The sequence below is a fragment of the Pseudomonas baltica genome (assembly GCF_031880315.1).
In the GTDB taxonomy this organism is placed as follows: domain Bacteria; phylum Pseudomonadota; class Gammaproteobacteria; order Pseudomonadales; family Pseudomonadaceae; genus Aquipseudomonas.
This window is the reverse complement of sequence record NZ_CP134771.1, coordinates 172,042-228,737: the sequence shown is the minus strand read 5'-3', so window position 1 is coordinate 228,737 and position 56,696 is coordinate 172,042. Positions and strand designations below refer to the sequence as shown.

Here is a 56,696-nt window from a genome sequence, read left to right as displayed (position 1 = left end):
CAGGACAGTCCCATCTGGAATGGCTTTGACGGCGGCGATGCTTGCGGTGCGCGTGCTACGGCCTTCGAGGTTGGTCAAAATGTACCGTGGGCCGCCCTGAGCGGTGACTAATGGCAGCAAAGCGTTGGCCAGCTTACTTCCGGAAGCTCCTGGTGGATAGCCGTAAAGCAGTCGACCTGTTGGATTGATCGCATCACTCATTGCCGGACCGCTGATGCCTGCACTCAGAATTACGCCGGCAGAGCCTGCGATAAATGACCTTCGACTGATCAAGGGAGCCCCCGTTATATTTGTATTGTAGGTGGTATTAACCAATGCTATCGGCGGCCAATGCTGAATCTAGAGGTCGGCTCCATGCAAGAATACATTGAGGAGGTCGGACCTGCAGGGCGATCCTGTTCGCCCAGGTCGACACGAAAACTATCGACCGCCACAACGTGGCCTGAGCGACAGATACTGATCATAGATCTTCAATATCTTCGTCGAGCGCAAAGCGCTGCACTGCGCCATCTTGCGCCAACCATTGCATCAGCTCTTGGCCGGTCAGGGGAGGCGCTATGAAGAAACCTTGGCCTTCACTGCAACCCCAGGATTTAACGGTGTTGAAGTTCGCCTGATTTTCGATACCTTCGGCCACCACTTTGTAACCCAGGCGTTGAGCCAAATCGATGAGTGTGGTCACCAGTCGCCGATCTTTCTCTTGGTTCTGAATGTCCTTGATCAAGGATCTGTCCAGTTTTACCGAGGTGGCAGGCAGCTCCTTCAAATAGGTCCAGTTGCTGTAACCGGTGCCGAAATCGTCGATCGAAATATCGATACCCAATGCGCGCAAGCGCTTCAGTTGGAGCCGGACCTCGGCGAGGTTCTTGATCAGCGCACCTTCGGTAAATTCGATTTCCAACGCCGAACCTTCCAGTTGGAAGCGTTCAAGGAATTCGACCAGCTTGTCGGTAAAAGCCGGGCCTTCAAGATCGCTGGGGCTGACATTGATGGCCACCTTGAAATGATGGCCGTTTTCTCGCCACTGCTTGGCCTGTCTAATAGCAGCCTCGACGACCCAGAGGCTTAAAAGCCGGATAAGCTCGGTTTTTTCCGCCAGGGGCACAAACTCGGCAGGCCCGATGGGCCCCAGGGTCGGGTGCGTCCAGCGCAATAATGCCTCTACGGCGCAGCACGTACCCGTCTCGAAGTTGATCCTGGGCTGGAAGACTAGATTCAGTTGCTCCCGGTCCTCTAGCGCAGAGGACAGAGAACTTAGCAGCCTGAATGCCCTTTGCTGGGCAACATCGAGTTCACCCTGATACATGGACCAGCCGATACCTAGGTCACGGGCGTTGTCGGCTGCGCTCACCGCCAGCCGAACCCAGTCGCGTTCATTGAGATTAGCCTTGTCAAGTTGCAATGCGCCCATGCCCATCTGGGTTCGGATCGGTATGCCATCGTGTACCACCGCCATCGCAAAGCCCACTGATAGCTTGGAGAACAGCGTCGAAAGGCACTCTCCGAAGGGCTTGATGAAGGCAAATCGCGTCAGGCCGATTCTGTACAGGACGCAATCCTGACCGATCAACGCGCTCACGCGGCGGCCTATTTCTTTGACCAGATGTTGAGGAAACGAATAACCCAGCGCCTTCACGATATCGTTCAGAAATAGCGGCGAGAGGAAATCCACTGCAATCAGCAGGGGCTCTTCACCCGCGCTTAAGTGCCTATGGATGTCGTCTTCCAGGCGAACTCTGTTCATCAGGCCGGTGGGCCGATCAATAAACGATGTAGTGCGCAGTTCATGCAGCCTGTAGACCACCAATTCGCCCAGTTGATGCAAGGTCGCCCGTTGTCTGGCAGACAGGGGGTCGCGCGGTTGCTTGTCGATGATGCACAGGCTTCCAAGTGCAAGACCATCGGCGGTGCGCAACGGTACACCCGCGTAATACCTGATCTCGGGCTCGCCCGTCACCAGCACGTTATGCCTGAACCTAGGGTCGAGGAGGGCGTTCGGTACCTCAAGAAACTCATCGACCAATATCGTGTGGCCACAGAATGAAATATCTCGAGGGGTCGAGGAAACAGCAATGCCCACCTTGGCCAGGAACCATTGTTGCTGTTCTTCGAGTATGGAAATCAGCGATATCGGTGCGCCGAAGTTTTCGGCGGCCAGCGCCACGATACGGTCCAGTACGTCGTCTTGGACCGCGTCGAGATAGCATAGCTCAGCTACCCGCTGGGCACGGGGTATCTCGTTGCCAGGGTAGGGGGCGGCAAAATGGGTTATCACTGATCTTCACCCAGCGAGTTGTTCGCCACGAGGGGAGCCTTGCACACGGTAGAAAACGAATTAAGGATAGGTCACCTTGAGCTTTCGGGCATCAAAGAGTTTTTGAATTACCCTGTGTAAATGATTAGTCAATAGCCTGCCGAGTGCAGCTACTACGCTATTAGCACCTTGCTGTATCTCTTTGATTACCCCGTCAGCATCACTGGCCAAGGATAATGCGGTCTCTGCCTGTCTTTTGCTGTGCCCAATAACGCTCACCGCGCTGGATGCCAAGCTCTGGTTCTTGTTGACCACGTCTACAATCTCGGCAGTTGCTTTAGAGGTACGTGAGGCCAGCTGTCTAACCTCATCGGCCACCACGGCGAAGCCTCGACCTAGCCCCGGCACGTGCCGCTTCGATGGCGGCATTCAGGGCCAGAAGGTTGGTCTGGTCTGCGATGCCACTAATGGTTTTGACGATGGTCCCGATCACTTGGCTTTGAACGTCCAATGCTTGAATGCCGTGTGTAGCATCCTCCATCAAACCCGACAGCTGATTCAAAACACTCACGTTATTTTGGATCACCTCGAGGCCCTGCCGGGCACTGATACCGGTGCGCATTGAGGTTTCCATGGGCCATATCAGCGCCTTCATCCACTGCGTTCTCCCGTTTAACCTGGTCGCTAATGACCATGGCAAGCTTAACGATTTTGTATAGCTTGCCATTGGCGGCCAAGACAGGGTTGTAGGACGCTTCCAACCAGACTTCCTGCCCCTGATTGTCTATTCGGCAAAATCGGCCCGCTACATAGTTGCCGCGGCGCGGAGTTTTCCTGAACTCCTTATACTCGGCCGACTGGGCGTAGTCTGGCAGACAAAAAATCTGGTGATGCTTGCCCTGAATTTTTGCAAGCGTACAACCCATGCCATCAAGGAAATTCTGGTTAGCTGGCAGCACCATTCCCTCCAGTGAAAAATCTATCACGGCGGTGGAGCGCATCAAGGCGCCCACCAGTGCTCCATTTTCGCGAGACGCCTTGATGGTCCGCGTCAGGACGCTGGAGTATATGGCGATACGTTCTACCTGCCCGTGTTCATCCGATAACGGCATTACATACACGGCATAGCCTTGCCGTATTGGCCTCCGCATATGGATCAATGGACAAGCCCCCGACGCCTAGCAGTTAATGGTTCAAGAATGCCACCATAAGACACTCACCGGGTGCATCGAAAAGATTCGTCCCTGAGAGCCACTCGTCAATCAACCGGGTGATAAATCTGAAACCTTCAACAACCGTAAGCGCTATAGTTTGAACTGTGTCACCAAACGCTCTAAGCTGACTGCAAGTCCCGACATCTGCTGGCTCGCGTGAAGTGTTTGACGTGTCCCTTGCTCTGTCTCACCTGCTAGGTCTCGTATACTGACTAGGTTGCGGTCAACCTCTCTTGCAACATAGGCTTGCTCTTCTGAAGCCGTGGCAATTTGAAGATTGCGGTCCTCGATTAATTGCACTGCAGCCATAATTTCTTCAAGTGCTTTCCCTGCATCCTGAGCGATACCATAGGTATCGTGAGCTTGTGACGTACTCTGTTGCATTGAGTGGACAGCGCCTTCGGTGCCTTCCTGAATTGTCACGATCATTTGTTCGATTTCTTTGGTTGACTCTTGCGTTCGATGTGCCAGTGCACGGACTTCGTCAGCAACGACTGCGAACCCTCGGCCTTGCTCGCCCGCTCTTGCTGCTTCGATCGCAGCGTTGAGGGCCAGTAGGTTAGTCTGCTCGGCTATCGCCCGAATGACGCTGACGACTTTGGCAATGTCTTGGGCTTGAGTGGCAACGTTCTGCACCTGCCCTGAAGTATTTTCCACTTGAGCGGTCAGTTGCTGCATAGCCGTGAGTGTTTGGGTAACCTTTTCGTTGCCTGCCTTTGCAGCAACGCTCGACTGACGTGCTGACTCGGATGTTGACGTCGCATTGCGGGCTACCTCTTCAACGGCCGCGCTCATTTGCGTTACGGCTGTAGCTGCTTGGTCTATCTGGCTATTTTGCCTTTCCTGAGTGACACCGGCTTTTTCTGTAACAGAGTGCATATCGGTTGCCGAGGATGTGAGCTGGTTAGATGAATGTACAATCCCTTGAATCGTTTGCCTCAAATTTTCCTGCATCTGTTTAAGCGCGTTCATAAGACCAGCAGCTTCGTCTCTACCAGATACGACAATCGAGCCGTTAAGCTCGCCTTTAGCAATCGCTTCTGCGACGAGCAGGCATTGGCCGATAGGATTAGAAAGACTTTTTGTAAGCCTCCAGGCGAGCAATATGGTAATTGTCAACGACAGGATAACGATCAAACTCATCGTATTTAAGCTGTGTTTGTATACGGCTGTAGAGTGCTGGCCGGAATCCTTCACTCCAACAGAGTTGAGGTCGCGCAGTGCGGTTAGCTTGACTTGGTAGGAGCGGGCATTATCTGCCTGTTCCCCATTAGCAAATGTAATCGCTGCATCTTTGTCTGTTTGCGCTAGACGGACGAGATTATCCAAGCCATCTAGGTACCGCTTCATCAGTGCGGACGCGTCATCAAAGCTAGCTTTTTCCGCTACTCCTGAAATCAGATGCTCTCGATAGTAATCGGTTAGGCGATTCAGTTGATCGCGGTTTTGTCTGATGGCTTCTGTAATTTCCGCGACGACTTTTGGATCGGCGGAGGCTAGCAGGCGGATCCCTTCCAAGCGGGTGTGCAACAGAGCAATCTGGATGTCATCAGATGTTTGGATGCTGGGCAGCCAATCTGTCTCAAGCTCCTGCTGGGTAGAGCGAAGGTCTGTGATTTGCTCGAACGCAAACGCGCTCAACATCAATAGAAATAGCGTGATAACGCCGAATGCGGCGCTTGCCCGGGGAGCTATACGCAAGGATTGAAGGTTCATTAAAACTCCTACGGAACTGGACGAACCGGTTGGCTCTATCAGGTCATCTGCCAACGGAACCAAAACTTGATTGGTGGCTTTTGGCTACTGCCATGGAGGTTGGGGCGTTTTGCACCTTAAGGGTAAGCAATGGGATGGACGCCCCCGCCCATAATCGCATCGCTGTGCCAGAGTGAGTGGTGTCACCATCCACCTATGCGAAGGGGTAAACAGCTAAAGCGCGATCAGATGGCAGTGTTTTTTGCCAACCTTTCGCCTTGCCTGATCGGTATGGGAGCGTGCAGTGGTGCCCACTACTGGGCCCGTAAGCTCGAAGCGCTTGGGCATACAGTGCGGCTTATGGCCCCGCAGTTCGTCAACCGTATGTCAAAAGCAACAGAAATGACCCAGCAGATGCCGAGGCGATCTGCGAGGCAGTAACACGTCGATGATGCGGTTTGTGCCGATTAAAAATGTTGAACAGCAGTCTGTATTAGCCTTGCATCGTGCACGTCAGCGTTTTGTAAAGGCCCGCACAGCCCTGGCCAATCAGATCAGAGAGCACTAGTCTTCAAGGCATAAGGCGACGGCTACAACGGTGCGAAGGTGTGGGTCGTCGCTGTTGACCCTGATGCGAAATAGGCGATGCGATGGCCAACAGGTCGAAGTAACGGGGAACAAATATGCTCTTTCTGACTCGCCGCGAAGGTGAAAAAATTATGATTGGCGATAAAATTCAGATCCAATTCCTAAGCGTTTCAGAGGATGCTGGGGATGTTAATATCCGGATTGACGCCCCAGATTCTATCACGGTCCAGTGCCGAAACGTTGGCAAAGAAGCGACGGGCCGCAAGCACGGCTCTGTCATTATGCATAAGCGTCGGTCGCGCTCACCGTAGCCGCATTAACGATTCAAGCCTGGCGATCGATAAGCCGTTCGCGTAGTACTAAAAGGAACCCCGCCATGGTGGAGCCCCTAGCCCCTGCGCTGTTGATGGATCCGGAAGAGCTGGAGCACTGCGCCGCGGTGCCGAGTGCTACCGCTAGCTGCGCACGTGGTGCGGATTTAGGGCTGCGAGGTATCGTATGCGGGGCTAGCCTCGGATATAGGCATCGACGTGGTCAGCGACCATTTGGCCAAGCAGGCCAAAGTAGTCAAACCCACTAAGTCCTAGGGACTACTCCACGACCAACGCACCTTTCACCAAGCAAATCGGACCTATCCTTTCTGTTTCTATTCCAGGGGGAGAACGAAAATGAGCGATCAGGAGTACCTCACTCCGCACGACCAGCTGCGTGAGGAGCTGACGGATGAGCGTTTGCTCAGTAATCATCTAATACTGATGCCAGCCAAGCTAAGCCCACGACGCTGATCGCGTGCAGGAGGGCTATATCAGAGAGAGCATTTACGGGGTCATTCGCGATATCAGCAGCTTCAGTTCGTCGCTAAAATCCTGGATGTAGCGCGCTTTGATGATATCGGCTTTACCGGCGTAAACTCGGCATACCAATATTCTTGCGTGCAGCTTTAACCGCTTCCTGCTCAGCGAGCAGTGTGCTCAATTTAGCCATCTCCCACACGCCCCCGAGGGTTTGGCACAACCGCGTGGACTGTCGTTTCAGCCGCGTATTCAAGATCGACCTGGTCTGCGCTCAGGACGCTTCATTGTCGATCGCCAATGCTTGTGTACGGATCGAAGCTCGTTTTTTGGGACTCTGGGGTGCGAGGGCAAGGCTGGACATGATAGGAAATCACGCAGGACCGCCTATGCTGGGCCGAGGCCCTGGCGCAGGATCGTACTGATCACTGCTATATACTCAGTTATTAACTTAATGAAACATTGGGGAACAGGACGGTAAATCGGCAGCCCTTACCCTCACCCTCGCTGTGAGCGGTCACGCTGCCGCCGTGGGCTTCCACCAATTGCCGGACCACCGTCAGACCGATACCGAGGCCTGAGCCATTGAAGCCCACCGCCTTGGGGTCCTGGACGTACGCGTCAAAGATCACCGGTAATGCTTGGGCGGAAATCCCGATGCCATTGTCGGAGACGACAATCCTCAAACCTTCAGGAACCGTTTTGGCGCGCAGTTCTATCTCGCCGCCGCACGGGGTGTATTTGGCCGAGTTGGTCAGCACGTTGGTGAAAATCTGCAGGATCCTGATGCGGTCGCCATTGACCATGATTGGCGTGTCCGGAAGGCGGACCTCCATGTGCAGGTTCTTCTGGTTGATCAGCGGGGCGCAGGCTTCCACCGCTTCACGAATGATTTGCACAATGTCGATGTGAGCGTAGGTCAGGCGCCACTTGCCTGTCTTCGCTCGGGAGACGTCGATCAAGTCTTCGACCAAGCGCGACAAGTGCTGCACCTGGCCTTCGATCATTGAGTGCATTTCCGGTAGTTTTTCGGCGGGGGCGTGCACCATGCGCTCGGCGATCAGGCTGATCGGCGTAAGTGGGTTGCGCATTTCATGGGCGACGGAGGTCATTGCACCGCGTTGCAGGGACAGCGCCTGTTCGGCCTGGGTTTGCAGCGTTTGTGCGTGAAGCGCGGAGATCACCAGATGCTCGTTGGCTTCGCGCAGTTCGTGATAAAGCTCGGCCTGCGCGGTATTGCCGGCAGGTTGTACTTGCGCCGCCAAGGCAGCCAGCACCAGTTTCTGATTGGCTTCCACAAGCAGCTCGATGTGCAGGCCGCTGCCGGCAGATGCTTCCGCTTTCAGCAGTTCCTTGCGTAGAAAAGCCAGGCGCGTCAGGGCCTTTTCCTTTTTTTCAGCAAGCAGAGCGAGGTCAAGGGCGGCCTCCGGCGTCCCATGCTCGTCGTTGCTGTCAAAGTCGTTCATCCCCACGTGCTCATTTGATGTCCTCTCCGGCGCTAGCTAGGCTTGGCGCCATATGCGTTGGGCTACCGCCGAGCAGGCCTTCCCGATTGTGCAGGCGGCTGCCGATCTGCAGGCCGTTGTCATCGATGCGGTAAAGCCGCAGCTCATCGGAGTGCGCGCTGGCTCGGACCTTGACCACCGCCATGATGCGCTGCAGACGGCTGTCGACCTCGATGTAGCGCTGGACGATGATCGCGTCGGTCAGAAACGCCGTGCCGTAGGGGCTGAAGCGCAGGTCGGTGTAACGGTCTTCCAGCTCTGAGGTCATCAAGACATTCACGCCGGTGCTGGTCAGCGCAGTGACCATGCGCGACAGCGATTCGCGGAAGTCTTCGCGAAAGGCCGGCGCCACCGCCAGCTCAAAGCCGGACAGCGAGTCGATCACCACACGTGTCGCCTTCAGTCGGCGGATTTCACTGAGCAGTTGCTGGACGATCTCGTCGATGGAAAGGTCGGGCACTCTTCTGTCCACCACGCCGACCTTATCCTGTTCCACCAGGCGGGTGAGGGCAGCGTTGAGCAGGTGGTTCGGGCGCTGTTCGAACACCGCGATGACGCCGGTTTCACCGTTGCGTGCGCCTTCTTCGAGGAACGCCGCCGCCAGCAGACTTTTGCCTGAGCCCGACGGGCCGGCCACCAGCAGCGAGTAGCCCCGGGGCAAGCCGCCGCCGAGCATCTCGTCCAGATGCGCGACGCCCATCTTCAAACGCGGCTGCGTGCTGCCGTCTGGCGCGTCTGCGTGCTCGCGCGCCTTCACTGAGGCTGGCGGGAATACGGTGACGCCGGACTCGGCGATGCGGAAAGTATGGAGGCCCGGCAGCGTCGGCTGGCCGCGCATCTTCATGATCTCCATCTTGCGCACCATGGAGTTGCGCTGAACGCTCTGGCGCAGCCAGATCAGCCCATCGGCAACGGTGAAGATCGGGTTGCTGTCGAGTTCGTTGAAATACTCGCCCAGCAGGAAGGTCGTCGCCTGCCAGGTGGTCATCAGCATGCCCAACTGCTGCACGAACTGCGGCAGGTTGTTGTTGGGGTTGCAGTCGGTTTCGCTGGCCAGCACGACAGAGCGGAAAGAGTCCACAAACACCAGGGCAGGGCTGTGGGTTTCAACTTCGGCGACAATGCGCCGCAGCACTTCGTCCAAATCGCCGGCCAGGGTGTCGTCAGCCAGATTGACGTAGCGGATCGAACGGTTGACCGCTTCTTCGTCGAAAAAACTGAACTGCTGTTGATAGCGTAGCATCTTGAGGGGCGGCTCGCCGAGGACCGTGAAGAAAATCGCCGGGCGCTCGGGGGTGGCTAGGGCGAACATCATCTGATGAGCCAGTGTAGTCTTGCCGCAGCCGGGCGGACCGGCGATCAGGTTGAAGGAAACTCCGGCAAGCCGCCACTGAGAATCTCGTCGAATCCCGGTACGCCCGTTGCCAGGCGATTGATTGTGACTTTGCTACTCATCGTGAAATTTCCTGCGCAGGCGGGCCGCTGAAAGATTGTTCCCACACGTCCAGCAGCAGTCGTGCAGCAAGTGATTGTCCTATCAAGGTCGCGAGTAATTCGTAGAAAATTTTCAAAACTTCCTCGCCGAAAAAGAGCGCGTCAGCTGTGGAATGTTCAGCCAATAACGCTTTCAACTTTTTAAGGTCCATGTCCTCCACCAACATCTTGTAGCTATCCCCGAGTGGCAGGTGTTTGGTGACGCACAGCTGGAGGCTGCGGCGATGAAGCGCTGCGACGCCTTTAGGTCCGATGATCGGAGTCAGGGCGATATTAATGTCTTCGAACATCGAGGTAATTGCTTCAGCGACCTGAAAACCTTCAGCGCTGCCGTTCACCCGATGGGCCAGGCTTGCCGCGATTCGTTGGCCCGCTTCGCTTTTAGCAAGCATGGGATTAAGTTCTGATAGGTGTCTGTAGATTCTAAACCCGCTAGAGTCACTAACCGAAAATATAAAGCAGGTGAAGCTGTGATTTATGTAGCTCCAGCTCGCCTCCCCCACAATAGTTCGTGCTAGCAGCCCCGAAGCTAGTTTTACACCGCCAAGGGTATAGCCAACGCGTTTTGCGTAGGGACATGGTGCAGTCCACGAAGCACCTCGTATGGAGCTTGGGGTCACTTCGCACGATCTAAGCAGCTGAACCTGACGGAAGGTTACCGTAAGCGACGGTCGGGTCTTTTCAATGGAAAGACCGCTCGGTTGGGGATCCGCTCGGTTACGGGTTAACGTGTAGTCCTTATTCAAGCGAAATAATTCGTACCGGCGGTCCGACCCTGTATATCTATTCAGTGGCGGAAGTGAGACGTTGCTTGAATGTGCGTCACCCCCATATTTTGACCGAGGCCGCACAGGCATTTTGATTTCATGCTCCCTTGAAATCTTTCGGAGCAAGGATGCATGGCCATTCCAGTGGTTATCCTGTGTAGAGCCGGCGAAACCGCCACATTCCTCGAACAATTTGCAGCCACCAGCGAAGACTGGTTGATAAAGTTTTTCAAGACTGCTGCATCGTTGGTGCGTCATTTGAGAAAGTACTCGGCCGATCTCATTATTGTCAGCATGGCCGGCAGACGGTTTAGGGACTTGGCGAAATTCGTCGAATTTTACGCCATGGTCTCAACCACGCCGATATTGATGAGTGGTACTGCGGCGCAGCGTCGCGACGCCGAGGCCTTCATCGCCTGCGGTGCCCAGGGTTTCAGCTCAGCTGATCCAGAAGATCGGATTGCGGGTGTGCAGATGGTTCGCGATCTGATCCTGCGTTTTCGCTTGCACAGGCAAATGGAAATCCGTGCGGTGCGCGCCGAGGTCACACTTAATGCCATCAGTGACGGCGTGATTGGCGCCGACACCAACGGCAATGTCGACTTCATGAATCCTGCGGCCGAAACGCTGACTGGTTGGACCCTATCCCAGGCAAAAGGACAATCAATCGCCCAAGTGATGTCCATTGACATCGATGATTCGCTCGGGACTGAGCCACATCCTGTGCAAATGGCCCTACAAACGCGATCCTCAACAGGTTTAAGTGCAGGCGCGGTGTTGGTTAAGCGTGACGGCAGTCGAGTGGATATTGAAGATTCCGTAGCCCCGATCATTGATTACCGCGGTAATTTAACCGGGGCAGTCGTGGTGTTTCACGACGTTTCGGTGGAGCGCGCCATGAAGGTCAAAATGACCTACCTAGCCGAACACGACTATCTCACCCAGTTGCCCAATCGAGTGTTGTTCCAAGATCGGCTGGAGCAGGCGGTGCGCGCCGCACGGCGCGATCACCAGCGCTTGGGGGTGATGTACATTGACCTGGATAATTTCAAACATATCAATGATTCTCTCGGTCATGCCCTAGGCGACCAGCTTTTAGTCTCCGTGGCCGACGCCTTGACCGTAAGTGTCCGCGCCTCAGATACCGTGAGTCGCCAAGGAGGAGACGAGTTCGTGGTGCTGCTGCCCGCGTTGCAGGTCGATGATGATGTTGAACCTATTGCCAAGAAGATTCTGAAGGCTATTAGTGCGGGACATCGGCTGAATGACAGCATGCTTTATATCTCCGCAAGTATCGGTATCAGCTTCTTCCCCTCCGACGCCGCCAATGTCGAAGACCTGATCAAACATGCTGATACCGCGCTTTATGATGCAAAAATGAAGGGCCGCAATCGTTATCAGTTCTTCCTGCCTGCTATGAATGCCAAGGCGGTGGAACGCCAACTTATCGAAGCGGATCTGCGCAGAGCCATCAACCTGGGACAGTTCATTTTGCACTACCAACCGAAGGTGGATTTGAGCACTGGCCGCATCACCGGTGTCGAAGCCTTAATACGATGGTTTCATCCTCGCGAGGGCATGATTGCTCCATCCCGGTTTATCGATATCGCCGAAGACAGCAAGTTGATCATTCCGATGGGTGAATGGGTCGTGCGCGCGGCATGTCAGCAAATCAAGCGATGGAATCAGCAAGGTCTGGATGCTGTATGTGTCGCTATTAATGTATCGACCACCGAACTGACGCAGAGCCGTTATGTGGAAACGATACTGGCGATTATCGAAGAGGAGGGCATCTCACCGCAGTCCTTGCAGCTTGAGTTGACCGAAAGTGTGCTGATGACCGATCTGCCACACAATCAGCAGGTGATGTTGCGCCTGAAGGCGGCCGGTCTGAGTCTTGCACTGGACGATTTCGGGACAGGTTATTCCAGTTTGGCCTACCTGACCCAGCTGCCATTCGATGTTTTGAAGATCGACCAGTCGTTTATCCGGCATGTGAATTCGCGAGCAGATAATTCGGCGGTGGTTGCTGCCATACTTGCCATGGGTAAGAGCCTGCAGCACTGCGTCGTGGCCGAAGGCATCGAGGACTCCCAGGAATTGGTTTTTTTGCAACGCAATGGCTGTCAGCAAGGGCAGGGCTACCTGCTCAGCCAACCCTTGAGTGAAGCGCAGGTGACAGCCCTACTGAGTGTTGGCAGTGTATTGATACCAGTGTTGCAGGCCCCATAATGTGCTGCAGAATCCAGTCATACGTGGGAGTAGGAAGGTGTCCGTTATGGCTTGTTTTCAAGCTGCATCTTCACATCCTTGGCCCGGAGCGGCAGGCTGAGCAGGAAGCCCTGAGCATAGGGACAACCGAGTGCTTTGAGCTGTAGCAGCTGGCTTTGCGTCTCTATGCCCTCCGCCACGATCGCCAGATTCAATGCCTGACCCAGAGACAGAATACTCTTGACGATGGCGATGCTGCGTTCATGGCTCATCATGCGTGAGACAAATGAGCGATCAATCTTGATGACATCGATAGGGTAGCGATCGATATAGCCCAAAGAGCTATAGCCGGTACCGAAGTCGTCCAGAGCGATGCGAATACCCTGGGCGCGAAGTTCTTCCAAGGTCTGGGCGACAATCTCCGGCTCATGCAGGAATACCGACTCGGTAATCTCGATCTGCAGAGCGCGCGCATCAAACCCGGTCTCGACAAGAATATCGGCGACTTGAGTGGCGAAGTTCTTGCGGTTGAGTTCGGCCCCTGACACATTGACGTTGAGTTTGATAGCGCTCTGCACGGTGCTGTTGCTCCATTTGTTGATCTCCCGACAAGCACTGCGCATTACCCAGCACCCAAGGTCGTAAATAACGCCAATATCCTCGGCCACGCTGATGAAAACGTCAGGCGAGATATTTCCCAAGGTCGGGTGGTGCCACCTGATCAAGGCTTCGACGCCGACAATCGTTTCAGTTGTGATAGAAAAGATCGGTTGGTAAACCAGATAGAACTCATTGCGTGAGATTGCATGCTTGAGCGCATTCTGCATCCCCAACATGTTGATCGAGGCCTGACGCATGGAGAGGTCGAAGACTGCCCAGCGGCCGCGGCCTTTTTTCTTGGCCGCATACATCGCCACGTCCGCATCGCGAATCAAGTCTTCGGCTGTGCTGTGTCGAGCATCCGAGGTGACGATGCCGATACTGCAGGAAGTGAAGAGCGGCTGGTCATCGATCTGAATGGGGAAGCTCAGCGCCTGGGTAACTCGCCTCGCGGTCTCGATGGCGTGTTCTTGATGGCCAGCGCCGGTGAGCAGTATCGCGAACTCGTCGCCGCCGATTCGCGCAATCAGCGCATCAGGATCCACGCATTCATTCAGGCGTTCGGCTACTCGCTTGAGCAACAGGTCGCCGGCATGATGGCCCATGCCGTCATTGACGTATTTGAAACGATCCAGATCCAGATACAACACTGTGGCTGCGCCAGGATTACGCAGGCCCTGTTCGTTGAATGCTGCCTGGATGTGCCCTATGAAGTATGCTCGGTTCTTGAGGCTGGTGAGTTCGTCATGAAACGCAACGTAGGACAACTCCACCTGAATTCGCTCACGCTCCACCAGGCGTGACTCAAGCGTCAGACGTTCCTCACGGTCTAGCTGCGCTTGGCGCAATGCGTGTTCGGCATCCTTGCGTTCAGTGATGTCGCGTTGCACGGAAACATAATGAGTGAACCAGCCATTCTCATCTGCCACCGGTACGATACTCATCTGTACCCAGAAGCGAGTCCCATCGCGTCGTGCGTTGATCAGCTCGACTTCGATGGGTTTCCATCGTTTCAGTGCTTCTCGCAGTTGCTGGAGCGTCTCGCGATTGGTCTCCTCACATTGCAATATCCGTGGGGTCTGGCCTATGATCTCTTCCATGGAAAACCCCGTATTTGCCAGGAATGCCGGATTGCAATAAACAATGCGCGGCCCCGGCAGATCGATGGGGTCGGCCTCGGTAATCAGAATGGCGTCCTTGGCATTCACTACCACAGATTCCAGTAACCGCAAGCGCTCTATGGCCGCCAAACCGGCCACGGGGTTAACCTGTTTTTGTTGGAGGCCGCGGTACAGATCGGTTGAGTAGGACTCCAGGCTATTGATCTGGGCGGCGGTGAGTTGTTTATGCGGCAGTGGGATCATCATCAGGACCACGCCCGCCAAGCCAGCTGCAGCATCCCTGATGGCGGTGCAGACCAAGAAATCGCTGATCATTGGCTGAATACCAATGGGGAGTGCGGAGTCATAGGGCATGGCTTCGCCAATATCGACTACATCGCCATAGGACAGCACTCTCTTCAACCAGCCATCGGTGGCGTCATCGATGCTTAGGGCCGGCGCTACTCCGCAGGCTGAGACGACGCTCCAACTTACGCTCTCGCGCATGATCAGGATGGCGCCTACGCAGCCGGTCAGGTGGGAAGCAGCGTTCACGAAATTGGCTAGAACTTTTTGCGCTCTTAATCCAAGGGGATTCTTAACAGCCATACGCAATTCCTGCATCAGGGTATCAATGGGTGAATCCGATGACAGCCCTGGCGCACTACGATATCGCTAGATATCGAGCCACTAGCGCAACGGTGTAGTCAGGTATTGTTGTCTGGCAAGCGTCGTGCCGACAACAGGAAGGCGACGATCGATGGGTACCAAGCTCATAACCCTCACGGTGACGTTGGTAAATGCATCTATCAAAGATAGCCAAGCGTGAATCAAGAGCAAGTTATGGACCCAGCCGCCGCCTATATTGGTCGATTTCATTGAGTGCAGACGCTGGGTACCGGTCTCCTGACATTGTGTCGTTGGATAACGGCTAAGCTGTAGGCATAGTCACCCAAGATGATAGAAGCTCATGGATAGTGGATGGATCATTGCAATTGGGGCTTCAGGTGGAGCTGGGCTCGAGGATATCTGTGATCTCCTTTCTGTCCTCCCTCGCGACCTCGACGCTGTAGTCTTGATCGTGCTGCATCGGCCTTGGGATCTGGCGAGCAAGCTGGCAGAGGTACTTTCTAAACGTTCTCAGATGGCGGTGGCGGTTGCCGGCCATGGTGAGCTTTTAGTTCCCGGGACTGCCTACATTGGGGAGCCAAGTATCCATCTCACTCTGCTCGAACACACCTTTGCTCTTCTAACCGCTGATCCGGCTCGTCTCTACGGAAATCGCACAATCGACCTGCTATTTCAATCAGTCGCCGACTGTGGAGGAAACAAGACGATTGGTGTCGTGCTCTCAGGCTCGCTGGACGATGGGTCTCGCGGCTTATCTGCTATCCATCACGCTGGAGGGCAAACAATGGCGTTACGACCCTCATCATGGTTGGGCCACGGAATGCCTGAGAATGCTATTGCTTTTGATGGGCCCGTTTCCGTGATTGGAAGCGGTTCAGAGTTGGCTGCTGCTATAGTCCGGCTTGTCCGTCCCGATGGGTAAGCAGTCGTAGGTAGCCGTATCTGAGCCTACATATAGCAGCAGTTATGTAAAACGGTGTTGAAATGCTGGACCACTCATGGGCTGCAGGAATGCAGTCATCTGCCGTTGGTAGTAGGTACCCATCCTCTCCAAGCAGCCACCCAACCGGGACTCATTCATTTAGTGAGATTCATCGATTAAGCTGCTAGTCGAGGTAGAGGGATGCCCGTTATGGCTGCTTGTCAAGAAGCGCCTTCACATCCTTGGCCAGCAGCGGCGGGCTGAGCAGGAAGCCTTGAGCATAGGTACAGCAGACCTAGCTTACCTGTAGGACGCTAGGGCTCAACGCCCTAGCAGGAAAATTTACTTTTTCTTTTTGTCCGGGGTCTGAGTCAGTGCTGAACCAGCAACAGATTTTTCGTCAGGGAAAGATTTTTTGTCCTTCAGTTGCTCGCTTGCCTTCGACGCAACCCCTTTGCTCGTTTTTTCACTGTTAGCCATGATGAGTCTCTCAGTAGGTCTGCCGATGGTGGCACGCTGCCGCATTTAACGTATAGATGACGGCCAAGCTGTCGTCCACTCTAGTATGGAAAATTCACCATGGGTCATTCGGTTCATCACAAGGTATTTAGACCGGTGCAGGCCCTGGATGCCGAAATCATCAATTTACTTGAGGCCGTGGAAACACTTAATTCTGCCAAAAGCGGCGAGTTCGCATACAAGGTTGGGCGTCAGGCTCTCGCACTTCTGCAAGTGGTAACAAGGCTTCGCACTGTATTAGCAGAGCATCCCGCATGATCCGCCCGTGCAGTGGAATGGAGCAATCACAATTAGAAAGGTTAGTGCACTTAGCAGCTCTGAGCCACAGTCTCATAGCTGCGGAACAAGCGCTTGATTTACCTAGCTGTAAGATACACGAGCAGCGTGCACGGGTAGGCAGAACAGGCGGCCACCGATTGGCCGCTTCCCGCCATGGCCGTGAATATGCAGGTACTTGCCCCCCGAAATTTTTGCATTAAAGAGCGCACGCCGAACTGGAAAACCTAGTTGAAGTGTTATGCAGAAAATTCCAGAATGAAACGCGAGCCAGGGAGTGCATTCTGCCATTGGGGTTCGCCTCCCAGCTGTCGGCTCAGGCGAGAGATCAGCTTCATGCCTAGGCTAGCGGGTTTTCGTTGCTGCCAATCCCCAGGCAGTCCTGGGCCATGATCGCGCACTTCAAGTCGTAGACGGTCGCCGCTGGGCTTGATGCTAATACTCACATCGCCTGGATTTTGTGGAAATGCGTATTTCATCGCATTGGTGACCAGCTCGTTCACCAGCAGCCCCAAAGGAATCGCGTCATCCGTAGGGATCATCACAGGAGGGGCTTCGCACGTCAGGACGCTCGTTGCCGCCGAGCTGCTAAATTTTTCGCAGAGCTCCTCCAGGAAATCCTCAAGATTCACACTCCGCACTTCACCCGTTTGCCATAACCGATCATGCAGTTGCGCAATGGTCAGTACCCGTGTTTCTGCATCGCGCAGTGCTTGTCGCACCTCGCCAGACGATGAGCCGTTGCTCTGAACGCGCAGCAGCCCTGCCACAATCGCCAAGCTGTTTTTGACCCGATGGCTCACCTCTTGCGTCAACACGTGCTGATGCTCCAGGGCCTGCCGCAATTGTTCTTCATTATCCCGTAGTGCGTCTTCAAAGCGCTGACGTTCCAACGCGACGCCCAACAGGTTGGCAAAGGCCTGCATAAATGCCAGGTCCTTGTCGGTGAATCGGCCTTCTATCGCGAGCAGCCCAAAATCTGCCGTCAGTTGCTGTTGATGGAGTCGGTAGGCCAACTCTTCGGCGTTGGCTGCGCCGTGTTCTGAGGGGACCGGTGCACCATCAAACTGATCAGCGAACATCAATGACCTCTATGACGTGGGTTCACTTCGTTTTGACCGAGAGCCGTTGTCATGGCTGTCCAGATCTGTCCGAGCAGTAGCAGTGAAGCTAACAAACAACGAATATGGTGTTGATTGTACGGTCATCAGTCTAAAGCCGTAAATGATGGACACATAGCTTTCTGCTAGAACTGTAGCGCTCCCGGGAGGTCCCATAGGCGATATTTGGTTACCCTGTACGTCAGGCGCACCCGCTATACCTTGGGCGCAGTTTTGCGCAGCGCTGGATCATAGAGCCTTCCCTACTTTTCTGGATTACGCCGAATGCTCACGCCTTCTTCTGATGAGTTCGTTTTCCCCTCCAGGGGAGAGTTGAGTACGGGCGTTGCGCCCATGATCGGTGGCGGCCACATGGGCGACCTGGTGCGAGAGACAGATTGGTCGCCAACCCCTTTGGGCGATTACAACAGCTGGCCCGCCTCTCTGCGCACAGCATTGTCGCTGGTGTTGAATGCCAAAGGCATCGCTTCTCTGTATTGGGGAGAACAGCAGTGGCTTCTGTACAACGATGCCTATGGTCTTGCCTTGGGGGACCGGCATCCTTTGGCTTTCGGACGGCCTATGCCCGAGGTCCTAACCGACATCGGTCCTGTTCTTGGTCCTCAAGTTGCCGAAGTGCTTAGAACGGGTAAAGGGTTTGCCATCGAGAACTTGTCCATGATCATGAATCGGCATGGTCAGGATGAGGAGACCGTGTGGACCTACAGCTTCTCACCTATACAAGGGGAGAGCGGCGGGTTTGCCGGCGTCCTCCTGCTGGCTACCGAAATGACTCAACAGGTCCTAGCCGATCGCGAAAGAGATAAAGCAGAGGTGGCTCGCGTTCAAGCAGTTTCACAGCTGAAGGAGCTGAATGCTCGGCTCGAAGCAGAGGTAACTCGGCGCACCGAGGATCGAAACAGGCTCTGGTTACTGTCTTCCGATATCATGATTCGGTGTACGTTTGAGGGATTGATCACCGCTGTGAACCCTGCGTGGACTGATCTGTTAGGTTGGCAGGCGGATGAGTTGATTGGTCAGACAATTTTTGAACTGATTCACCCTGATGACTTGGAACATACCTTAAAGGCAGTCAGCCTGTCGGCCACCGGGCATGCTTACGCTCGGTTCGATAACCGCTACCGCCACAAAGACGGCAGCTACCGATGGATTTCGTGGTCGACCCAGCCGGATGACCAGCAAATAAATGCAGTGGGACGTGATTTCACGGCTGAGCACGACGCCGCGCAAGCATTGGCCAAAGCAGAGGAAGCCTTACGGCAATCTCAGAAACTCGAAGCGATTGGTCAACTCACAGGAGGCGTAGCCCACGACTTCAATAATCTGCTGACGGTGATCAAATCGTCTGCGGAGTTACTCAAAAAGCCTGATCTTTCAAATGAGCGGCGTTCTCGATATATTTCTGCCATCTCGGATACTGTAGAGCGTGCAGCCAACGTAACGGGACAGCTCCTCGCTTTTGCGAGGAGGCAGGCGCTAAAACCCGAGGTATTTTTCGCCTGTGGTAGCGTGCGCTCGTGGGCCGGCATGATAGGAACACTGGTGGGACCTCAGATTGAGATCGCGCTCGATCTCCCCGAGCAGAGCAATTTCATTCGTGCCGACCCCAATCAGTTCGATACCGCGTTGGTGAATATGGCCCTCAATGCTCGGGATGCCATGCACGGCCAAGGGCGCCTCACGTTGCGAGTTTACGCAGCAGAGCAATTGCCTGCCGTGCGAACGCATCCTGCTATTGCCGGCGATTACGTTGCTGTTTCGATTAGTGACACCGGCTGCGGTATCCCTCCAGAAAATCTGGAGCAAATTTTTGAGCCGTTCTACACCACCAAGGGCGTAGGCAAAGGGACCGGGCTTGGGCTCTCCCAAGTCTTCGGTTTTGCGAAACAGTCGGGCGGCGAAATCGTAGTGACAAGCACGATCGGCCAAGGCAGCACATTCACTCTCTATCTGCCCCGCGTAGTCCAGCCCGCCGAAACCCCAACCGCTCTTGATGCTGTTGCGCCCATTAACGGGCATGGGACCGGCGTGTTAGTGGTAGAAGACAATATCGATGTGGGTACCTTCACGGTTCAATCGCTCTCTGACCTCGGCTATGTCCCCTTCCTGGCTCACAACGCTCAGGAAGCACTTGCCGAATTGGCAAAGGATGCTCTCCGATTTGATATCGTATTTTCTGACGTGGTCATGCCAGGCATGAGCGGTATCGAGTTAAGGCAAGAAATTCAACGCTTGTACTCAGATTTGCCGGTGGTGCTGGCTACCGGATACAGTCACGCGCTTGCGCAGAATGGCGCCTCGGGTCTTGAGCTTGTGCATAAACCCTATTCCGTTGAGCAGCTATCGAGCGTGCTTCAACAGGTGCTCCGCGCGACAAGGCAAGGAACGTAATGCCCATATTTTCAGCTTCATCGAACGAAGAGACCATGAGCGGTAGCGTGGTTATTGTCGAAGACGATGATTTGATGCATCGGTTGATCGTGGAAATTTTTACTGACCTTGGTGCTGACTGCACCGCCTTTTTCACCGCTGACGAAGCCCTGATATACCTTCTGCAATCCAAAACTCCCTGTGCATTACTAATCACTGATTTCACGTTGCCTGGTCAGCTTGATGGCAAGGAGCTAGCTCTGATGGTGCATCAGCGTTGGCCGGACACGCCAGTCATCGTGACCACGGGCTATGGAGCAGAGGTGAGCCTTGATCTCCCTCAGGGAATTGCATTCTTGCAAAAGCCTTGGAGTTTGGAACAAATGATTCAGACCGCTAGGCAAATGCTCAACCAGAGCCTTAATGCTGGTTCGGAGGCCTTATAGAGAGGCGTTGCCTAATTCACCATACCAAAGAGAATAGGGTCAATGACAAAGCTGCACGTCAGCACGGCTGAGCTATAGTCATCAGTAGCACAATTCTAGGAAAGAAAGGATATGTTCCGGAGAACCGTGGTCGCTGGGCTTGGGTTGGCTGGACTTGCCATGATGGCAAGAGCACCTGTCCAAGCAGCCATTCCCCAGGCGGGAACTTTGGTTTTCGGCGCAGCTTCCGGAGCTATCGGCACGAGGCTTGCGCAGCTGACAATCGAGCAGTTGCGTACCGATTACAGTCTCGACTATTCCCTAGTAGTCAACGATGCGCGCAACAGCCGGGCCGCAGTCGAAGCCGTCAAAAGTTCGGTGCCTGACGGAGCTACGCTGTTACAAGCGCAATCCTCTTCGATGGTACTTTTCCCAAGCACCTACAAATCGCTTTCTTATAATCCCACCACGGATTTTACTCCTCTGACGATCTTGGGCACGTATGGGTATTCCCTTGTCTTGGGGGCCGCCGTTCCGCTCGAGGTTGACAGTGTTCATGGTTACCTCGAATGGGTTGCCCAGAACCCCGATCTACGCGAGGTTGGCTTTACCCTGCACGGCTCGCAGGCTCACCTCCTCTGTTTGATGTTGGAAAGAGAAAGTAGTGTGGCCGTAAGGCCGATAGGGTATGGATCAGCAAAGTCACTTTTCAACGATCTGGCGAATCGAACCATCAGTGCTGGATTCGCCGTCAACGGAAACGTCCCCATCCTGGCGCAACAGGGTGTACGTGCGGTCTCAATCACCAATCCTCGCCGGTTGGACAATTTGCCAACTGTAGCGACGTTTCAGGAGAGCGGTTTTCCGGCTTTGAATCTCAATGGCTGGTATGGATGGTTCGCCCCCTCCAATACACCTGCCGACGTGGTATCGGTACAAGCTACCAAGCTTTCGGCCCTCACGGAGGGAAGTATCTATGCCAAGAAACTGGGGACGCTACTCATGGAACGTGACACATCCAAGCCACCGCAGATCCATGAGCTGATGCTTCGCCAGGTCGCCCAGTATTCACAACTCGTCAAGGATTATCGTCTTGCCAGGTTGAGCTGATAAGGAGATGGTGCGATTAGGATTAGACATTGGCCTATCTAATAGACCGATGGTCCTCACAGTTTCGCTGCCCGGGCTGAGCGCAGCACTTGACATGACCTCACGCATGAACTGTAGGAAAATACGTTGCCCGGCTTGCCCGACGGCGAAGAGGTTGCACTGATGGTGCAGCAGCACAGGCTAGGTTCACCGATAATCGGTAAGCGTCCGCGGAACCGCACCTAGCGGTGGGCTCTGACATCTGGCCGACAGCAAGTCCTCTCTGCATCTCGCCGAAACCAGTCCTCCTTCCATTCCACAAACGCTTGGGTCTCATGGATTGTCATGCTCAGCCGATAGCTTTTCACACCCGTGCGAGCGCCAGCCATGTTCAATACCCGCCTCAAGAATAAAATCCAGCAACTTGAGAAACGACTTGCGGCTTTGGAACACGTCAAGGCCACGCTCGACCAGGAAACTGTGGCAGTGACTCTCGATGCCGTCGGTGTCATTGTGCAAGCCAATGCGATGTTCGAAAAGGAGCTGGGCTTCACACACGCGGAACTGGTGGGCCGTCCTTTGCGTGAGCTGAGTCCTCATGAACTGAGCAGTGATGTCCATCAACGCCGCGCCCTTGACGCCATAGCCAAAGGCTCGCACTACAGCGGAACGCTGCGCCTGAGCAGTCGTCTCGGTTCTCACGTTTGGCTGCGAGCGATGGTCATCCCGTTCAGCCGCGATGACGGTCCTCTTGAACGCATAGTGCTGTATTCAAGCGTGCTGACTCGAACCATCGAGACCTCCCGTGAAAACGAAGCGCTGGTAGGGGCGCTGATGCGTTCCACTGCCATGATCGAGTTCACTCTTGGCGGAATAGTGTTGACGGCCAACGAGAACTTTCTGGAAAGCATGGGTTACACCCAGGCCCAAATCGAGGGTCAACATCATCGAATGTTCTGCCTGCCCTCTGACGCCCAGTCCGCCCAGTATGAGGAGTTTTGGCAGACCTTACGCACCGGCTCGTTTATCGCGGGTCGATTTTGTCGAGTAGACAAATACGGCCGGGAGATATGGCTGGAGGCTTCCTACAACCCTATCGTGGACGCCAATGGCAAGCTGTCGAAGATCGTCAAGTTTGCCACTGTGGTCACCGATCAAGTCCACCGTGAACGAGCAGTCTCCGAAGCCGCCGGCCTGGCGCATGACACGTCCATTCGGACCAATACCAGCGCTGAACAAGGTCGAGAGGTCATTCAGGGCACAGTTACTACGCTCAGCGCATTGTCGACACTGATGGAGGAGGCTGCGCACGGTATCGAGGCCTTGGACGCCCAGAGTCAGGAGATCGGGGCGATCGTCAAGACCATTGGCGGCATTGCTGACCAGACCAACCTGCTGGCCTTGAATGCCGCGATTGAAGCAGCGCGTGCCGGCGACCAAGGTCGAGGATTTGCGGTGGTGGCCGATGAGGTCCGGCAGCTCGCATTTAGAACCACGCAGGCGACGGCGGAGATTGTTGAGGTGGTAAAAAAGAACCAGCTCCTGGCTTCTAGCGCCGTGAGCATGATCTACAAAAGCAGGCAGCAGGCTGGGGCAGCCTTGGGGCTGGCCAGCGATGCGGATGAAGTGATCAAGGATATCCAACAGGGTGCTAACGGTGTGGTGGCCGCAGTGGAACAGTTTTCGGGACAGGCGACCCATTGAGGTTTACCACGTGTCGGCACCCTCCTGTATTGAAGCTAGCTATCGATTAAATAGATTTCAATGGCTAACAGCGGTATGAATACGCGGGATATGATGGCCTTTTGATATTTCGCTTCCGCGCTGGCCCTGCGAGGCCTACCATGACTAACTTGCTGCGCCGTAGTACCGTTCGATTACCTCTTTTGCTGCTGTCCACCTTGCTGACTGTCGTCGGACTTGCGACCTTTTGGGAGTTCGAGCTCGAAGCCTACGTCATGTACTGGCTCGGACTGCCCTACGACGGGGATTTTGAAGATGGCGAGCGCTTGCGGTTTATCCTGACCTCATCGAGCTTTTCGCTTATCGCAATGATTGTGCCGAGTATCGTGCTCAAGCGGATGGTCTCCAACACCCAAAAAATCTACCATCGCTTGTTGCGACTCCAGCACCAAACTGAACAACTGGCTAACTTCGATCCGCTCAGCGGGTTAACCAATCGCCGCGTTTTCATGGATACATTGCGCAAGCAGCTCGCTCAGCAAGAACCCGCGGCGGTCCTGCTTATTGATCTTGACCATTTCAAGGCCGTCAACGACGAGCATGGGCATTCAGTCGGCGACGAAACGCTGATCGAGGCCGCTCGAAGACTGCAGGATATTGCCGATCAGTATGAGGGAACCGCCGTCCGGCTGGGCGGGGACGAGTTTTGTTTACTGTTCCTGGAACAAAAAGGGCACAGCGAGCTGAGTCGGATAGCGCATAAGACGATCGCGTTCTTGAGCGGGCCAATGCCCGAGCTCCCGATGTCGGCTCGGCTGGGAGCGACCATAGGCGTTGCTCGCTCCTGGGTCGATTCACAGGACCCCTCGGTGTTGCTGCAATACGCAGATACTGCCATGTATCGAGGTAAAAATAGCGGTCGCTCTACCTTCAACTTCTACGACAGTGAGTACGAACAAGAGAGATTAGCTCAGCAAGATCTTGAGCTTGCACTCAGAAGGGCAGTGGACAGAGAGGAAATCGTTCCCTTCTATCAGCCGATCGTGGCCCTCCCGTCGCAGACGGTGGTGGGCTACGAGATTCTAGCCCGCTGGATCAAGGCTGATGGCACCACGGGGATGCCGGCAGATTTTATACCGATACTCGAACGGCTGGGGCTAATTCCGGATATGACGCGGTCGCTGGTCAAGCAAGCCTGCCAAGCGGCAAGCCTGTGGGATGACACATTGCATTTATCGCTCAACGTCAGCGCTGCCATGATTACCGACGAGTTGTTCCCTGATCGTCTTCTTGATCAACTGCGAGAGGAAAGGTATCCATTCGACCGTTTCGAGGTGGAGATCACCGAAGAGGCCCTTGTGGGAAATCTCGAAGCCGCGCAGCGAAACCTGAGCAAGCTTCACGCCTATGGGATTGTTGTCGCCTTGGATGACTTCGGGATCGGCTACTCGGGTTTGTATCATTTGACGCGGCTGTCCATCGACAAGATCAAGATTGACCGATCGTTCTTCGAAGCCAACAACCTCGAGCATTTGCCTATGGTCGAGGCAATCTTGGGAATGGCGCGAAGCCTCAAGATGAAGGTAACTGCGGAAGGCATTGAAGAATTTCACCTGCCCCATTTGCCGGGATGGCTCGCACAGAGCGGATGTCACTATGCCCAAGGCTATCTCTACGGGAAACCTCAGGCGGCTGGCGACGTTCCTACGCGCGACAGAGTTTTACTTCCCTCATCTGACCCTTGAACTTCAGGCCAGTTATGCATGGATGCGTAGATCGGGTGTTACGTTCAATCGCTCCCACAGACAAGCCCACTCCGGCGGGCTTTTTACGGTTACTGACAATCATTTTCCGTGAACATCAGGTAGGGCCTGCTGATATCCTTGTCAGCAGGCCCCGGCCTGACTCTCTCCAGATCGAGCACGATTCGCGTGCCATTAAGTGGCTCAGGCACCGAGACACAGGGTTTCGTACTGTATAATCAGATACGCACTGTTGACCTTGAGGCCTGTGGCGCTAAGCGCGTTGAGTGGGTTCCCGCGGTAGTAATTGATGATGTGCTTGCACGTGTCCAGGCACTATTTGAATAACAGGAAAATTCAGCCATGACGATTCTTAGTGAAGCGCTGCGCGCAACTGCCGCCAAGTGGCGAAATGCACACCAGGATCACCGTGGCGGAGTAGTGTTGATCTGGCAAGGCGCGGTGTACGGTTGGAAGGATTCATTGCGTGACGCCAGTCACGAGAGCCCCGGTGTATTTGCCGTGAACGAAGCTGGTCATATTTTCATCGCTGAAGGCGGTGATGAATACAACGGTGCGAAGTGTTGGGTAGCTGCTGACTTGGCTAACCAGTAGGAACTCATGAATGTTTTTACCGTTGCCCATGCCTTCCGCGCTTCCCTGGAAGCACTAAAAGCACAGGGAAAACTGCCCCCGCACATGCTGAACTTTCCACAGGCCTGTTGCGGCGTGGTCTCGGAATTACTCGGTGATTATCTCAATACCCAGCTTGGGCTGATGGTTGAATATGTAGGTGGGGATCGGGATGGAGCTTCACATGCGTGGCTTGAATTGAATGGGGTCGTCATTGACATTACCGGCGACCAATTTCATGGTAGACCGGCAGTCTTCATTGCTTCCAGAGATGAATGGTATGCCTCTTGGGAAGAGTCATCGCGCCATTTTGCCATTCATGAGCCTAAGGCCTGGACTTATCGTGAAGAGCGCTCAGTCCTCCGGGCGTTACTTTTCAAGGCTGGGCTCACCGACACCTAACGTGTAGGAAAATCCTGCCTGGTACGCCAAGCCCAGCCCTCAAACGTTGAGCCTAAGACGTGTCATAGGGCGTCCAGCGTCTCCATCGGACTTAAGAATACCAATGTTTGAACACATCGACCTCAACGCGCTGATTGCCGTTTACGGCTACTGGGTAATCTTGCTGGGCTGCCTGTTGGAAGGCGAAACCGTTCTAATCCTGAGCGGTATGGCTGCGCACCAGGGCTCGCTGCAATTGCTGCATGTGATCGGCTGGGCCACCTTGGGCGGTGTACTCGGTGATCAGTTGCTATTCTGGACCGGACGTTATTACGGGGAGCGCTTGCTGCCCAAGCTAAAGCGTCACCAGTCTGCCATCGAACGAGTCGAGGGGCTTATCCACCGTTACCCCACGACATCCGTATTCGCCGTGCGTTTTCTCTACGGAATGCGCCTGGTGGGGCCTATGGTGATAGGTGCAAGCGGTCTCGCGCCGTTGCGTTTTGCACTGATCAATGTGCTGGGGGCTGCGATATGGGCCAGCCTCTTCGTTAGCGCTGGCTACTGGGCTGGCGAAGCATTACAGCATATCCTTGGCGACCTAAAACCTTATCGCCTGCCAATCTTCGCCACGGTTATAGCATTGGTCATCTTTGCGGTACTGGTGCGGTATCTAAGGAGCCGAGCCAAGAGATCGTAGCGCTGACGCAGACCGAAAATTCGAGTACTAATCCGATAACGACAATTCATGTAGTGGATCAACTGATCCCGGACACTGCGTTAAGTTTTTCCTCGGCAACGGCAGGCGCTAGCCTTCGTTGAACTGATGCGGTCGCCGCCAGTTGCACCGTTCCATCAGGAAACGACCGATATCTTGTTTAGCCAACGCGGCGTTCATGTAGCCCACCGTCGGTATCCATTCAGTTTTCAGGCTGCGAAATAGCCGCTCCATCGGTATCATGGCAGTTGCCGCGCCGACTCATGCTCTGTGTGAAGCGGTATCGCCATAGTCTCTGCGGAAACCCCGGCTGCCGTATTGGCTGCCCTGATCGCTGTGAAACAGCACATTCTGAGCCGACCACGCTGCTCATAGGCCATATCCAATGCCTTGATCACCAGGTCAGCGTCGGGTTTGGCTCAGAACGCCCAGCCTACAACCCGGCGCGCATAGAGATCGATTACGGCCGCTGGATAGTGCCATAGACCTTCGGCCCAAACGTACGTAATGTCACCGCACCAGACCTTGTCGGGGGATGCCACGCTGAACCCTCGATCAAGCACGTTCGGGATATCAGGCCGCTCAACAGTAGCCTTTTTGTAGGCATGGGAGCCCGGCTGTTTGCTGATCAAGTTCAGCTCGCGCATCAACTTACGCACCTTGAATCGCCCGATTTGCATGCCGTCCTCTTTCATCATCAGCATGATGCTTCGACTGCCCGCAGCGCTTCGGCTTTGGGTAAACAGTTCGTTCACGCGGCTGCGCAAAATCACCCGGTCGGTATCAGGGGATCGGCGTTTTCGACAGTATGCGTAGTAGCAAGATCGGGTGACTTCAAATACCGAGCACAACAGATCAACGGGCTCCTCGGAACGAAGCTGATCGACTAACGCGAGCGCTCGTGTTCCTCGGCCATCAAGAGCGCGGTAGCCTTTTTAGGATCGACTTTTCCCGTTCCAGACGATTGATTCGGGCTTCCAATTCTTGGATTTTTTGCTGTTCAGGTGTTAACGCCTTGCTGGTCGGCGTGACGCCGCCACGTTCTTGCTGGAGCTGGTTCACCCAGCGACGCAAGGCCGACTCAACCAGCCCAAGCGAACGGGCTGCCTCGGTATGGCTGTAGCCTTGGTCGAGCACCAGGCACGCAGCCTCGCGCTTAAACTCAGGGGTAAAGGTACGACGTTGCATGGTCATCAGACACTTCTCTGTGGCGAGCATTCTCGCCTAAATGGGTGTCCGGTTTCATTAGACCACTACACGGGGTATCCAGTGACCCTGAAGGATAGGAAGGAATGCATAACTACTATTTTCGGCTGAGTTGTGCCGAAGATGTGCCGGATTTATGCCGTATCTCGGCTGAGGCTCGGCTGCGTTACAGGACATTTCCATCTCTAGCCCATATCGCTGAAGCACCTGCGTTGCGGCGTTTTTCAAGGTAGTTGTCGCGTCCACCGTCTTGCTACGCGACCTTAACCACCACAGTCAGCTCCCTTTCAGGATTCAGATACACTGTCCCTATCGGGTTCCAGTTGCGTGTTTCGCCCGTCCATCGTTCCGGTCTTTTTTCTTTAGCCTGCTCATAGACCGCGTCGCGCCGAGCCAGGATCTCCCGGTCTTTCCCCTCGTGACGTTGGGCCGGTGTCACGAAGCGGATTTGGCTATGGCGATGCGCGGTGTTGTACCAGACCATAAAATCCCGCACCCAGATACGCGCATCATCCAGACTGCTAAATCCATCTTGCGGCCACTGCGGGCAGTATTTCAGCGTCCTGAACAGTGACTCCGAGTAAGGGTTGTCGTTACTGACACGCGGTCGGCCACGAGAGGGCGTGATACCCAGGTCGTACATCTTGGTCAGCAGCGTCACCGATTTCATCGGCGCACCGTTATCCGAGTGAAGTACCAGCGGCTGGTGCCAGCACTTCTCCTGAGTCACGCTTCGTTGCAGTAACGCAGCAGCCTTTTCACCACTTTCTGCTTCGTAAACTTCCCAACCCACAGCCTTGCGGCTGTAGATATCCTCGATCAAATAGAGGTAGTAAAACTTCCCTCGAACCGGTGACGGCAGGTAGGTGATGTCCCACGACCACACCTGATTAGCGGCTTTCGCCGCATAGGTGGTAGGTGCCTCATGACGATGCGGGCGCTTGGCGCGCGAGCGATGATGCTGCTGACCTGCGGCATGCAACACACGATAAAAAGTCGCTTCAGACGCTATGTAACGGCCCTCATCAGCCAGCTGTGGCACGATCTGGCTCGGAGGCAGATGCGCGTATGACTTACTGTTGCACAGCGCCAGGATAGCCTGACGCTCAAACTCACTAAGTGCGTTTATGGGCGTCGGCCTGACTGTCGTGGTACGTCCATCGGCAAGCATTTCTTCGGGCAAACTCCAGCGTTGTAGCGTGCGAAGCGAAATGCCAACTTCCAGACAAGCAGGCGCCCTGCGGGCGCCCGCACTGATGGCTTCATTGAGCCAACCAACGAGTAAATGCCGTTCTGGCAACAAGGTCAGGTGCCCTCGTCGTCGCTTCCCCAGTAGGCGTTGAGCTTTTTTCGCAGCACTAGCAATGCCGCTGTCTCAGCCAATGCGGCATCCTTGCGGCGCAGTTCGCGCTCAAGCTCACGGATACGATTCTTATCATCCCGTGACTGCCCGGAACTCACGTTTTTAGCAGTTGACCGCTTCGTGCTGCTGGCAATAAACGCATTGCGCCAGTCGGTGATCTGCTCAGGGTAAATGCCTTTACGTCGGCAGTATTCACCCATTTCCAGTTCCGACAGGGCGGCTGTTTCCATGATGATCGCCATCTTGGATTCAGCTGACCAACTCTCGGAGGGTTGCTTGGTGTCGGACAATTGCGTTCCTTTGGAAGCAGCTTGCTTGCGCCAATTATGGAGAGACATATCGCTGCAACCTTCGCGGCGCGCAACCTCCGACGCCGATAGGCTCAAAGGTGGCAACATCATTTTCAGCAGTGCAGCTTTGCGTTCTTCTGAGTAGAAAGGCATGACGATACTCTTGCCGCCCCCGGAATGCTTTTTTAAAAAGCAGGGGACACGACAACTACCCTGACACCGGGGGGTTGGCCCCTGTGAGATTTGAGGCCTGTCGTGTCGTGGTGGCGCTCGATAGCAATAGCCATAAAATAATTGGCTTCGCGGCAATGCGACCGCTGGACGGGCTTTTGTATTTAGACAATATTTCCGTTCGTCCAAGTGCTTCAGGGATTGGGGCAAAACTGCTTTCGGCAGCCATAGAGCATGCTGAAAGCCTTGGGGTTCAAGCGGTGAGCTTGACAACTTTTCGTGAGCCTCCTTGGAATGGCCCCTGGTTCCGCAAGCACGGCTTCCTTACGATGCCGGGTGCATATATAGGCGAGGGATTGAAACAGGTTATGGATCGCCAGCGGGTTACGCTGGATGCCACAACGCGAGAAACATTGTGGCGTGTCCTACACGATTAATAGGCAAACTAGGCCATTCCAGTTAGCGCATGTTTGCCATCCGCTAACCTTCAAAGGAAAGCTATGAAAATTTTGATCTTCGACCTAGAAGGCACTCTCGTTGATTCGGCAAGCCAGTAGCTCTCCTGCAGCCTAGTCATTGAGCCACGCGAGGAATGTCGTACCTTTAGCGGTGAGGTGCGTGCGCAAATACGCGAGTGGCTGACTGGGCGATGAATCAGCTACTAGGTACCCGGCATCTATCAATCGATGCATCCAGAATGCTTTGTCCTCATCGAGGACGATAGCTTGATCGGCTGCGGCAATTTCCAACAGTTTTCGGATCGTGCTCATGATAGGCATGGTGTGTCTTCCTGATCGCTCATATGAGGAGTGTAGGCTTCACTGGGGCTAATCGAAGAAGAGCGGGTTGTCCGCCGATGGACGGTTATGGAGTGGATCCCACTCACTGGACTAGGCGATAACCCCCCCCGCCATGCTGCAGTCGGAGCACCCTGATAATATCGACCGCGAGCAGGCTTGGGAACGCCTGTGCGTCGAGTTGAATGCCCACGAATGGCGCGGCCCCGTGCGCTCCGAGCTACGGGCATTTTTCTGCTATGGCTGGGATGCCAAGTATCGGCAAGAAAGGGTCGAGCGTAATCAGCGGATGCAGGCTCGCGACTCACGGGCTTGGACGCGCTGGAGGATTTCTAAGGGCCACACCTCTGATAAACGGGCATTACGTTAAACAGCCGCCACATTGTTAACAATGTGGCGGCCTCTTTTGTGCCGGACGGGTCTCAGAAAGCAGGGCCTGGGCGGTCTAGCCAAGCGTGCCCTGAGACCCAACAGCCGTGTTCTGGCGGTGCCATAGGTCGCGACATAGGACATGACGTAGCAGAAACGGTTGACACGGGGGGCAGCTTTGAATAATGATTATGCCAACGCATGAGGGGTAACCTTCGTGCCTACCTTCCGAGGCCCGCTTGAGAGAAATCTCTGCGGGCTTTCGTGTTTCCAGGGCAAGGAATCCGGTCACTATGACGCACTACGTCGCGTACCTGGACGAATTCGGGCACGTTGGCCAGTACGTCTCTCGCAACCATCCAAATTATAAAACAAGCCCTGTATTTGGCCTTGGCGGCATGCTCCTGCCCGCTGATCAGGTGCGTGAATTCGCGATCTACTTCTACAAATTGAAATGCCAGCTTCTAGCTTGGGATCTGGTGAATGACAATCCCAGGAATCTCCCGGCGTATCAGTGGGAAAAGAAGGGTTCCCAGCTGTACTCGCTCCGTAATGTCACCCAGTATCGACAGCTTAGACAGTCGACATTTCGGCTGTTAAAGCACATTCAGCGTATAGGTGGGCACCTGTTCTATACCGGGGAACACAAAACGACCGATCCCGCAGCGCACGACTCGACAGAGACGTTCAAGCGTCAGTTACTGCAGTCGGTACGCAAAATTGATCGTTTTTGCGCTCGGCACGATTCCACTTTTATTCTGGTACTGGACGAGCAAAAAGCAGGGAATGAGTGGAGGGAAAAGAACGTAGAAGCTTGCACACTGGCTATGTTCGAGGATGCATCAGAAAAGTGCAGAACTATGATAGAGCCGCCGCTCCAAGGAGAAAGCTACCTGTTTCAAACGCTCCAATGTGCCGACTGGATTTGTGGTTTGATCGGGCGACTATGCGCGTTAGAGGTGTCGCCTGACGAATTTCAGGATTGGCAACCCTTCGATAAATATTTTGCGGAGCGCATAGCTGGTGTTTCCATGCCGTGCAGTGGCCTGGAACATCAGAAAACCGCTGAAATCCCCGCAGAAGACGCTGGTGAGATGATGCCCGATGCTCCTGGTGAGCTAGCGGGGAAGCAGCAGTAAGGCGGCTCTGGCAGCGATACCGCTTTCTGCTTTACAAGACACTTAATATTTCACTTTGTAGGTCGGTGAGTCCTCCGGCCTATTCTGGCGCCGATCATAGATCTTGGTCGTGCTGATGTTGGCATGGCCCAGCCAGGCCTGGACCTTGGCGATGTCCGCCTCGTGCTCCAGGGCATTGGTCGCGGCCGTGGCCCTGAGCCCATGCACACCGAGTCCAGCCACCTGAATCCCCGCCTTCCTGGCGTAGGCCTCGACCACGGTATAGATGCCGTTGGCCGAAACACCGGCACCGGTCGATCGGCCGCGCAGCGGTCTGTACATCGGTACCTTCTTGTCGTCCAGATGGTGCCCCGAGCGCTCCAGGTACAGATGGATGCGCCCGGCCGCCACCGGGTGCAGGGGCAGGTAGCGGATCTTGCCGCCCTTGCCATGGATCTTCAGGTGCTGGATGTCGCTCACCTGCAGCAGCGCCGCTTCTTCGCGGCGCAGGCCGTGGTAGAGCAGCACGGCCAGAATGGCTCGATCGCGCAATCCCTTCAGCGTGGATTCATCCGGCGCCTCGAGCAGGGCCTTGGCCTGGTAATTGCCCATTTAGCTCCCTACCGCTGATCCGTATAAACGCTGTCTGTCTTGAACACTACTTGTCTTCCTCGGACAAAGCATAGGCGCGTCTTCTGCAGCGCCCGCCGCCACTTTCGTGGCCATAACTGCACTCATCGAGGATTCACCATGCGTTCGTCCCATCCAATACGTTGTGCCCTGGTTGCTGCAGTAACCGCCGTCAGCTTGGCAACCTTGGCCGGTTGCGCTCGCGATCCGGAAAAACCTACCTTGTCGGAATTAGCTGTCAGCTCGACCAAAAGCTTGTTCCGCACTGACAGCGACATGCAGAAAGTGCTTAACGCCCAGGCGGCGTTCGATCCTAAAGCCATTGAAAAAACCACGCCGGACGAAGCCCGTAAACAGCCTACTGTGGCTGATGGCGTAAAGCGGGTACTGGCCGACCAGAAGCGTGACAGCAGCCCCACAGCACTGGTCCCGGGCGTGGCAACCCATGAGATCACCGTAGCCGGTGCTGCAGGGAACTTGCCAGCAACCGTCTATACCCCTGTTGGTAACGGACCATTCCCGGTAGTGCTGTATTTCCACGGCGGCGGTTGGGTTATCGCGGACCGCACCGTGTATGACGGTGGCGCCCGCGGCCTGGCCAAGCAGGCCAATGCTATCGTGGTGTCAGTGGACTACCGTCGCGCGCCTGAATATAAATTCCCGGCAGCCCATTTAGACGCTGTTGCTGCCTACCGCTGGCTCACTACCAACGCTGCTAGCATTGGCGGAGACCCCAAACGCCTAGCGTTGGCCGGCGAAAGCGCCGGCGGCAATCTGGCGCTCGCCACTGCTGTGGCAGCACGCGATCAGGGTCTGACCTCGCCCAAGAGTGTGATTGCTGTGTACCCAGTGGGGCAGACCACGACCAACACCGAGTCGTACTTGAAGTACGCTGACGCCAAGCCACTCAATCGCCCCATGATGCTTTGGTTCGCGGCCAATGTGACCAAAAGCTCTGCCGATGTGAAGGATCCACGTTTGGATCTTGTGCACGCCAACCTTCACGGTCTGCCGCCAGTGACTCTGATCAACGCCGAGATCGACCCGCTGCGTGATGACGGTGCGCAACTGGAGCAGGCGTTGCGAAACCAGGGTGTAAGCGTGGAGCGCAAGCTGTATGACGGCGTGACCCACGAGTTTTTCGGCACCGCTGCGGTGGTGGAAAAGGCTCAGGAAGCACAAGCCTATGCCGGCGCTCGCCTGAAGGCAGCATTCTAACCAGCCCTCTGGCTGCTGCGATGTCAAACCGTAGCAGCCAGTACCTTGGCTTACAGCTGGGTCAAATCGTAGCTACCGTATTAATCGCCTCTGGTTTCATATCGAAGAACTTGCGCCTCGCATGGGCCGTGCAGCCGATCTCGGTTACGCCAAGTACAAAACTGGCCTTCTAACCACCAAAATCATCACAGACAAACTTGCCATTCCACGAGCCTAGGAAGTTTCGCGCATGTTCACCGGCGCGGCTGGGGCTGAAGACGTGTGCGCGAAATGCCATCAGAACCATCACTCCGAGCAGCGTTTTTCCTCCATCCCCAGCCTGAAGGCCGCTCCTTTTATTAGCAAATATACTGTTGCATCGGATGCCAAATAGAGAACTTAATCGCCGGATCAATTAGTAGGTGATTCTCATGTTCAGCGCACCAACCTACTCGGCCGGGACTCCTTAGCCTAGATGTGCGGTGTGCGAATGGGCCGCGAGGTGGCACATCGTGCCTGATCTGCCCATTTGGCACGAGTACTTCACTCCTCAGGTGAAAGGTATGTTGAACTAAGTTTATGGCATGTAGATCATTAGGTTAATTGATAACCTAAAGGATCTTTCCATGATCAAGACACTTCCCTTACCTTCACTCTTGGTAGTAACGCTTGGCTTGACCGGCTGTGACAAGACGTCTGAAGACCATACGCAAGATGCCAACAAGCATCAACAAGCGTCCGAGCAGAAACAGGTTGAGGGTAAGCCCGGGGAAGCCGCCGATGAGAAGGCTCAAGCAGATAGGGACTATGCTGAGGCTCATGAGGCCCGAGCTACTGAAGATCGCCATCAGGCGCCTTCGTCAGCTGTGCCTGAGTATATCAAAGCGCCAGAGAAAAACTGATCGCGAGGATATCGCTCACGTTAGCAACCCAGAGGCCGTGTCGCGCGCGATGGACATGATAGGTGCCATCGGCACGCTACTCGATTGGGCTGCCCAATACAACGCGGCCCAAGCGCGGGTGGAAAGTAGCGTGTGTTCCAATGGCCTCTATTAATATTTCACTTTGTAGGTCGGTGAGTCCTCCGGCCGGTTCTGCCGCCGATCGTAGATCTTGGTGGTGCTGATGTTGGCATGACCCAGCCAGGCCTGGACCTTGGCGATGTCTGCTTCGTGCTCCAGGGCATTGGTCGCGGCCGTCGCCCTGAGCCCGTGCACGCCCAGCCCAGCCACCTGAATCCCCGCTTCCTGGCGTAGGCCTCGACCACGGTATAGATGCCGTTGGCCGAAACGCCGGCACCGGTCGATCGGCCGCGCAGCGGCTTGAACATCGGTACCTTCTTGTCGTCCAGATGGTGCCCCGAGCGCTCCAGGTACAGATGGATGCGCCCGGCCGCCACCGGGTGCAGGGGCAGGTAGCGGATCTTGCCGCCCTTGCCGTGGATCTTCAGGTGCTGGATGCCGCGGCGCTCCTGGATGTCGCTCACCTGCAGCAGCGCCGCTTCTTCGCGGCGCAGGCCGTGGTAGAGCAGCACGGCCAGAATGGCTCGATCGCGCAGACCCTTGAGCGTGGATTCATCCGGCGCCTCGAGCAGGGCCTTGGCCTGGTAATCGCCCAGGGCAGGGGTCTTGCCTTCGTTGCTTTCGATCTTCGGTCGTTTGACGCCGTGCACGGGGTTGCCGCCGGCGACCGCGTTGTTTTCCAGGAGGTGATCGAAGAGGCTGGCCAATGCCGCCAGTTTGCGTCGGATGGTGGCACCGGCCAGGCCGCGTTTTTCCAAATCGGCGCGCCAGGCCAACACGTGCGATCGGGTGACTACGCGAAACTCGTCCGCCGAGGCCAGACCGACGAATCGACAAAAGTCTTCCAGGTCATTTTGATAGGCACGACGAGTGCGCGGGTTGTCCAGGTTGGCAAACCACTCGACTGCGGCTGGCACCCGAGCCAAATTCTGAAATTCGACTGCCGTGAGCCTGCGTTGGTCGTGGTTATCGGCTTTCGTCACTTCCTGCATGTATAGCCCTCAATCGGATCATCGGCGATCACGCATCGCCATTTAAGTCACTGAAGCGACGCTATTGTCCGTCATCGTGTGCAATCCCGGAAAAGTCGCAATAATTGGTGATAACCTATTCGATCAACAATTATCCGAAATCAGTCGAGCCCGGCTGTTTTGAAGAATACAGCCGACGCCACACGGTCTCTTACAAGGGAAGCTGAGAGTCGAGTGTCTGTTGAGTGACCATCTGATTCAGGACGCTAACTAATCCCCCGAGCTGCGTCGATTTTCCCCGCTATGCGTATGGCTGCGGAGAGTTCTGAGCACTCCATCATTTGCATTTCCTGCCAACGCTGTGCTTTTTCCTCTGGCTCAGTCATGGCCAGCGCGAGGTACAAGCTCGGTGGGACGACTCTGAACAGAGTCTCGACTTTCTTCGACAAAATCACCCCTTCGGTGTACTTGCCGGATTCCTTGCTAGCAGACAGCAGTAGTGATTTTTGTGCGGCCGTCAGTTTCTTGAAGCGCGCAATCTCTTCAATCTCCGCTGGGGGCATATTTAGGCATACCCACCATTCGATCATGTTGAGCATCGTCTGTGCGGCATTCGGAAAGTCCGCGAGATTCTGTGTGGCCAGCCAGAACCAGGCCCCAAGCTTGCGCCACATTTTGGTCCCCTTCACCACGAACGGGGCGAGGAGCGGATTCTTGGTGATGATGTGCCCCTCGTCAGTCACCATTATGATCGGGCGGCCAAGGTATTGGTCACGCTCGGCGAGGTTATTCACCGTGTTCATTAGACTGATGTAACTGATCGACATCTGTGCCTCGTAGCCCTCCCGTGCATAGGTGGCGAGGTCGACGATGGTCACATCGCTCTCGGACCACGGTGTGCCTTCGCGGTCAAACAGCTCACCTTCGAATCCCTGACAGAACAGATCGATGGATTCAGCCATCTCCTGAGCTCGGTCACGGCGTTTGTCAGGCAAGTGCGTGTTGCCGGCAACGTGTTGCAACGCATCACGGATATGCCGCGTTCTGACAGATGTCCGGGTGACCAGGCAAGCCCTCGCTGCATCCAGAATGCATTCACGGATAAGACTACGATCGGCGCGGGTGAGCCGAGCATCCTCTTTGGCTTCACCGCCTGTGATCATTAGCCGCGCGGTGATCTCAAGTTCGCCCAGGACATCGCGTTGTTCATCGCTGTCATCTTCAGCTTCATCCAGATCCTCAACTGCCAGAGAGGCCACCTTGTGCGGTTCCTCGACCAGGCGCCGCGCATCAGCGAAAGGCGCCAGGCTGACGCCGGTACCAGGCTTGAGCTGTATCTTGTTGACCGATAGGCCGAGGGTCGCAAAGTAATCACCCTGCAGCCCAAAGGAATTTCCCGCCTCAACAATAAACAGCCGCGGGCGGTAAATTGCCATGGCCTGCATCAGCAGCGAAACGAGGGTCGCCGACTTACCAGAGCCTGTGGGGCCGAACAGCAGCAGATGGGCGTTCATGGCACGGTCGTGGCGTGACAACGGGTCCACGGTCAGTGGTGCGCCGCCGCGATTGAAGAAGCTCATGCCTGGGTTGCCGGTACCAATGCTACGGCCCCACAGGGGCAGCAGATTGGCCAGGTGCTGGGCAAACATCAGCCGGGTATACCAATTGCGTTTGTCCTGGATGGGGTTATAGCTCATGGGCAGCCAGCGCAGATAGCTGTTACAGGCGGCCACCTCGTCACCTTCGCGCACAGGTTGAAGCCCACCCGCCAGTAATACGTTAGCCGCCTGAATCGATCGCTGATGCAGTTCGCGATCGTCTTTACCTCGAAGGTAGAGCGCCAGCGTTCCCCGGTAGAGTTTGTGTTGCCGGCCGATGATCGCACGCGCTTGTTCAACGTCCTGTCGCGTCTGAGTGGAGGCGAGGTTCTCGCCAATGGCCTTGTGAGACAGGCGATTGAGCTGTTCTTCAAGTACGTCCTGCGGCGTCACCACCATGGTCAAACTCATGATGGTGTCTTCGGGCAATTGATCGAAGAGCGCGTTCAAGGCCTCACCTTTGCGGGTTTCGCCGGTGATCTGGCCGATGTGTGGCGGCTTGCGAAGTTTGTCCACCACCATGACCCGGTGGGGCTGATTGTCGAAGTACCACCGCCCGTGATTCACATCGGACCGAGGTTCGTTGTAGAACAATCGCTCGGTGAAGTCATGATCGAAGGGCAATTCCAGGGATTCGCTGTCAGACGTCTCGGGATAGGGGACACGGGCGTAGAAGTCAGCGGGCGTCTCATCGGTCAGCGTCGGTGCAGGATTGAACCAAGGCAGAAGCCAGGCGTAGAAAGCTTTACCGTCCACACGCCGTGGTGCAACACTGCAGGCCTGCAGTGATGCAGATATGCGCTCGCAGGCGCGCTCCAGAGATGCGACAGGCGATCCTGTGTCATCGTCTGAGCTCTGCACGCGGCGGTAGATCACCAAGCGAACGCGACGATTGCTGCCTCGCCATGGCAGGTGCGAGACAGCCGTGTCCTCGAACAATCCTCCGGATTTGGCAATCGCCTTGAGATGTTGCCGGGTCAGTTCAAGGTAGGCTTCGGTGAAGGCTGTTCCGCGGGCGCTCGGCTGGATGTAATCCGACAGCCTTTGCAGGTACGGCGAGAAGTCGCTGTCGTCCTGGCAAAAGAACTGCACCACCCATGGCGCACGATCCAGCTCCTCGAAGCTGTCCTGCAGGGCGTCTTCGAGGGCATCACGCGCGGTCATTAGCCATTCTGGTTCTCGCCCCTCTGTGCCAATGGGCGTCAGCTCGAACGCGGTACCGACGGAGCGGTTGTCGTCGAGCAAAAAGCATTGGCCTTCTTCGAGGTATTCCACCCAAGGAAGGTGGTCCGTGAAGCTGGGGTTATGCTCATAGAACTTTGACTCGTCGTCCTGGGTGGCGCGCCGACGTTGGTCATCGCGCCAGGGCTTCCAGAAGGGCCGAGCACCCGCTTGATCCTCCGCCATCACAGGTCATCCACGCGTTCGCCGGGCTGCGCATACTGCACCGTCCGATAGAGTGGAAACACCGTCGAGTACCCCGGCACCGGCGCCTGCTCGGAGCCGCTCAGGTGCGGATAGACATAGAGGACCAGGTCCGGATTGGGCAGTCGAGGGAATAGATTGTAAATCTCGGTTTGAGCTGCGCGGGTGTAACTGGCCTGCTCACCGGCATTTGAGGAAGGATCCACCAGCGGGCGTCTTAGCGCGCTGCGTGCGTTGAACAACTGCTGCTGGGTGCCGACAGATCCGGCATTGTTCCAGATATCCATCATGGTCTGCTCTCCGTGGGGCAGCATGGCTTCCTTGTCGGTAGAGCATCCAGCCAAAAATACCAGCAGCAGGCTAGTCGAGATCCAGTGACGAAACCGATGTGCTTTCATGGTTCACCCTCCGGCCCTTGGGCTCGTAGTCGATTGCGATCTCATGGTCCAGGTGCAGCGCCACCTTGGCCGACGGCGGCACATAAACCGCGGCAAAGGCTTCGCCATAGAGCTTGTTGACCCACTCGCGAATATCACTGATGCCGCCGCTGAGCACCGAGTTCAAAGCGCTGTTGCCGTTGCTCTGAGACATGCCCAGCGCCGTGCTGCCCGAGCTGATCACACTGGTGCTGTTCTGCTCGTTGCTCAATACCGAAGCCAGTCCGGCGCCGGCGGCGGTGATCAGGCTCTGGCTGCCCAGATATTGCTGCGCGTTGGAGCGGCGCTCGCCGGCGATGCAGGGGATGCCATAAGGATCCGACAGAAAGCCCAGGCCGCCGCGAATCTTTTCGGTGCTGCTGGACTGTGTTGCGGCCGTGTTGCGGTTGACCACTGCTTGCGGCTGCGGGACGGTGCGTACGGTGCCGTCGTGGAAGACGAAGGTAATCGACTCGACCTGTCCGCGTACGCATGAAAGTGTCCAATCACCCGAAGCCGTCCCGCTCATGACCGCCCCTGCCACGTCGGGCAGATCGATGCCATTAGCGGTGAGGTTCTCCGGACCGACCAGCACCTTGAAGGGGTAGGGGTCGTTGACGGTACCGTCCACTGGCACTCGGCCGATCAGTGCTGTCATCGCCACCGACCCCATGAGGGTCGAGTTTTCTGGGATGGTGTAGACGGGGCGGGCCCCCTCGGTGCGGTCGGCCTTGCCGTCCAGATCGCGCTCGCCCTTCGAGCTGGCGCGGAGTTGTTTTTGGCTACGATCGATGGCGTTGTCTTTCAGCCCGTCTAGCTTGAACTGCGAGGGAAGGTTGGACAGCACAATTGGGCCCTCGCTGGGCTTCGCAGAAGCGGCTCTGTCCGAGGGTTCGACCCAGCGCATGGCATCGTTCTCGCTGTCCGCTGACTTGAATCGGTCCCCATCGCCGGGTTCCAGGCCGAATCCCACTGGCAGATCATCGTTCTTTCCCCCCAATCCGGAGAGTTGATCCTTCAACTGGAACAACAAGGACTTGGCCTCGCGGTTGTCCTGCTCGGCTTTCTGGCGTGCCGCATCGGCTTGCTTGCGCTCCTCGCTGACCTGCTGCGTCACGCTGCCGAGTGCTGATTGAATACGGGTATCGATGCTCCCTTCGCGTGTGCGCAGACGATTGTTCTCCGATTGCAGGGAGTCGTTGCTTTTCTTCAGTGACAGCATCTCGGTGCGCATCGCTTTGACCTGTCCCACCAGCGTTGCGACCGTGTCGCGGGGGGTGTCACCGGCGATGCCCAGGGACTTCGCTTGGTCGGCGGTCAGTTGCACCGGCTCCGCTTCCGCTGAGACGGTAGACCTGGAGGTTGGGGCATCGCTGACCCAGGAGCGGAGAATAATCAGCACCACGGCCACCAGGGCGCCCGGTACGAGCCACTTAAGCAGTGCGTTAGCCTTCATGGTCGTCACCTACAGGCGGGGTCGGTGGCAGCAGAACGGCTTGATCCAGGCCACCGCCGCGCGTAACCAGATAGGCGACGGTGGTGTCTTCGGCGGTTCCGGATCGACCCAGTGTCGAGTGTTGGAAAGCAGCACCGAACAATTCAGCTTGCAGTTCGCGAGGATCCAGCTCGATAACCTGAAGGCTTAGATTCTTGAACTTCACGGCGGTTACCCAGAAGTCATCGAGTCGCCAGGCGGACAGTGGGGTGATCACAACGTGTTGGGTGGGAAGCAAATGGCGCAAATCGGTAGGGACCTTCAACGCCATACGTCGAACGCCGGGAAGCGGTTCGACTGTGCGCAAGGGCGCATACAAGTTTTGGGCGGCGTAACGGGTCAGGGCGACGGGAACGGGCGTACGCTGCGGTTGACGTTCGGATCTACCTGTTTCATCGGCCTCAGTGGTCGAAGATGTGGTCGCGATTTGAATGGGTTCCAAAGCGCGCTCGCCGGGTTGAGCGTCCACATCCAGCAAAATGATTTCGCCGGTGCTGATCGATTGCAGTTGGAGCCGCGTCGGCCCGATCGAGTCAGACGGCAGCAGATACACCGTGCCTCCGATCGACTGCACTCGCAGCTTGCCGGCAATGCCCCCCGGCAGGCCGACTCGGACGTCCTGGTCGACAAAGATAATGCGTTCCTGTCCAACGATCAGGGGTACGGCGATCGGTAGGCGGTCCCAGTGTTTGACCTCGACGGCCTGGGCGCCAGTGCTGATCCCCAGGCACAGCGCTAGCACAGTGCGCCACGAATGTGGGCTCATGAATCACCTCCCGGCAATATCAGCTTCTGTGGTGTGCCTTGGTAGCAGTCGAGCGCCAGGCCCCACTTGTTCCGCTCCGGATCAATGTCAAAGCGGATGACCCGCAATGGATAACGCACCACAACGCGCTTTACCGGTTCCGCGGCGTAATACTCGTCGGCGTTCAGATCCAGTTTCACCAGCCAGGAATCTGCATCGAGTTGGGCGACACGCAACTCGGGGTCGTCGCTGTACCCGCGGCCCAGTACTTCATACACGCCGCGGACCCGATCGCGCAGTTCGCCGGCGGCCTTGCGAAACTCGAAGTCGCCTTCCAGAAATGTTCTGCACGAAGGGGTCAGATAGGACTGCAGGGCATAGATGGCGCGTTGATAATCAGCTTCGCCATCGGTGGGCCAACGGTTGAGCTGGCCGAAGATGTACAGCGCAAACGAATAGATGTTCTCGGGAGGCACGTCCCACCATTTGCGCGTGCTGCCTGAGCGCAGGTCCGGCGGCACATGTACCGTCAGCGAGGTCGGCGCAGACTGCCAGCCATACCACAGGCCGGCGCACACGAGGGTCAGCGCAATCACCCCCATGCGTAGACTGATGATATGGGCCTGCTGGGCATCCACCTTGTTGCGGAATCGGCTCATGGTCTGGGTCCTCGCAGGCGGCGCGTACGGCGAACCGTCCAAGGGCCGGAATGGATTACCAGTGCCTCCCGGCCGATGTGCCAACGAATTGCCAACTGCCATTGCAGGTTGCGGTACAGCCAGGTCTCAGGGCGCGCACGCTTGGCGCGGCGCAGCAGGGTGCCGCTGACCAAGAGGATGATCGCCATGCCGACGATCATTCCCGTAGGCGCCACGGCGATCGACGCCGTGACGATCGCCAGCGGCACGCCGAATACAAGGCCGATCGCTGCGCCGGCACCCAACGACACCCACATTTCGTCGTTGGTGAGCCCGCGCAGTACGGCAGGATCGCGGTTCAATCGCTCTGGCAGGAAGCTCAAGGTGCCATCTGCCAGGCGAGCGATATGGTCACTCATGTGGGCCTCACAGAATGGTGGCGGCTTTGTCGAGGAACCAGAGAATGATCACCACCAACAGAGCGCCGATCCCGACCACCGCGCCCAGATCCTTCCAGGTCTTGCGCTGGTTTTGCACATCGGCGTAGACCGTCAGGGAGTGCCAGGCGACCCCCAGAAAGGCCAGAACGGCAATGAGCAGCCCGATCATGATGCCGCCGTCATAGGCGTAGTTCTTGATGGTCTCGATCAGGCCGCCGCCTTCGCCGCGAGAGGGCGCTTCCATGGCGGGCAACTCGGCCAACGCCATACCCGGCCCCAAAATCAGGACCAGACCGAAAGCCTGCTGCTTGGCTTGTGTGTAGCGGGATTTGATCAGCGCAGTGTTGAGGACGGTGGGGATCATGGCATTACCTCCAGGGTATCAGGACAGCGTGAAGAACATCAGGACCAACAATGCGACCGAAACACGGGCGGCGCTGCCGCCCAGTGCCCCGAAACTCACATGACCCGCTGCCCAGCCTCGGTAGCCGGTCCACAACGCCCAGCTACTCCAAAGCAGCGCGATCACCAGCGTCAGCGAGATCCAGAGCGCAGAGCTCAGTTGCGGGGTATAGCCTGCGGCGCCCTGAAAAGCGGCGGTTTGTGCATCGCTCATGCTCATGGCGATGACTCGCGGGCGGGCTCGGTGGCGTAGTCGCCGATCAGTTCGGTGGGATCTGCAGGTTGGGCACGGCGAGGGGATAGATAGTCCTGGAGGCCTGCCTCGATACGCCGAAGATCCTGGCGAAACCGGGAGTAATCAAATCGGTAGCGCGCACTCGAGGTCGACGATTGGTCGGCACGCTGCGCGATCTGATTGATCGCTCGGATTTGCTGAATGATGAGATCCAGCTCTGCGCGTTCATCGCCGGCATACGCCATCGCATTGAGCGATGCCATCGCAACGAGGCTGAGCAGCACGGTTCGGGGCTTCAGAGCAGGCATGAGACTGATCTCAGAGAGGACTGAGATCTAGGGTGTTTGAATGATGCTCGGCGATCATTCATTTAATCGAATAGAGAGGTATCACATTGGCAGCGAGCTAATGGAGCGTGCTCTTGGGGCTGTAGCTGGCCACCATGCGATGAAGTATGTCGATTGGATCTTCCTGCACGAGCTCGAGTAGCTGTCTTAGCTCTTTCAACGCCAACCGATTGTTAGGATCCTGACGTAACCACGCCGCAAGTGATTTGAGCGGCTGGCGCTGGCTGGGGGCCTGCAACACTTGATCATATAGACGCATGGCGACACCTCGCATGGAGTCGGTCACACAATCAAGTTCGTCTTCCATTCAGTTTACCTTTTTGGCATCGCTCGTTGCCTGCTTAGAGCGAATCTTGATGTGAGTCCTGCGAACGATTTTGCCATCGGAGCCGCGAATTTTATAAAGAATATCGTCACGGAGCAGGTAGGTGGTATCGGGCATCGCAAGGACAATGATACCGCCTATGAATCCGCTCTCTGTCCATACTTCCTGCTCGACCGCCAGCGCACCTACGCTGTCTGGATTGACCTTTAACTGGGCAGCGACCTGACTCAATGTCTTCTGCTTCATCGGGTCGTAGGCAAACCAGTAGGGCCCAGTCAGCAGGAAGAACAGCACCATCGACAGCGACCACGACAACAACAGTTGGAGAAGTGCATGTAGACCATTCATAAAGCGTAATACGAGTGCGGCGATCGGCATGGCTAGCCCGGACGCGGTAGCAGCCACGGCGAGCTGCCCGGAAAATGTCATATTCAGGAACCCGATATACCCGAAGGCAAGCAGGTCGGATACGGAGAAAGAGACCTCGGTTCTACTGATTTCAAAAGGGTCCAGGACCCCGACATAACGCATATACCCCAAGGCCACCAATGCCGTGTTTGCGAACGCGACCATGACAGCGACTAGTTTGAAGAACTGGTCCCAGGTCAGGAATTTTATCGATGGATTCTTCTCGGGAGCACGGGCTCGCTCATTCGCTGCTGGCTTGGATTCAGCGATGATGGTGGGAGCATTGATCAGCTCCACTCGGATGGGGTCGTTTCGCTTCCAAAACATTCAAGGCTCCTTAGCATAACTCTACAGCTCCATGGTATCCACGACTGAAAAAGCTGCCGCCCTGACGTCGATGCTCGCAATAAGTAACCAGAGACAGTCGCACTTCGCGGATGCCAATTTATAACCCGTACGTGGCCAAGTTTGAAGTCACAAATACTTTTTAAACGTGGAGGCAGTAATTGCCACCATGACGCCTAGCATGCTTGCACAGGGGGCCAATACCCATAGCGGGTTCACGCTGATTGGCAAAGACAGATAGATAATCCAAGGCAGGATCATCAGCGGAACGAGAGATCGTTTGGCCCGGTGGTAGATGAAGCTACTTTCGCGTCCGGCACCGAACTTTCTCAAGTCCCGGCGCATCAGTCCGTCGACCAAGCCGGTCAGTGTCGCGAGCAAGAACAGTGGCGTCGCCAGGCTCAGCACGGCCAGGCGCACCGCAAAGGTCATTGTCGTGTAAACCGCGGCTAGGATGTAGTCCTTGGTGAACACATATGCGCCACCGACCCACGCCCAGAAGCCATCGGATTGCCCGATCTCGCTGGCGCGAGCATCCAGGCGCGCTAGCCCGGTTCCCTCGATGAGCCACTCCTCTAGAAGGGTTAAAACCTTCAGCGTCGCGGCTCCAGGCTGCTCAACAATGAGCGAATTCTTGAAGTGGCTGCTGAGCCACGCGAGCTCGCTGTCGAGCATTGCATAACTGTGGTACCAGCCTTGCTCCGGCCAGAACCAGATCAGCCCTATGTATTCCATGATGATCGACGCCAGCAGGGACATGAAGAGCAGTCCGATGACCTTCAGCACGCCGGCAATGAACGACAGGATCAGGCCAGGACGTTGCTGCGGTGGGGCCTGCCGCGGTGGATCGGCGCTCATATCACTAGCCGCTTGCATAGGGACATTGCAATACCGCTATCCACGGCGACGTCCTGGCGGGGGTTGTTCTGGGTCATAGTCCACCGTCGGACCGCCGCCGCTGGCGGTCCACCACTTGTTCGCGTGGGCGTTGTAGGCCGCACGCATGCGGGTGGCAAGCTCCTGCAGGTCCTTGGGCATGGCATCGTCATCCGCCGGTTTGGGCAGGGGCATCCGCACCTTCCAGAGCTGTCCGCCTTCCTGGAAGGAAAACATTTGGCCCTTGGGCAGACTGACAATGTGCGCGGGCTCGATCAGCGGTACGGCAGTGGTGCTGACGCGATCCTGGGAGGAGGACGTGAAGTCGGTATGGGCATCAGGGTCAGCGGTATCGGTGGCCCCCGAGACCAGGGTGCGTGTCTGCACATTGACCTTGGGCAGTTGGTGCGTGAGCAGCTCGGCGGTCGCGGTCTCGCGCACACGAAGCATCTGCAGCGTGTTGAAATTGCCGATGACCTGACCAGCCTTGGCGCGATTGCCTATCCTGGCTTCGATATCGCTCAAGGTTTGGGTATAGGCTGTCACCTGAATACCGGCGCCACCGCCCTTGTTGATCAGCGGAATGAACTCGTCGCCCATCAGCTCGTTGAACTCATCGGCGTGCAGATTGATCGGGAGTTTTTGCCCGGAGGCATCGGCACCGGGGAGTCCATGGTCGACGCCATGTTTGTAGATATGACCTGCGACCGACACCAGGTCGGCGAACATGGAGTTGCCGACTGCCGCGGCCACTTCGGCGTCGGTGAGGGCATCCAGGCCCACGTAAACGATGCCGCGTTTGCGGATGATCTGCATCCAATCGAAGATTGGCCGCGGATCTTCCAGGTCGGTGTAGTTGGGGGCCAGCAACTGCGCGGTCTTGCCGCTGGTGAGCTTTTCCAGCAATGGCAGCAGGGAAGCCACGATCTTGTCGAAGTAGGTGCGGTCATAGCGTACCGCCGAGCGCAGACCATCCATGACGGGATCGAAGATGCGCTTGGCGGCCAGGTATTGCTCGATGGCGACCACACGCTTTTCGCGCCCGACCATGTGCCGCGGGATGTTCTTCTCATTGAGCTTGCCCTCGATCTGCACAATGGCCTCCCAGGCACTGGCATCATGCCGGGCAAAGAACTGCTGGGCGTATTCGATGAACAAGGCGTCGATGTTCACCACGTGCCGCTGGATCTGCAAATAGTCCGGCCTTCGGCCCAGCTCGACCAGCGCACGGGCGATGATGTTGACAAAGCGCCAGGCAAACTCGCGAAACGCCGCGGAGTTGCCTTCGCCGCTCAGTTGGCCAGCGATACGAGTGGCCACTTCAGAGATGCGGCCGAAACGACCGACTGCGTTGTAGCGCGCGGAGATGTCTGGCCAGCCCAGGTGAAAGACATAGAATTCCTTTTCACGACCGGCCCTGCGCGACTCGACGTACATACGCTTGAGCAAATCGGCATCGCCTTTGGGATCGAACACGATCACCACTTCGGGCGCTTTTCGGTGGATATCCTGGGTGATGTACACCTCTGCCAATCGCGTCTTGCCGACCCGGGTAGTGCCCAGAACCAAGGTGTGTCCAACGCGTTCACCCAGCGGTAGGCTGACTTCGGTTTCGTTGGGTTCGACCCCATGCAGCAGCGGCGAGCCGCCCACCGGCGGCAGCGGTCTGACGGGGTTGAGGGCGCTGTCCCAGGCAGTGGCGCGGCCCAGCAGGGTAAGCGGATAGGGCGCCCATTCCAGGCGCCTTTCGAGGTGCCTGGCCATGCGATGGGGCAACGATTGGTTCACGTAACGGGCGACGTCCGGATCCTGAGCTTCGACCAGGCGCTGTGTGTGCAGGCGGGTCCAGCGAAAGCCCCTGCCCATGAACAGCCGTTTACGGCTCACCGGTATTTGGCGGCTGGTCAGCTCGTAGCGGGGCAGGCGCCGGATATTGCGGCGGTAGCGCAGCACCATGCGCGCCTCATTGAGCCGCTTGAGGCCGAAGGCTGTGTAGGCCATGGCCATTCCGGCGCCAACCTCCGGAGAGAGCGCGACAGCCCAAGGGGAGTGCAGGCACAGCGCAGCGGCCCCACCGCAGACCGCCACGGTGTAGAGCTCGACGGCGGGGCGTAGCAACGACTCCATCACGTGATCGGCCATGACGGGTACCTTACTGTTCCAGGGCAGTGGAGGTGATCAGTACCGGGTAATGGGAGAGCTGTAATCGCTCGGCGATGTCATCGCCATTCACCGGCATGACGGTGAGCTCGGGTACCAGCGACTGGATGTGCTGCAGAGAGCCAGCGTCAGTCACGTCCACCACGAGTCCGGCGGCGTCTAGCTCCGTCAGGCGTTCGGCATTGGCGGTTAACCATTCCAGCGAGCTCGCCTCCTCCCCGACCAGGAAAAATGGCTTGAGGCCAGGCATTTTCAGCGCTCTGGCTTCAACAGGGCCTGGGCTCAGCTTGGGGCTGCTTACCGGCAGGATCCATTGAAGTCCCGAAGGGAGGGGCATGTCGGTATGGATGATCGACGGCGATACCGGGTTGAGCTTTCGGGTATGGTCCTGGGCCGCTGCGGGTGCAGCGCACAGCGCAGCGATACCCAGAGACAGCAAAAGGCGATTGAGGTCATGTCCAATCATGGTGAGGATTCCAATGTGGGAGAAGTCGAGGCCTGTAACTGCTGCAGCTGCTGCCGAAACTGGGCGCGGTAGCGCGCGGCGATCGCGCCACCGGCTGGGCGGTGGTAGCGGCCGGCAGCCTGGACCCAATCGCCGGTCAGATCGTAGTGCTCGCGCAGTAGCGTCGCGGTCACGATGAGGTTTTGCTGCGGATCCAGGGCGGCACATGGGGATGAATAGCGTGCGCCGTTATGGCCCAGGTTGGTTTGCCCCAGGCCGACATCAATACGTTTGAGATCGTGTTGCCTCGCAGCCTTGTGTATCCCTTGGCAGGCTGCATTCCGGGTGGGATAGCGTTGCCCCTGGCCGGCAATGTTCAGTGTCCAGGGCCAGGGGATGCGCTGACCGCGAAGCAGCGTCCCGCTCTCCTGCAGCGCCACCGCGAACAGCACGGTCGCCGGGACGCCGGCGCGCTCCGCGGCGAGTTGGTAAGCCGGCGGCGGGATGCTCTCGGCGAGCACCAGCCGCACCGGCAGCAGCACGACCAGCCAGGCTATTCGATGCGCTGCCATTGGCCATCGACCTGTTCGAAGCGGGCGGGGAGCGAGCCATAGGCACCGAGGCTGAACCAGCGACCGCGGTCATGATTGAGGGTGATCTGCCGACGTTGAACATTGGCTGGGACAATCCCAGCTGCTTTGGCCCAGCGCCGCACTGAGTCATCGTCGCCGTCGCTACCTACCAGATACAGATCAAACGCCGTACCTTGGTCCTGCAGGCGTTTCGCCGCGCTCAGGCAGCTGTCGCAATCGTCTTTGACGAAGAGCGCGCTGCGAGTGGCGGTTTGAGAGGCGGTACTGGCAGTGGTCGCCATGCCCTGGATTGGCATAAAATCGGGGTACAGCTTGGTCCACGCCTGCGTGTAGGCCTTCTGATAGGCCAGCTCGCGTTCGGCACGCTTGGCCTCAAGGCGAACCTGCAGCTCAGCATAGCGCTGGCGTTCCTGGTCCGTCTCAGCTTCGACGCCGAGGGTCGTCAGAGGATCGAGTTGCGGGCTCCAGTAGCGGCGCGGACCCGTTTGCAGGGATTCGAATTTGGCCCACTCCTGTTCGGTGAGCCCCCATATCTCCTGGGAGTGCTGGGCTGAAGTCCGCAATGCTGGCCGCTCAGGTGCAGTGTGGTCTGCGGTCGAGATGTCAGGGGCGGCCAGGGTCAGGTGGCAGAAACAGCCCATCGACCAGGCGGATAACGACACGAAGGTTTTAATGGCGCCTCCCTATGGAATGGGCAGGGTTTGAGCCTGGCCGGCGATCGAGAACACGGCAGTGCTCGTGTTCAGGTTGTCCAATCGCCATCCACCAAAGGTCTCCCCAGTTTGAATCAGGCGTACCGAACTAAGCGTTCTGTCGCCCAGTGGCAGGAGCGACAGAAAGCGCTCTGGCCCGCGAAGCTCGCTGCCCATGATCGAGAAGGGGGGCGTTGGCGGTTGTGGGCGTGGGACGGTCGGCGACTTGCTTGAAACGCTGGCGGGTTTCGCCTTCGGCTGAGGCGCCGCTTGCAGACGGACTTGAGCCAGTTGCTCCTCGATGAGCGAGACCCGTAGCTCCAAGGGCTGCAGCTCGAGATTGGCAGTTGGTGCCTGCTTGGCGACCCTAAGGGATTCGATGTCGCTGGCCAGTTGGACTGTCTGCTTACCGTGCTCGGTTTGTGTCGAGGCCAGCTTGGATAACGTGCTACGCAGTTGCGCGATGGCGGTATTAGTCGAGCCTTGCTTGTCGTTCAGCTCACGCCATTGGCGTTGGTACTCGGAGACCGTCATTTCGTTTTGCGGTTTGGCCTGCAACGCTTGTAGCTGCCGATGCTGATTAACGGCCACCGCCGCCAGTCCCGACGTGCACAGGCACAGGACGCCGACAACCAGCGCCTGAAAGGAAGTCGATTTCATGGCTGGCCCTCGGCTGGTAGCGATAGGTCGTTGATAACGACCTGCCGCTGGGTAAAACACACGGTGCGAAGCACCGGATCGGTCTGCAATTGCCAGGCCTCGCCCCCCAACACGTCCAAGGCGTCCATCAGCGAGATGGGCCCCAGCTGGTAGTGCACTGACGGCAGGGGACGACTGAACAGCGTCTGGACCCCAGGGGTAGCGGCGCATAGGGAGTACCCGGATCGTTGCAGGACGAAGTGCAAGGCATCGGCGACCGTGGCGTTTAGCGTCGGCGCGATATGGACGTCGATGATCTGAAGCAATGGATCACGTTGTTCCACGGTTGGCTGGGTGCTCACCAGGCCGTAGCGCCCTTGGGCGATTTCCGGAGCTGACTTCGGCTTTAGGCTGGGATTGGTAGCGCTGGATAACGCATGCGCGGCCGTCTTGGACAGAGGCGTAGCGTCAGTGCGGGCGGTGGTACACCCCGCGAATGCGAGGGCCAACGCGAGACTGATGGGAAGATTCAGGTTCATGATGAACTCTCGGCATTTGCGAGGGGTAACCATGGCAGTCAGGATGACGCTGCACTTACCAGAAACCCGAATTCAACCTGGCCACTTTTCCGAGCTACGGGAAGCGATAGCCTCAGGTGGTTGCCGGTGCGCCACGCAGAAAAAAAGCGCCCGTATCAAGGGCGCCTTTGGTTCAATCATCAGGAAAAATAGGTAATCCAGGCACTGCTGCAGCGTCAGGATCAAGGAACAAAAACCGCACATCGGCCTCACCTGCCAGCATCAGAATCCTGATCAGCGCCTCGGGCACACCTTCGCTGCGCAGGCGCGCTTCGACATCGCTACTGTTGGCATCGAACGAACGTCGAGAAGGATTTGCCGACCACGGAGTCGAGTAGAGCTTGAACCCGACCGCGGTACTGCCCGGCAGGCTGAAGCACTCGAAGTAGCCCATCGATCGCCCGCTGCTGGCCGGAAAGCAAAAAGTCCATAGGTCCGGCTGAGGCACGTGGGCACTGCTGATTTCCCAACAGCGGCTGTAGTGGCCGGTCTCAAACGCCATCTGCAGGATCGCCGATTGCGCAGCAGCCTCGGTGGGGAAATCCCCAAGGTGCACAGCGCTACCGAAATGGTCAGCCGTTACCTGGTAGATCACTGCCGCGACGGTGCCTTCGGACATGCATTGCGCTTCCAGATCAGGGTCTGGCTTTGGATCAGTACCGACCCATACCATGTCGTCGTTGAAACGGCAGGCAAGGTGCTCGATGTGCTCGTCGCTCAGATGAAGCTGTGACGGGTGCAGCGTGCGGTAGCAGGGCGGCTGCTTGTCGTCGTAGATGATCATCAGCACGCGTTCGCTGACCATGGCCAGGTAGCCACGGGCGAAAGGGTTTGCAGGTGTGTTGTTCATGCTCGGGTTCTCCACAAGGTGAGGAGGACCCAGCCCCAAGGGGGAAAGGCCCCCAAGGGATGTGAGTTGATAGTCAGATGTTCAGCAGCTTCAGCACGTGCGGTAGCCAGCGAGTGGGGATGATGCGGGCCTGGAGATGGTCTGCCTGACGCCGCAGGTTGTTTGCGGTGCTGTGGTTGTCCCAACGATCTTCGTCGATGGCATCTGCCAGCAGGCGCCCTATTTGCGCTTCGGCTAAGAGCAATTCGTCACCGGTGCAGTAGGGCGGCAACCAAGTCAGCGTGGACTGCCTGACGAGGCCTGACAGCACGGTTTGACCGCCGCGATCCTGAACCGAGATACGCTCCGGCCGAAAGTCCAGCACCGCATCGCCGAACAAGCCAGCGTTGCCCGAGACCAGATAATGCAGGGCCTTGAGCAGGCACTGCTCGAGCAAGCCGCACTGGGCGAGCTCGATTGTCAGCGGCATCCAGAAGGTGTGAGAAAAGCCATCATCATCAGCGAGTTCTGCTTGGCCGTGGGCGAGCACCCGGAACTGACGTTCGAAGATGTCCTGGCGCAGGGCTGTTCCAGCGAGATAGGGGTTGTGAACGAAAGCGACGCCATCGAAGTGCTGTACATGAAGGTTCATGCTGTCTCTCCAAGGTTATCGAAAAACCGGGAGAGTCCGCCCGATGGGAAGGTTACTCCCCGGTCGGGTCTGGGTCAGTGCGAGAGCGAGAGGGCTTGCAGCGCGTGAGGTATCCCGTGTTCGGCGATCATTCTGCCTTGCCACTCTTCGGCCTCGGTGCGCAGTTGCCGGGCGGCCTCGTGCAGACCGTCGTGGGTGTGCACTTGTGCCCGATGCAACAGATCCTGAGCGGTCAGTCTGGCGTACATCCGTTCGGTTCGAGTCACACAGGGCGATAGCCACTCGATGCTTGCTTCACGGACAACGCCCGACAGCACGGTGCGGCGCTGCAGGTCGACGATGTTGACCTGGTGGATTCTGACATCCACCGCGCACGCCTGTTCTAATGCACGCAGCCCAAATGCGTCGCTAAACAGGCAATCGTGAGCGATCGCCATGCCCTCGGTGATCAGGCCGCAGTAGCCCAGTACCACCAGCGTTCGTTCCTGAAAGGCCTGAGAGCAAAAGCTGCTTTTGGAAAAGATCATCTCGCCGTGATCCATCACCACGAATTGAAGCTCGAGCACGTCGCTTCGCAGCAGGGTGTCGGGTGCGTACGGGTTTGCCACAAACTGGACACCCGCAAGATCATTGATGGACAGTTCCATGGTGATTCTCCTGTTTCGGTTGAGTGAAACCGGAGTCACCGCCTCCCCTGCGGGGAGGAGATTTTCCCCGGCAGGGAGAAGCGTTTGCGAGTGAAGTCAGAGCCAACCCATCTCGGCGAGCGACACGGGTTTTCCCTCACCCTCCACGAAGTGATCCAGAACGCGAACTTCCACCAAGGCCAGGGCATTCTTGAGCTGTGCGGTGAGGTTGCGATCGGCCTGGCTGGGTTCGGGACACCCCGAAGGATGGTTGTGAGCGAAAATGACGGCGGCGGCATTGCAGGCCAAGGCGCGAATCACGATCTCTCGCGGGTACACGCTGGCGCTGTCGATGCTGCCGAAGAACAGTTTTTCAAAACTCAGGGTCCGATGGCGTGCGTCCAGACAGACCATGGCGAAGACCTCCTGGTGATGCCCGACCAGTTGTAGCTTCAGGTAGTCAGCCACCGCAGTCGGACTGAACAGGCATTCACCACGGGTGAAGTAACGCCGATCCAGCAGGTTGAGCGCTTCGGCAATCATTTGGTCTTCTGCACCGCGCCGGGTGACATCGGTACCGTCGATCAAGGTGAGGGGAGCGTACATGGTGTGATCCTCTAGTCGCAAAGGGGCACACCCCAAGGGTGTGATGGCCCCTGATGGGTTGGGTGAAAGAGCTTTGGATTTCAGTAATCACAATCGGGTGAAACGGTGGCGGGCGCCGTGAAGTGAGCAGTGACACGCATCACAGGGTGACGTGGAAAAGTCGTCGATGCCTAGGCCGGTCTCCGAGTCGAAATCAGCGCTCAGGGGCATCAGTTCTCGAACGCACGCACGGACTGCGGTCATGCGCTGCTCGACTTCCTCATCGGTGTAATACAAAGACAGCGCGCTGAAGTCGTCATAGGCGACGGCAAACAGGCAGGTTTGGCAGAGCCAGAAGGATTCCATCGGAGCCTCCTGCGGTGGAAGAAAAGGCGCTCGGGGGAGAGCGCCTATTGCGGGATAGCGGACGGATCAGGCGGTTTGCCGTGCCTGCGATTCGTCCTGATGCTGTGCGTGATCTGCATCAGCGGTGGGTTGCTCAGCATCCGCGGCAACGGGTGTGCGGGCCGGGGCCTTGTACACCAAGGTGCCATCGACCTTGATCCACTCGATGAAGATCAAGCGGCCTTTGAGACTGGCGCCGGGTTGACCCTGGCGTTCGCCTTTTTCGTAGATGAACGCATCGGTCCACAGATCACCGATACGAAAACCCAAGAGGACTTTGCGTTCGGCCTGGACGTTGGCCATGTGTTGGCGGATCAGCTTTTCGGCTTCGCCACCGGCGACCTTGCAGTCGAAACGGGTGTATTCCACGTCATCGCTGGCGCCATGGAGGGCAGCGATATCACAGGCCATGAACGGCTGGCCGCGACGAACCGTGACTTCACGCACGCGGTTCAGATAGCCGATGCCTTGGGTGTGCAGGTTGAAGTAGCTGCTAGCTTGGGTTTGGTTTTGGGTAGTGGACTGAGTCATGGTGAATCTCCTGTTTGCAAGAAACGCGGAAACCCACCGTCCCGGCGGGAGGTGAATTCCGCAGGGGGATGACAAGTGGGCCCAGAAGGGCTGAGAAAACAATCAGCGCTCATCACCGACGAATCGATGACCGTGCGAGCTGCCGAACGCGAATCGCACTTGGGAGAACCACCATCGAAATGGCGCAGCCTTGAAGGTTCAAGCTGCCTGGGCGCTGTCATCGACAGCAAGTGCAGCCCATCTATAAAACGCGATCGATGCGACGTCAACAGCCGACCGAACAGAGGCTGTTGGCCCAGATTCGAGTGGCACACAGTGGAAACGTCGCGGGCGAAAAATAGCCCGACGGTCATCGGGCTGGGGACAAAAAGGGACCACCTTTGGCCAATCGCGACAACGTCGCTCCTCGTGACAAGCACACGTTGGCAGGACCTGACCAACCGACCCTTGTCGTGGCCTGGGTCGGAATTTTCTGGCACGCATCCGCGCACAAAAGGCGCCCAGTGTTGCGCCGGCGGGCACCGGAGCTGATCGTCATCGCCGAAGCGAATGACCCCTGCGGCCTGGTGAAAAGCGGCACGGGTCATTCGCTGCAACGATTTGCAGGGCAGTGAAGGGCAACCAGGTTGCAGGAAAAAGCGGCTCCGAACTCATGGAGTCCGACCGAGCTGCCCGGAGCGAATCGGTCTTGGCTCGCCAATGGCGAAGGGCGTCCTCACTACAACAGCCCCGACCAGACCCGTCAAGTGCACGGTGAGGGTCACGGTCCCTTGGATTTGGGCTTCGACACCTTGGGCTTGGCCAACGGCTTGGTGCCCTTGCAGTCGGGATAACGCGAGCACGACCAGAAGGTGCCGGTCCGCCCGGTGCGTTTGCGCATCACCGTCTTGCAGATCGGACAGCCCGGGCCGCGCGCCGTCGGCACGTTGAGCTTGAGTGTCGCGTGGTGCTTGATGAGTTGGCTGAGCCACTCGCCCTGCTTGAAGAGAAAGGCGTCCACGGTCAGCCGGCCGGTTTCGATATGCTCCAGCGCCTGCTCCCACAATGCCGTCATCACGGGATCTGCGACTTCTGGCGGCACGGCTTCGATGAGCGTGTGACCGGCGGACGAGGCCGACAGGCTGCGCTTCTTTTGCACCAGGTAACCATGGTCGATCAGCCCCTGCAGGATCGAGGCCCGGGTGGCTTCGGTGCCGATACCGATGCTGTCCTTGAGGCGCTGGCGCAGGCGCGGATCCTCGATCTGATTGGCGATGGATTTCATGGCCCTGATCAGGGTGCCATCGGTGTAGGGTTTGGGCGGTTGTGTGGTGCGGGCATCGACTTTGGCCGAGCACACGGTCATGGCATGGCCTTCGTGCAACGCGGGCAGCGCCTGTGAAGCGTCAGCCTGGCCAGTGGGGTCGGCTTCGTTGATCCAGGGCTTCCAGCCAGGTACCAGAATCTGCTTGCCCGTGGACTTGAAGGTTTCGCCGGCCCCGATGAACAGTGCTTCTGTCTTGAGGTACTCGTGCAGCGCGCAGAACTGCGCCAGGTACCGGGCGCGGATCAACGCGTACACCGCACGTTCACGCGGGGGCAGGCTGTCGATCCGGAACGCCACGGCGGTCGGGATAATGCCGTGGTGGGCGGAGATCTTGGCGGTGTTCCAGGCGCGCGAGCGCACGGACAGGTTCAGGTCCTGAAGCCGATCCCGAAGCGCCGGATCGGCTTGAGTGAGCGCCTCGAGCACGGCTGGCGCGTCGTCGATCATGGTCTCAGGCAGGTAGCCGCAGTCGCTTCGAGGATAGCTGGTGACCTTGTGGGTCTCGTACAAGGCCTGGGCGCATTCCAGTGTTTCCTGAGCACCCAGGCCGAGCCGGGCCGAGCAGATTTCCTGCAGCGTGCCCAGGTCGAACGGTAGCGGGGCGGACTCCCGTACCCGCTCGGTTTCGACACTGTCGGTGTGCACCTGTGCGGCCTCGAGCACTCTCATCAGCACCTGTTGGGCGGCGCTTTGTTGGGTACAACGGCCTTGGTCATCACAGACCGTAGGGGGCGGTTGCCAGCGAGCCTGAAAATCTGCGGCCCCTGCGGCCAGGCGAATATCCAGCGTCCAGTACGGCTGCGCCACGAAGCTCGCGATGGCCCGATCGCGGGCTACCACCAGCTTCAGTGTCGGCGTCTGTACGCGCCCCACTGGCAGAACTCCGTCATAACCCGCGCGGCGCCCAAGCAGGGTGAACAATCGACTGAGGTTGATGCCCACCAGCCAGTCGGCCCGCGAACGGGCCAAGGCCGAGTGATACAACGGCAAGGTTTCCGCACCGGGCTTGAGCGCCGCAAGCGCCTGTCGGATCGAGGCATCGTTGAGCGCCGACAACCACAGGCGCTGCACCGGCCCGCAGTAGCCTTCCAGTTCCAG

53 protein-coding genes and 10 pseudogenes (2 of these 63 only partly in view) are annotated in these 56,696 nt (G+C 57.0%); 19 read left to right on the top strand and 44 right to left on the bottom strand.

Annotation, left to right across the window (positions count from 1 at the left end):
- From REH34_RS01085 to REH34_RS30015, 7 genes and pseudogenes are all read right to left on the bottom strand, one after another.
- A protein-coding gene (locus REH34_RS01085) for a tripartite tricarboxylate transporter substrate-binding protein (RefSeq protein WP_311970439.1) crosses the window boundary here: on the bottom strand, window positions 1–201 show its beginning. Its footprint begins 714 nt before the window's first position; only the first 201 of its 915 coding nucleotides appear in the window; it begins with the start codon at window positions 199–201; the stop codon falls past the left edge of the window.
- Between the two features lie 259 nt (window positions 202–460).
- Window positions 461–2,275, bottom strand: a complete 1,815-nt coding sequence (locus REH34_RS01080) for an EAL domain-containing protein (RefSeq protein WP_311970438.1) — start codon at window positions 2,273–2,275, stop codon at window positions 461–463.
- 60 nt (window positions 2,276–2,335) lie between these two features.
- Window positions 2,336–2,876, bottom strand: a pseudogene (locus REH34_RS30035) (methyl-accepting chemotaxis protein).
- Window positions 2,827–3,267, bottom strand: a complete 441-nt coding sequence (locus REH34_RS30030; RefSeq protein WP_409373221.1) for a PAS domain-containing protein — start codon at window positions 3,265–3,267, stop codon at window positions 2,827–2,829. The pseudogene REH34_RS30035 and the gene REH34_RS30030 overlap by 50 nt, the downstream one beginning before the upstream one ends.
- Before the next feature lie 103 nt (window positions 3,268–3,370).
- Window positions 3,371–3,562, bottom strand: a pseudogene (locus REH34_RS30025) (GNAT family N-acetyltransferase); the annotation flags it as partial.
- Window positions 3,559–4,347 (bottom strand): methyl-accepting chemotaxis protein, encoded by a 789-nt coding sequence (locus REH34_RS30020; protein ID WP_409373365.1) that lies wholly within the window; start codon window positions 4,345–4,347, stop codon window positions 3,559–3,561. The gene REH34_RS30020 and the pseudogene REH34_RS30025, both read right to left, overlap by 4 nt.
- 66 nt (window positions 4,348–4,413) lie before the next feature.
- A pseudogene (locus tag REH34_RS30015) lies at window positions 4,414–5,184 on the bottom strand (MCP four helix bundle domain-containing protein); the annotation flags it as partial.
- Between the two features lie 207 nt (window positions 5,185–5,391).
- Here REH34_RS30015 and REH34_RS01065 point away from each other — a divergent pair.
- Both REH34_RS01065 and REH34_RS01060 read left to right on the top strand, forming a co-directional pair.
- A pseudogene (locus tag REH34_RS01065) lies at window positions 5,392–5,722 on the top strand (transposase); the annotation flags it as partial.
- Between the two features lie 124 nt (window positions 5,723–5,846).
- On the top strand, window positions 5,847–6,062 hold the full coding sequence (locus REH34_RS01060) for a carbon storage regulator (RefSeq protein WP_311970436.1): 216 nt from the start codon (window positions 5,847–5,849) through the stop codon (window positions 6,060–6,062).
- Between the two features lie 926 nt (window positions 6,063–6,988).
- Here REH34_RS01060 and REH34_RS01055 read toward each other — a convergent pair.
- From REH34_RS01055 to REH34_RS01045, 3 genes and pseudogenes are all read right to left on the bottom strand, one after another.
- Window positions 6,989–8,008, bottom strand: a complete 1,020-nt coding sequence (locus REH34_RS01055; RefSeq protein ID WP_311970435.1) for a HAMP domain-containing sensor histidine kinase — start codon at window positions 8,006–8,008, stop codon at window positions 6,989–6,991.
- 10 nt (window positions 8,009–8,018) lie between these two features.
- Window positions 8,019–9,502, bottom strand: a pseudogene (locus tag REH34_RS01050) (RAD55 family ATPase).
- Complete coding sequence (locus tag REH34_RS01045) at window positions 9,499–9,933, bottom strand: hypothetical protein (protein WP_311970434.1); 435 nt, start codon at window positions 9,931–9,933, stop codon at window positions 9,499–9,501. Before REH34_RS01045 ends, REH34_RS01050 begins: the two are co-directional and overlap by 4 nt.
- A 507-nt stretch (window positions 9,934–10,440) precedes the next feature.
- Between REH34_RS01045 and REH34_RS01040 the strand changes: the two genes are divergently transcribed.
- Window positions 10,441–12,540: an EAL domain-containing protein gene (locus REH34_RS01040; protein ID WP_311970433.1), complete on the top strand. Its 2,100-nt coding sequence runs from the start codon at window positions 10,441–10,443 to the stop codon at window positions 12,538–12,540.
- Window positions 12,541–12,584: 44 nt separating this feature from the next.
- Here the strand turns inward: REH34_RS01040 and REH34_RS01035 are convergent, their stop codons facing one another.
- A complete protein-coding gene (locus REH34_RS01035; RefSeq protein WP_311970432.1) occupies window positions 12,585–14,828 on the bottom strand; it encodes an EAL domain-containing protein in 2,244 nt (747 codons plus the stop codon).
- A 361-nt stretch (window positions 14,829–15,189) separates the two neighbouring features.
- Between REH34_RS01035 and REH34_RS30010 the strand changes: the two genes are divergently transcribed.
- Entirely contained in the window at window positions 15,190–15,771 is a 582-nt protein-coding gene (locus REH34_RS30010) for a chemotaxis protein CheB (RefSeq protein ID WP_409373220.1), read from the top strand.
- A gap of 342 nt (window positions 15,772–16,113) precedes the next feature.
- On the opposite strand, the gene REH34_RS01030 is transcribed toward REH34_RS30010, so the two are convergent.
- On the bottom strand, window positions 16,114–16,251 hold the full coding sequence (locus tag REH34_RS01030; protein ID WP_311970431.1) for a hypothetical protein: 138 nt from the start codon (window positions 16,249–16,251) through the stop codon (window positions 16,114–16,116).
- A 99-nt stretch (window positions 16,252–16,350) separates the two neighbouring features.
- On the opposite strand from REH34_RS01030, the gene REH34_RS01025 reads away from it, so the two are divergent.
- Window positions 16,351–16,548, top strand: a complete 198-nt coding sequence (locus REH34_RS01025; protein WP_311970430.1) for a hypothetical protein — start codon at window positions 16,351–16,353, stop codon at window positions 16,546–16,548.
- 257 nt (window positions 16,549–16,805) lie between these two features.
- Here REH34_RS01025 and REH34_RS01020 read toward each other — a convergent pair whose 3' ends face one another.
- A complete protein-coding gene (locus REH34_RS01020) occupies window positions 16,806–17,648 on the bottom strand; it encodes a sensor histidine kinase (RefSeq protein ID WP_311970429.1) in 843 nt (280 codons plus the stop codon).
- Window positions 17,649–17,951: 303 nt separating this feature from the next.
- Here REH34_RS01020 and REH34_RS01015 point away from each other — a divergent pair, with 303 nt between their 5' ends.
- From REH34_RS01015 to REH34_RS00980, 10 genes and pseudogenes are all read left to right on the top strand, one after another.
- On the top strand, window positions 17,952–20,078 hold the full coding sequence (locus tag REH34_RS01015) for an ATP-binding protein (protein WP_311970428.1): 2,127 nt from the start codon (window positions 17,952–17,954) through the stop codon (window positions 20,076–20,078).
- The gene (locus REH34_RS01010; RefSeq protein WP_311970427.1) at window positions 20,078–20,503 is read left to right on the top strand and encodes a response regulator; all 426 of its coding nucleotides are present in this window, start codon (window positions 20,078–20,080) and stop codon (window positions 20,501–20,503) included. The genes REH34_RS01015 and REH34_RS01010 overlap by 1 nt, the downstream gene beginning before the upstream one ends.
- Before the next feature lie 111 nt (window positions 20,504–20,614).
- The gene (locus REH34_RS01005) at window positions 20,615–21,592 is read left to right on the top strand and encodes a tripartite tricarboxylate transporter substrate-binding protein (protein WP_311970426.1); all 978 of its coding nucleotides are present in this window, start codon (window positions 20,615–20,617) and stop codon (window positions 21,590–21,592) included.
- A gap of 366 nt (window positions 21,593–21,958) precedes the next feature.
- Window positions 21,959–22,735: pseudogene (locus tag REH34_RS30005) on the top strand (PAS domain-containing protein); the annotation flags it as partial.
- The gene (locus tag REH34_RS30000; protein ID WP_409373364.1) at window positions 22,715–23,275 is read left to right on the top strand and encodes a methyl-accepting chemotaxis protein; all 561 of its coding nucleotides are present in this window, start codon (window positions 22,715–22,717) and stop codon (window positions 23,273–23,275) included. The pseudogene REH34_RS30005 and the gene REH34_RS30000, both read left to right, overlap by 21 nt.
- 140 nt (window positions 23,276–23,415) lie before the next feature.
- Complete coding sequence (locus REH34_RS00995; protein ID WP_311970424.1) at window positions 23,416–24,999, top strand: EAL domain-containing protein; 1,584 nt, start codon at window positions 23,416–23,418, stop codon at window positions 24,997–24,999.
- Window positions 25,000–25,185: 186 nt separating this feature from the next.
- Window positions 25,186–25,344 carry a hypothetical protein gene (locus REH34_RS29995; RefSeq protein WP_409373219.1) on the top strand — a complete coding sequence of 53 codons (159 nt, stop codon included), beginning with the start codon at window positions 25,186–25,188 and terminating at the stop codon, window positions 25,342–25,344.
- 15 nt (window positions 25,345–25,359) lie between these two features.
- Window positions 25,360–25,611, top strand: coding sequence for a hypothetical protein (locus REH34_RS00990; RefSeq protein ID WP_236470857.1), 252 nt, complete (start codon window positions 25,360–25,362; stop codon window positions 25,609–25,611).
- A 6-nt stretch (window positions 25,612–25,617) separates the two neighbouring features.
- Complete coding sequence (locus tag REH34_RS00985) at window positions 25,618–26,031, top strand: hypothetical protein (RefSeq protein WP_236470858.1); 414 nt, start codon at window positions 25,618–25,620, stop codon at window positions 26,029–26,031.
- 103 nt (window positions 26,032–26,134) lie between these two features.
- Window positions 26,135–26,710 (top strand): DedA family protein, encoded by a 576-nt coding sequence (locus tag REH34_RS00980; protein WP_236470859.1) that lies wholly within the window; start codon window positions 26,135–26,137, stop codon window positions 26,708–26,710.
- Between the two features lie 58 nt (window positions 26,711–26,768).
- Here the strand turns inward: REH34_RS00980 and REH34_RS00975 are convergent.
- Window positions 26,769–27,922 (bottom strand): annotated as a pseudogene (locus tag REH34_RS00975) (IS3 family transposase).
- A gap of 265 nt (window positions 27,923–28,187) precedes the next feature.
- A protein-coding gene (locus REH34_RS00970; RefSeq protein ID WP_311970423.1) for an IS3 family transposase occupies window positions 28,188–29,740 on the bottom strand; the annotation gives its coding sequence in 2 pieces (ribosomal slippage) (window positions 28,188–29,278 and window positions 29,278–29,740; 1,554 coding nt in all).
- Between the two features lie 83 nt (window positions 29,741–29,823).
- Here REH34_RS00970 and REH34_RS00965 point away from each other — a divergent pair.
- Entirely contained in the window at window positions 29,824–30,195 is a 372-nt protein-coding gene (locus tag REH34_RS00965; RefSeq protein WP_409373218.1) for a GNAT family N-acetyltransferase, read from the top strand.
- 132 nt (window positions 30,196–30,327) lie between these two features.
- Here REH34_RS00965 and REH34_RS00960 read toward each other — a convergent pair whose 3' ends face one another.
- Entirely contained in the window at window positions 30,328–30,537 is a 210-nt protein-coding gene (locus REH34_RS00960) for a hypothetical protein (protein WP_236470861.1), read from the bottom strand.
- Window positions 30,538–31,217: 680 nt separating this feature from the next.
- Between REH34_RS00960 and REH34_RS00955 the strand changes: the two genes are divergently transcribed.
- Window positions 31,218–32,063, top strand: a complete 846-nt coding sequence (locus tag REH34_RS00955; protein WP_236470862.1) for a DUF3800 domain-containing protein — start codon at window positions 31,218–31,220, stop codon at window positions 32,061–32,063.
- A gap of 42 nt (window positions 32,064–32,105) precedes the next feature.
- Here REH34_RS00955 and REH34_RS00950 read toward each other — a convergent pair.
- Window positions 32,106–32,654 (bottom strand): annotated as a pseudogene (locus tag REH34_RS00950) (tyrosine-type recombinase/integrase); the annotation flags it as partial.
- A gap of 240 nt (window positions 32,655–32,894) precedes the next feature.
- Between REH34_RS00950 and REH34_RS00945 the strand changes: the two are divergent.
- A complete protein-coding gene (locus REH34_RS00945; protein ID WP_311970422.1) occupies window positions 32,895–33,890 on the top strand; it encodes an alpha/beta hydrolase in 996 nt (331 codons plus the stop codon).
- 97 nt (window positions 33,891–33,987) lie between these two features.
- Here the strand turns inward: REH34_RS00945 and REH34_RS00940 are convergent.
- Window positions 33,988–34,146 (bottom strand): annotated as a pseudogene (locus REH34_RS00940) (transposase); the annotation flags it as partial.
- A 349-nt stretch (window positions 34,147–34,495) separates the two neighbouring features.
- Here REH34_RS00940 and REH34_RS00935 point away from each other — a divergent pair.
- A complete protein-coding gene (locus REH34_RS00935; RefSeq protein ID WP_311970421.1) occupies window positions 34,496–34,771 on the top strand; it encodes a hypothetical protein in 276 nt (91 codons plus the stop codon).
- Between the two features lie 150 nt (window positions 34,772–34,921).
- On the opposite strand, the pseudogene REH34_RS00930 reads toward REH34_RS00935, so the two are convergent.
- The 26 genes and pseudogenes from REH34_RS00930 to REH34_RS00805 form a co-directional block, all read right to left on the bottom strand.
- Window positions 34,922–35,883, bottom strand: a pseudogene (locus REH34_RS00930) (tyrosine-type recombinase/integrase).
- Between the two features lie 245 nt (window positions 35,884–36,128).
- Window positions 36,129–38,867, bottom strand: coding sequence for a conjugative transfer ATPase (locus REH34_RS00925; protein ID WP_311970419.1), 2,739 nt, complete (start codon window positions 38,865–38,867; stop codon window positions 36,129–36,131).
- A complete protein-coding gene (locus REH34_RS00920) occupies window positions 38,867–39,283 on the bottom strand; it encodes a TIGR03751 family conjugal transfer lipoprotein (RefSeq protein ID WP_311970418.1) in 417 nt (138 codons plus the stop codon). The genes REH34_RS00925 and REH34_RS00920 overlap by 1 nt, the downstream gene beginning before the upstream one ends.
- A complete protein-coding gene (locus REH34_RS00915) occupies window positions 39,246–40,757 on the bottom strand; it encodes a TIGR03752 family integrating conjugative element protein (RefSeq protein ID WP_311970417.1) in 1,512 nt (503 codons plus the stop codon). Before REH34_RS00915 ends, REH34_RS00920 begins: the two co-directional genes overlap by 38 nt.
- A complete protein-coding gene (locus REH34_RS00910; protein ID WP_311970416.1) occupies window positions 40,747–41,562 on the bottom strand; it encodes a TIGR03749 family integrating conjugative element protein in 816 nt (271 codons plus the stop codon). Before REH34_RS00910 ends, REH34_RS00915 begins: the two co-directional genes overlap by 11 nt.
- Complete coding sequence (locus REH34_RS00905; protein WP_004407564.1) at window positions 41,559–42,200, bottom strand: PFL_4703 family integrating conjugative element protein; 642 nt, start codon at window positions 42,198–42,200, stop codon at window positions 41,559–41,561. The genes REH34_RS00910 and REH34_RS00905 overlap by 4 nt, the downstream gene beginning before the upstream one ends.
- Window positions 42,197–42,598 carry a TIGR03750 family conjugal transfer protein gene (locus tag REH34_RS00900; RefSeq protein WP_311970415.1) on the bottom strand — a complete coding sequence of 134 codons (402 nt, stop codon included), beginning with the start codon at window positions 42,596–42,598 and terminating at the stop codon, window positions 42,197–42,199. Before REH34_RS00900 ends, REH34_RS00905 begins: the two co-directional genes overlap by 4 nt.
- Window positions 42,599–42,605: 7 nt before the next feature.
- Window positions 42,606–42,983: a TIGR03745 family integrating conjugative element membrane protein gene (locus tag REH34_RS00895; protein WP_236470415.1), complete on the bottom strand. Its 378-nt coding sequence runs from the start codon at window positions 42,981–42,983 to the stop codon at window positions 42,606–42,608.
- 18 nt (window positions 42,984–43,001) lie between these two features.
- Window positions 43,002–43,241 carry a TIGR03758 family integrating conjugative element protein gene (locus tag REH34_RS00890; protein WP_311970414.1) on the bottom strand — a complete coding sequence of 80 codons (240 nt, stop codon included), beginning with the start codon at window positions 43,239–43,241 and terminating at the stop codon, window positions 43,002–43,004.
- Window positions 43,238–43,564: an RAQPRD family integrative conjugative element protein gene (locus REH34_RS00885; RefSeq protein WP_311970413.1), complete on the bottom strand. Its 327-nt coding sequence runs from the start codon at window positions 43,562–43,564 to the stop codon at window positions 43,238–43,240. The genes REH34_RS00890 and REH34_RS00885 overlap by 4 nt, the downstream gene beginning before the upstream one ends.
- A gap of 97 nt (window positions 43,565–43,661) precedes the next feature.
- Window positions 43,662–43,910 carry a hypothetical protein gene (locus REH34_RS00880; protein ID WP_311970412.1) on the bottom strand — a complete coding sequence of 83 codons (249 nt, stop codon included), beginning with the start codon at window positions 43,908–43,910 and terminating at the stop codon, window positions 43,662–43,664.
- Window positions 43,911–44,663, bottom strand: coding sequence for a hypothetical protein (locus REH34_RS00875; protein WP_311970411.1), 753 nt, complete (start codon window positions 44,661–44,663; stop codon window positions 43,911–43,913).
- A 147-nt stretch (window positions 44,664–44,810) separates the two neighbouring features.
- The gene (locus REH34_RS00870) at window positions 44,811–45,539 is read right to left on the bottom strand and encodes a TIGR03747 family integrating conjugative element membrane protein (protein ID WP_311970410.1); all 729 of its coding nucleotides are present in this window, start codon (window positions 45,537–45,539) and stop codon (window positions 44,811–44,813) included.
- Between the two features lie 36 nt (window positions 45,540–45,575).
- Complete coding sequence (gene traD, locus REH34_RS00865) at window positions 45,576–47,699, bottom strand: type IV conjugative transfer system coupling protein TraD (protein WP_311970409.1); 2,124 nt, start codon at window positions 47,697–47,699, stop codon at window positions 45,576–45,578.
- A 10-nt stretch (window positions 47,700–47,709) separates the two neighbouring features.
- Entirely contained in the window at window positions 47,710–48,183 is a 474-nt protein-coding gene (locus REH34_RS00860; protein WP_311970408.1) for an integrating conjugative element protein, read from the bottom strand.
- Entirely contained in the window at window positions 48,180–48,734 is a 555-nt protein-coding gene (locus tag REH34_RS00855) for a transglycosylase SLT domain-containing protein (RefSeq protein ID WP_311970407.1), read from the bottom strand. Before REH34_RS00855 ends, REH34_RS00860 begins: the two co-directional genes overlap by 4 nt.
- A complete protein-coding gene (locus tag REH34_RS00850; protein ID WP_409373363.1) occupies window positions 48,716–49,396 on the bottom strand; it encodes a TIGR03759 family integrating conjugative element protein in 681 nt (226 codons plus the stop codon). Before REH34_RS00850 ends, REH34_RS00855 begins: the two co-directional genes overlap by 19 nt.
- Before the next feature lie 42 nt (window positions 49,397–49,438).
- Window positions 49,439–50,107 carry a hypothetical protein gene (locus tag REH34_RS00845; RefSeq protein WP_311970406.1) on the bottom strand — a complete coding sequence of 223 codons (669 nt, stop codon included), beginning with the start codon at window positions 50,105–50,107 and terminating at the stop codon, window positions 49,439–49,441.
- Window positions 50,104–50,625 carry a PilL N-terminal domain-containing protein gene (locus REH34_RS00840; RefSeq protein ID WP_311970405.1) on the bottom strand — a complete coding sequence of 174 codons (522 nt, stop codon included), beginning with the start codon at window positions 50,623–50,625 and terminating at the stop codon, window positions 50,104–50,106. Before REH34_RS00840 ends, REH34_RS00845 begins: the two co-directional genes overlap by 4 nt.
- A 172-nt stretch (window positions 50,626–50,797) precedes the next feature.
- Complete coding sequence (locus REH34_RS00835; RefSeq protein ID WP_311970404.1) at window positions 50,798–51,514, bottom strand: hypothetical protein; 717 nt, start codon at window positions 51,512–51,514, stop codon at window positions 50,798–50,800.
- A 73-nt stretch (window positions 51,515–51,587) separates the two neighbouring features.
- Complete coding sequence (locus tag REH34_RS00830; RefSeq protein ID WP_311970403.1) at window positions 51,588–52,145, bottom strand: hypothetical protein; 558 nt, start codon at window positions 52,143–52,145, stop codon at window positions 51,588–51,590.
- A gap of 74 nt (window positions 52,146–52,219) precedes the next feature.
- On the bottom strand, window positions 52,220–52,792 hold the full coding sequence (locus REH34_RS00825) for a hypothetical protein (RefSeq protein ID WP_311970402.1): 573 nt from the start codon (window positions 52,790–52,792) through the stop codon (window positions 52,220–52,222).
- A gap of 96 nt (window positions 52,793–52,888) precedes the next feature.
- Window positions 52,889–53,377: a RadC family protein gene (gene radC, locus REH34_RS00820; protein ID WP_311970401.1), complete on the bottom strand. Its 489-nt coding sequence runs from the start codon at window positions 53,375–53,377 to the stop codon at window positions 52,889–52,891.
- An 87-nt stretch (window positions 53,378–53,464) separates the two neighbouring features.
- Window positions 53,465–53,722, bottom strand: coding sequence for a hypothetical protein (locus REH34_RS00815; protein ID WP_311970400.1), 258 nt, complete (start codon window positions 53,720–53,722; stop codon window positions 53,465–53,467).
- A gap of 66 nt (window positions 53,723–53,788) precedes the next feature.
- Complete coding sequence (locus REH34_RS00810) at window positions 53,789–54,292, bottom strand: STY4534 family ICE replication protein (protein ID WP_311970399.1); 504 nt, start codon at window positions 54,290–54,292, stop codon at window positions 53,789–53,791.
- 760 nt (window positions 54,293–55,052) lie between these two features.
- On the bottom strand, window positions 55,053–56,696 hold the 3' portion of the coding sequence (locus REH34_RS00805) for a DNA topoisomerase III (RefSeq protein WP_311970398.1). Its footprint extends 339 nt past the window's final position; 1,644 of the gene's 1,983 nt are visible here — the last part of the coding sequence; its start codon lies beyond the right edge, outside the window — the gene reads right to left on this strand; the stop codon is at window positions 55,053–55,055.

Bases quoted from the DNA above. Each gene is read 5' to 3' on its own strand.
- REH34_RS00845 (WP_311970406.1), bottom strand. From the start codon at position 50,107: ATGAAATCGACTTCCTTTCAGGCGCTGGTTGTCGGCGTCCTGTGCCTG.
- REH34_RS00885 (WP_311970413.1), bottom strand. From the start codon at position 43,564: ATGCCTGCTCTGAAGCCCCGAACCGTGCTGCTCAGCCTCGTTGCGATG.
- REH34_RS00830 (WP_311970403.1), bottom strand. From the start codon at position 52,145: ATGAACCTTCATGTACAGCACTTCGATGGCGTCGCTTTCGTTCACAAC.
- REH34_RS00870 (WP_311970410.1), bottom strand. From the start codon at position 45,539: ATGAGCGCCGATCCACCGCGGCAGGCCCCACCGCAGCAACGTCCTGGC.
- REH34_RS00840 (WP_311970405.1), bottom strand. From the start codon at position 50,625: ATGAACCTGAATCTTCCCATCAGTCTCGCGTTGGCCCTCGCATTCGCG.
- REH34_RS00985 (WP_236470858.1), top strand. From the start codon at position 25,618: ATGAATGTTTTTACCGTTGCCCATGCCTTCCGCGCTTCCCTGGAAGCA.
- REH34_RS00890 (WP_311970414.1), bottom strand. From the start codon at position 43,241: ATGAGCATGAGCGATGCACAAACCGCCGCTTTTCAGGGCGCCGCAGGC.
- REH34_RS00920 (WP_311970418.1), bottom strand. From the start codon at position 39,283: ATGAAAGCACATCGGTTTCGTCACTGGATCTCGACTAGCCTGCTGCTG.
- REH34_RS00860 (WP_311970408.1), bottom strand. From the start codon at position 48,183: ATGATTGGACATGACCTCAATCGCCTTTTGCTGTCTCTGGGTATCGCT.
- REH34_RS01020 (WP_311970429.1), bottom strand. From the start codon at position 17,648: ATGTTCGCTGATCAGTTTGATGGTGCACCGGTCCCCTCAGAACACGGC.
- traD (WP_311970409.1), bottom strand. From the start codon at position 47,699: ATGGCCGATCACGTGATGGAGTCGTTGCTACGCCCCGCCGTCGAGCTC.
- REH34_RS00880 (WP_311970412.1), bottom strand. From the start codon at position 43,910: ATGGAAGACGAACTTGATTGTGTGACCGACTCCATGCGAGGTGTCGCC.
- REH34_RS01060 (WP_311970436.1), top strand. From the start codon at position 5,847: ATGCTCTTTCTGACTCGCCGCGAAGGTGAAAAAATTATGATTGGCGAT.
- REH34_RS00895 (WP_236470415.1), bottom strand. From the start codon at position 42,983: ATGATCCCCACCGTCCTCAACACTGCGCTGATCAAATCCCGCTACACA.
- REH34_RS01005 (WP_311970426.1), top strand. From the start codon at position 20,615: ATGTTCCGGAGAACCGTGGTCGCTGGGCTTGGGTTGGCTGGACTTGCC.
- radC (WP_311970401.1), bottom strand. From the start codon at position 53,377: ATGTACGCTCCCCTCACCTTGATCGACGGTACCGATGTCACCCGGCGC.
- REH34_RS00915 (WP_311970417.1), bottom strand. From the start codon at position 40,757: ATGAAGGCTAACGCACTGCTTAAGTGGCTCGTACCGGGCGCCCTGGTG.
- REH34_RS00855 (WP_311970407.1), bottom strand. From the start codon at position 48,734: ATGGCAGCGCATCGAATAGCCTGGCTGGTCGTGCTGCTGCCGGTGCGG.
- REH34_RS00925 (WP_311970419.1), bottom strand. From the start codon at position 38,867: ATGGCGGAGGATCAAGCGGGTGCTCGGCCCTTCTGGAAGCCCTGGCGC.
- REH34_RS00935 (WP_311970421.1), top strand. From the start codon at position 34,496: ATGATCAAGACACTTCCCTTACCTTCACTCTTGGTAGTAACGCTTGGC.
- REH34_RS01015 (WP_311970428.1), top strand. From the start codon at position 17,952: ATGCTCACGCCTTCTTCTGATGAGTTCGTTTTCCCCTCCAGGGGAGAG.
- REH34_RS00810 (WP_311970399.1), bottom strand. From the start codon at position 54,292: ATGACTCAGTCCACTACCCAAAACCAAACCCAAGCTAGCAGCTACTTC.
- REH34_RS00910 (WP_311970416.1), bottom strand. From the start codon at position 41,562: ATGAGCCCACATTCGTGGCGCACTGTGCTAGCGCTGTGCCTGGGGATC.
- REH34_RS30020 (WP_409373365.1), bottom strand. From the start codon at position 4,347: ATGCACTCTGTTACAGAAAAAGCCGGTGTCACTCAGGAAAGGCAAAAT.
- REH34_RS00815 (WP_311970400.1), bottom strand. From the start codon at position 53,722: ATGGAATCCTTCTGGCTCTGCCAAACCTGCCTGTTTGCCGTCGCCTAT.
- REH34_RS00875 (WP_311970411.1), bottom strand. From the start codon at position 44,663: ATGTTTTGGAAGCGAAACGACCCCATCCGAGTGGAGCTGATCAATGCT.
- REH34_RS01035 (WP_311970432.1), bottom strand. From the start codon at position 14,828: ATGGCTGTTAAGAATCCCCTTGGATTAAGAGCGCAAAAAGTTCTAGCC.
- REH34_RS00900 (WP_311970415.1), bottom strand. From the start codon at position 42,598: ATGAGTGACCATATCGCTCGCCTGGCAGATGGCACCTTGAGCTTCCTG.
- REH34_RS00960 (WP_236470861.1), bottom strand. From the start codon at position 30,537: ATGCCTATCATGAGCACGATCCGAAAACTGTTGGAAATTGCCGCAGCC.
- REH34_RS01045 (WP_311970434.1), bottom strand. From the start codon at position 9,933: ATGCTTGCTAAAAGCGAAGCGGGCCAACGAATCGCGGCAAGCCTGGCC.
- REH34_RS01040 (WP_311970433.1), top strand. From the start codon at position 10,441: ATGGCCATTCCAGTGGTTATCCTGTGTAGAGCCGGCGAAACCGCCACA.
- REH34_RS00825 (WP_311970402.1), bottom strand. From the start codon at position 52,792: ATGGAACTGTCCATCAATGATCTTGCGGGTGTCCAGTTTGTGGCAAAC.
- REH34_RS00995 (WP_311970424.1), top strand. From the start codon at position 23,416: ATGACTAACTTGCTGCGCCGTAGTACCGTTCGATTACCTCTTTTGCTG.
- REH34_RS01010 (WP_311970427.1), top strand. From the start codon at position 20,078: ATGCCCATATTTTCAGCTTCATCGAACGAAGAGACCATGAGCGGTAGC.
- REH34_RS00980 (WP_236470859.1), top strand. From the start codon at position 26,135: ATGTTTGAACACATCGACCTCAACGCGCTGATTGCCGTTTACGGCTAC.
- REH34_RS30010 (WP_409373220.1), top strand. From the start codon at position 15,190: ATGGATAGTGGATGGATCATTGCAATTGGGGCTTCAGGTGGAGCTGGG.
- REH34_RS00990 (WP_236470857.1), top strand. From the start codon at position 25,360: ATGACGATTCTTAGTGAAGCGCTGCGCGCAACTGCCGCCAAGTGGCGA.
- REH34_RS01030 (WP_311970431.1), bottom strand. From the start codon at position 16,251: ATGGCTAACAGTGAAAAAACGAGCAAAGGGGTTGCGTCGAAGGCAAGC.
- REH34_RS00850 (WP_409373363.1), bottom strand. From the start codon at position 49,396: ATGGGCTGTTTCTGCCACCTGACCCTGGCCGCCCCTGACATCTCGACC.
- REH34_RS00905 (WP_004407564.1), bottom strand. From the start codon at position 42,200: ATGAGCCGATTCCGCAACAAGGTGGATGCCCAGCAGGCCCATATCATC.
- REH34_RS01055 (WP_311970435.1), bottom strand. From the start codon at position 8,008: ATGAACGACTTTGACAGCAACGACGAGCATGGGACGCCGGAGGCCGCC.
- REH34_RS01025 (WP_311970430.1), top strand. From the start codon at position 16,351: ATGGGTCATTCGGTTCATCACAAGGTATTTAGACCGGTGCAGGCCCTG.
- REH34_RS00955 (WP_236470862.1), top strand. From the start codon at position 31,218: ATGACGCACTACGTCGCGTACCTGGACGAATTCGGGCACGTTGGCCAG.
- REH34_RS00835 (WP_311970404.1), bottom strand. From the start codon at position 51,514: ATGAACAACACACCTGCAAACCCTTTCGCCCGTGGCTACCTGGCCATG.